The following is a 57,527-nucleotide window of genomic DNA, read 5'->3' on the forward strand; positions in this document are numbered from 1 at the left end:
GAAACCCAACCATGAGCAAATCATGGCTAATATCCGTGGAACCAGTCACAAAGACCAGCCCCGACGGGGGTTTGTACATATATCATGCACTGGCTTTTAGCACGCTGTTGAGTTCTCAAGAAACAGATGCTCACCTTTGGAGGAAGTTTTCTTCCCCGCCGGGGCAACCCTTAAACCTTACTCTAGGGTTTCTTTCGTGTCAACTTGGTTTCCGGAGGCTTTCCGGAAGGTTGCCGACACTTAGACACCCTAGTCACCATGGTTCAGCCCCCGTCAGCCTGGTGGCCACTGTGGCAAGCACAGCGGGCACACGCGAGACCTTCGGAAGCTGGTTCCTTGGTGGCTCCCCGGGTCCCGGCCCGCCTTCCGGCGTTCCGTCCCCCTCGGGGCAAGATGAACTTTACGGGTGACGCGGTGCCTCGTCAAATCGGGAGTTGTACCCGCGTGGCGCACCGGTTCTAACCTGGACAAACGGAATTGGTGCGGATGATTCGGACGCGGCTGGTGATGCGTGTGCGCCAATCAGGGAATGACCAGGGATTACCTGGCGCGGCCAAGTCCTAGCGGGCGCGCTTTTTGTGCAGGCGGTAGGCGGAGACCGTGGGGTCACCGGACAGCCAGTAGCGCCACGGGACTTCGGCGGCAGCCGTGACCCCTACGCGCGGGCCTGCTTCGACCGGCACGGTGACGGCGTCCTCGGGAACGCGCAGGCGCAGCGGTGACGACTCGTCGCAGAGGTCGGCACCGTTCTGGACACGGGTGATGCCCAGGGCCTGGCACAGCCGGGCCGGGCCGCGGGCCAGGTCGCGCGCGATCCGGAGTCGCGCATCCGGCGTGTCAGATATCACCGCGCCGTCCGCTCGCGACCCGGTGGCCGCGAGCGGAGCGCGCGCCGACCTGCGGACAACGGCGAGCTCGGCGCCGTCGACTACCCGGCCCGCGCGCAGCAGCACGGCCGAGGCGATCCCCGGCCGCTCGCAGACGATGTTGACGCAGAAATGCATGCCGTAGGTGAAGTACACGTAGGCGTGACCCGCCGCACCGAACATCACCGCGTTGCGGCCGGTCATTCCCCGGTAGGCGTGGGACGCGGGATCGGCGTTGCCCATGTACGCCTCGACCTCGGTCAGCTCGACCGCGACCAGGCCCTCCGCCGTCTCGTGCTCGAGAACGCAGCCAAGCAGCCCGGGCGCCACCTCGACGGAGGGTCTTGCCAGGAAGTCGCGCGCGAGCAGGGCCCGGTCAGGCACCGCCCGCCGCGGCCCAGGCGGCGCCGTCGTCGACCGTGACACGCAGCGCGGCGAGCTGTTCGGCCACCCGGTCGGGAGCTGTGCCGCCGAAGCCCTTACGCGCCGCCAGCGCGCCCTCCACGGTGAGCACCGTGCGGACGTCCGGTGTCAGGTGCCCGGATATCTTCGCCAGGTCCTCGTCGCTGACCTCGTCCAGGGCGACGTCGTTGACCTGGCACCAGACGACCAGGTGGCCGACGATCTCGTGCGCCTCGCGGAACGCCACGCCGTGCTGCACCAGGTACTCGGCGAGGTCGGTGGCGAGGGTGAATCCGGCCGGGGCGAGCTCACGCAGCCGCTTGGCGTTGATCCGCAGCGTGGCGATGAGGCCCGCCATCGCGGGGAGCACGAGCAGGAGCGTGTCGACGGCGTCGAACACCGGCTCCTTGTCCTCCTGCAGGTCCCTGTTGTAGGTGAGCGGCAGGCCCTTGAGCGTGGTGAGCAGGCCGGTGAGCCCGCCGATGAGGCGGCCCGCCTTGCCCCGCGCCAGCTCGGCGACGTCCGGGTTCTTCTTCTGCGGCATGATCGAGGAGCCGGTCGCGTACGCGTCGTCGATCTCGATCCAGCCGAACTCCTGCGTGGACCAGAGCACGATCTCCTCGCCCAGCCTGGACAGGTGCACGCCGATCAGTGCGGCCGCGAAGCAGAACTCGACGGCGAAGTCACGGTCGGACACCGCGTCCATCGAGTTGGGCGCGGCCGAGGCGAAGCCGAGCTCGGCCGCGAACTGCCGCGGGTCGATGGGCAGCGACGAGCCGGCCAGCGCGCCGGCGCCGAGCGGGCTGACCGCCGCCCTCGCGTCCCAGTCGCGCAGCCGGCTGACGTCCCTGGTGAAGGCCTGCACGTGAGCGAGCAACTGGTGGGCGAACAAGACCGGCTGCGCGTGCTGCAGGTGCGTCATGCCGGGCGCGGGCAGGTCGCCGCTCGCCTCCGCCTGCGCGATGAGCGCGGTCTGCAGCTCGGCGAGCCGGGAGACGATGAGCCTGGCGTGGTCGCGCAGGAAGAGCCGCAGGTCGGTCGCGACCTGGTCGTTGCGGCTGCGGCCCGCCCGCAGCTTGCCGCCGAGGGAGCCGAGCCGCTCGAGCAGCCCGCGCTCGAGCGCGGTGTGCACGTCCTCGTCGGCGACCGTGGGCCGGAACGTGCCGTCCTCGACCGCTTCGTCCAGGTCGTCGAGCGCGGCGAGCATCGAGTCGGCCTCGTCGTCGGTGAGCAGCCCGGCCCGGTGCAGCATCCTTGAGTGCGCGCGAGACGCGAGCAGGTCATAACGGGCCAGGCGCCAGTCGAAATGAACGCTGAGCGATAGCCGCGCGAGCGCGTCCGCGGGTCCGCCCTCGAACCGTCCGCCCCACAGCCGTGTCGCCGGACCGCCGGTTCCCTGGTCGCCCGTTCCCATCTGTCCCACCTATCTCAGTTCCGCTGGTATCGGCCCCGACCCCACCCTATTCGTTCCGCCGGGCCAGGGTCGCGGCATGGTGCGGGCCCGCGCCGGCTGCCCAGGGGACGATACCGAACGGGTGCGTGGCTCCGCCCATACCCTCGATGTGCCTGTCCGCGGTCGGCCGCGCACCCGCTTCTTGCTGTTATCCGTAGAGGTGCTGGAGTGTGGGCGCGGAGTCGACGCGCCTAGCGTCGTCGCTCGGCGAGGCTGAGGATCTCGGCCGCCAGAGCCTCGCCACCTGCCGGGTCCCTGGCGATGACCAGGACCGTGTCGTCGCCTGCCACGGTGCCGAGGATGGCGGGCCAGGCGGCGTGGTCGATGGCCGAGGCGAGGAACTGCGCGGCGCCGGCCGGGGTGCGCAGCACCACTAGGTTGGCGCTGGCCTCCGCCGAGGTGAGCAGCTCCTTGAGGTACCGGACAAGGCGGGAGTTGACGGCACCAGCGGGCAGGCCCGCCGGGTGGCCGCCGGCGGACTCGGAGGCGGCGCCGAACTGGTCGCTGTCGGGTCCGGCGGCGGTCGCCGTCGAGCGTGCCGCGCCGGTCCCCCGCGTCGCCCCAGCGCCGCGCGCGGCCGTGGCGCCACCTGCGGCCGTGGCGTCATGTGTCGCCGCGCTTCCGCGCGTCGCCGCGGTGCTGCGCCCAGCCGCGGTCCCGGGTGCCGATGTACCGTCGGCCCCTGTCCCGGCCGGTGACGGCTGCAGCGGGGCCGGCGCTGCCTCGGGTGGAATGGGCGGGGGCGGAGTCAGGACAACCCGTTCGGGATAATCCAGGGCGGCACCCGGGTGGTGGCTGGGGTCTCCGGGGAGCGCGTAGACCAGGGTGCCGTCGGTGGCGCGCAGGCGTACCACGCCGAGCTCGTCCAGGTCACGCGACAGGGTGGCCTGGGTGACGTGCATGCCCGCGTACTGAGTGAGTAGGCCAGCCAGCTGCTCCTGCGAGTGGACCTGCTCGCGGGAAAGTATGGCGACGATCCGCGCCTGGCGCGCCGCCTTGGTACCGGGGGTCGGCTGGCGGGGTGAGGCTTGGGAGGTCACGGCTGCTCCAGGAGCCAGGCGAGGAGTGCCTTCTGGGCGTGCAGGCGGTTTTCCGCCTGGTCCCAGACGACGCTCGCCGGGCCGTCGAGCACCGCGGCGGTGATCTCCTCGCCGCGGTGCGCGGGCAGGCAGTGCAGCACGATCGCCGCGGTGCCGGCCTGCGCGAGCAGCTCGTCGTTGATCTGGTAGGGCGCGAGCGCGGCCTTGCGTTCCGGCGCGTCCGCCTGGCCCATGGAGACCCAGACGTCGGTGGCGAGCGCGTCGGAACCCTTGGCGGCGAGCGCCGCGTCCTCAAGCACCGCCGCCGAGCCGCCGGTCGTCGCCGCGATCTGCTCCGCCCGGGCGACGATCGCCGGGTCTGGGTGGTAACCGGCCGGGGCCGCCACGCGGACGTGCATGCCCGCGGTCACCCCGCCGAGCAGGTAGGAGTGGGCCATGTTGTTGGCGCCGTCACCGACGTAGGTGAGCGTGCGGCCGGCCAGCGGGCCGAGGCGTTCGGCCACCGTCTGCAGGTCGGCGAGGATCTGGCAGGGGTGGAACTCGTCGGTCAGCGCGTTGATCACCGGGACCGTGGACGCCCCGGCGAGCTCCTCGATCCGCTCCTGGCCCGAGGTCCGCCAGGTGATCGCGGCGACCATCCTGGACAGCACCCTGCCGATGTCGGCGATCGTCTCGCCGCGGCCGATGTGCGTCTTGGTGGTGTCGATCTCCAGCGGCTGGCCGCCGAGTTCCGCGACGCCCGCGGTGAAGGAGACCCTGGTGCGCAGCGACGGCTTGTCGAAGAGCAGCGCCACGGTCTTTGGGCCGTCGAGCGGGCGCCTGGCCAGCCGGTCGGCCTTCATCGCGTGCGCCAGGGCGAGCACCTGGGCCTGCTCGGCGGGGGCAAGGTCGTCGTCCCGGAGGAAGTGCCTGGTCATGAACTGCTTATGCCTCCGGTTCCTGGGCCTTGCTGAGAATGGCGGGGAAAGCGCCGATGAATTCCGCCGCCTCCGCCTGGGTGAGGATGAGCGGCGGCGCGATCCGGACCACGTCCGGCTGCACCGCGTTGACGAGGAAACCCGCCTGCCGGGCAGCGGTGTTAACTGCGGGCGCCTTGGGCTCGGTGAGCACCGCGCCCAGCCACAGGCCCGAGCCGCGCACGCCGGAAAGCAGCGGGTGGTCGATCGCCGCGATGCCGTTGGCCAGGGTCTCGCCGACGGCCTTGACGTTGCCGAGAATGTTCTCCTTCTCGATCGTGTCGATGACGGCGAGCGCCGCGGCGCAGGCGACAGGGTTGCCGCCGAAGGTCGAGCCGTGGTCGCCGGCCACGAGCGCGGCGCCGCACTCGCCGAAGCCGATGGTCGCGCCGATCGGCAGGCCGCCGCCGAGTCCCTTGGCGAGCGTCATCACGTCGGGCGTGACGCCCTCGGCCTGGTGCGCGAACCACGCGCCGGTCCGCCCGATGCCGGACTGGATCTCGTCGAGCACCAGCAGTGCGCCCGCGTTGTCGCAGGCCTGGCGGGCTTCCTCCAGGTAGCCGGCCGGGGCGGGGATGACGCCGCCCTCGCCCTGGGTGGGCTCGAGGAAGACCGCGGCTACCTTGTCGTCGACGGCCTTGTGCAGCGCGTCGGCGTCGCCGTACTCGACCCAGCGGACGTCGAAGCCGAAGGGAGCGAACGGCGCGCGGATCGATTCCTTGCCGGTGATGGCGAGCGCGCCCATCGTCCGGCCGTGGAAGCTGTGGTCGGCGGCAACGATGACCGGCCGCTGCTGTCCCTGCTTGCGGCGGACCACCTTGAGCGCGGCCTCGTTGGCCTCGGTGCCTGAGTTGCAGAAGAAGACCCGTGCGTCTTGGTGGAGCAGGCTGCGCAGCTTCTCCGCGAGCAGCACGCCGGGCTCGTGGAGAAACAGGTTGCTGGTGTGCGCGATCTTGCCGACCTGGTCGGTGACCGCTTTGACAATGCTCGGGTGCGCGTGGCCGAGCGCGGACACCGCGATGCCGGCGATCAGGTCGAGGTAGCGGTTGCCGTCGAGGTCCCAGACCCGGCTGCCCTCGCCGCGGGCGAGCGCGAGCGGCGGCGTGCCGTAGTTGTGCATCATCCCGGCCTCGAACCGCTGCCTGAGCGCCTCGCCGTTCACGTTCGCGTTCACGTTCATGGGGTGTCTCCTATGACCATGGTGCCGATGCCGGAGTCGGTGAAGATCTCGAGCAGGATCGCGTGACTGAGCCGGCCGTCGAGTACGTGCGCCTGCGGCACGCCGCCGGTGACCGCGGTGAGGCAGGCCTCCATCTTGGGGATCATGCCCGCCGACAGGGACGGCAGCAGCTTCGCCAGGTCGCCGGAGTCGAGCTGGCTGATCACCTCGTCCGAGTTGGGCCAGTCGCGGTACAGGCCCTCAACGTCGGTGAGCACCACGAGCTTGTGAGCCTTGAGTGCCACCGCCAGCGCGGCGGCGGCGGTGTCGGCGTTGACGTTGTAGACGGTGTTCGCGCCGCCGGTGCCGTCAGTGCTGACCGGGCCGTCGGTGCCGCGGGCGAGGCTGGACACGACGGGGATCCTGCCGTCGTCGAGCAGCGCCTTGATCATCGAGGCGTCCACGCTGGTGATCTCGCCCACCAGGCCGATGTCGACGAACTGGCCGTCGACCGAGGCGAGCTTGCGCTCGGCGGTGAACAGGTTCGCGTCCTCACCGCTGAGGCCCACCGCATAGGGGCCGTAGCGGTTGATCAGGCCGACGATGTCCTTGTTGACCTTGCCGTTGAGCACCATCCGGACCACGTCGATGGTCTCTTCGGTGGTGACCCGCAGCCCCGCCGTGAACTCCGACTCGATGCCGAGCCGGTCCAGGTGCCCGGTGACCTGCGGGCCGCCGCCGTGCACGACGACCGGGCGCAGGCCCGCGTGCTTGAGGAACACCAGGTCCTGCGCGAAACCCGCGCGCAGCTCCTCGGCGGTCATCGCGTGGCCGCCGTACTTGATCACCACGGTCTCGCCGTGGAAGCGGTCGAGCCAGGGCAGCGCCTCGATCAGCGTGCCCGCCTTCGCGGTGGCGGCCGCTCGTCTTGCCGCGTCTTTGCGTTCCTGGATGACGATCGTCATGTGGAGTACGCCGAGTTCTCGTGCACGTAGGCCTCGGTGAGGTCGGTGGTGAGGATGATCGCGCTGTGCGGCCCCGCCGACAGGTCGACGGTGATCGTGACATCCTTGCCCTTCAGGTCGACCTTGGACCGGTCGTCGCCTGGCGCGCCCGCCCGGCAGACCCAGACGCCGTTCATCGCCACGTTCAGCCGGTCCGGGTCGAACACCGCGTCGGTGGTGCCGACCGCCGACAGGACCCGGCCCCAGTTCGGGTCGGAGCCGGCCAGCGCGCACTTGAGCAGGTTGTTGCGCGCCACGGACTTGCCGACCGTGACCGCGTCGGTTTCGCTTGCCGCGCCGACGACCTCGATCGTCACGTACTTCGACGCGCCCTCGGCGTCGCGCTGCAGCTGGCGGGCCAGGTCGGCGCAGACTTCGGTAAGCGCCCTGGTGAAGTCCTTGTAGTCGGGCTTGACGCCGGACGCGCCGCTTGCCATGAGCAGCACGGTGTCGTTGGTCGACATGCAGCCGTCGGCGTCGAGGCGGTCGAAGGTGACCGCCGTGGCGCTGCGCAGCGCCTTATCGAGCTCTGCCGCGTCGAGGTCGGCGTCGGTGGTGATCACCACGAGCATGGTGGCGAGGGCGGGTGCGAGCATGCCCGCGCCCTTGGCCATGCCGCCTAGCGTGTACGTGGTCTTCTGGGGGGGTTGTCCCCCCGGTTGAGCAGAGTCCTGCCGACGGAAGGCGATCTTCACGACCGTGTCCGTGGTGCGGATGGCGTCCGCGGCGTGCACGCCGCCCGCCCGGTCCGCCTCGGCGACGGCCGCGTCCACCGCGGGCAGCAGTTTGTCCATGGGCAGCCGCTCGCCGATCAGGCCGGTGGAACAGACCACGATCTCGCCCGCGGAGTCGTCGAGCGCCGCGGCGAGCTTTTCCGCGGTGGCGTGCGTGTCCTGGAAGCCGAGCGGCCCAGTGCACGCGTTGGCGCCGCCCGAGTTGAGCACCACCGCCCTGACCCGGCCGCCGCTGACCACCTGGCGGGACCACTTCACCGGCGCCGCCTGCACGCGATTGCTGGTGAAGACGGCCGCGGCGGCGCGCGACGGTCCGTCGTTGATGACGACCGCGACGTCCCGCTCGCCGGAGGATTTGAGGCCGGCGACTACGCCTGCGGCGCGGAAGCCCTGGGGTGCGGTAACACTCATGGCGCCACTCCGTGGGTGGTCAGGCCTGCCGTCTCTGGCAGGCCGAGCATCAGGTTCGCGAGCTGCACGGCCTGGCCGGCCGCGCCCTTGCCGAGGTTGTCGGTGGTCGAGATGACGACCGCGCGCCCGGCGTGCAGGTCGGCCGCCGCCTGCACGTGCGCGCCGTTCGACCCGTACACCGCAGCGGTGGCCGGCCACTGGCCGTCGGGCAGCAGGTGGACGAACGGGCTTGTGCTGTAGGCGGCGCCGAGGGCGTCGCGCAGCGCTTGTCCCGGGTCCGCGCTGGCGGTCGCCGCCTTGGTCAGCTTCGCCGTGCAGGTGGCGAGAATGCCGCGGGGCATCGGGGCAAGCGTCGGAGTGAAGGAGAGCGTCACCTCGAGACCGCTGGCCTCGGAGAGAGCCTGCTCGATCTCCGGGGTGTGCCGGTGGGTGCCGCCCACCTTGTAGGCGGACATGGAGCCCATCACCTCGCTCGCCAGCAGGTCGGTCCGGAGCGAGCGGCCAGCGCCCGAGGTGCCGGACGCGGCGACGATCACGATGTCGTCCGGCTCGGCCAGGCCCGCCGCGAGCAGCGGCGCGAGTGCGAGGATCGAGGTGGTGGCGTAGCAGCCGGGAGCGGCGACGGTCCGCGCCTGCCTGATGTTCTCCTTGGCGCCCGGAAGTTCCGGCAGGCCGTAGGCCCAGCGCCCGGCGTGGGCGACGTCGGCACCGTAGAACTTGTGCCATGTCTCCGCGTCGCCGAGGCGGAAGTCGGCGGACAGGTCGACGATCCGTGCCTGCGGCAGCGCGTCCGCCAGCTTCGCGGACTCGCCGTGCGGCAGCGCCATGAAGATGAGCTCCGCCTCGCCGAGCGTGGCCGCGTCGGTCGCGGCGAAGTTCACGCCGTCGAACGCAGGGTGGCCGACGAGATTGGGATGGATCGAGGTGATCGGCTTGCCCGCGCTGCTGCCCGCGGACACCGCCGTAATCTCAAGATCGGGATGTCCGGCGAGCAGGCGGAGAAGCTCCCCGCCCGCGTAGCCGCTGGCGCCCGCGACAGCGACCCGTGTGCCCATGTGATGCCTCCTTCTCCCTGAGAGAGTATGCATCACAGTGCATGAATATGCAACACGAATAGGCGGCGCCGGAAAGCGCCCGGCGATGAGCAACCTGGCGAAGGGTCGTGCGTCTCAGGATTGTGAACCCACTCACGAACGTGCCGGCGCCGCCAGATACGGCCGCCGACCCGGCGGACCAGGTGACCGTGCTGTACCAGGCGCACGCGCTCGGCCTGCTCCGCCTCGCGGTGATCATGCTAGGAGAGCGGCAGGCGGCCGAGGACGTGGTCCAGGACGCCTTCTTCGGCCTCTTCCGCCGCTGGGGGGCGCTGAACGACCCCGAGCGCGCACTGGCCTACGTCCGCTCCAGCGTGTTCAACGGCTGCCGCACGGTCCTGCGGAAGCGCGCGCGGAACCGGGGGTTCATGCTCGCCGACCCGGACGCCGAGTCGGCTGAGGCGCGGGCGGTCCTCGGCGAGGAGCACCGCGAGGTGCTCGCCGCCTTGCGCCGCCTGCCCGACAGGCAGCGTGAGGCGGTGGCACTGCGCTACTGCCTGGACATGCCCGTCGGCGACGTGGCGCGGGCCATGGGCGTCACAGAAGGCACCGTGAAGTCGGCCACCTCCAGGGGAATCGCCGCGATCACCCGCACCCTCAAGGGGGCCTCATGACCGTGGAAGAGCAGCTCCGCGCGGCGGGCCGCGCGGTCCGCGAGCAGGTCCGCGACCTGCCACCGCTCGACTTGCCTGCTCAGCCTGCCGCGCGCCGCGCCAGGGCGCGCACCTTCCTGCGCCGGCCAGGCACCGGCCGCTGGCTGATCCCGATGGCCGCCGCCGCGGCGGTGGTCGCCGTCGCCGTCACCCTGACCGTGGTCAAGAACCCGCCACGCGCCACGCACAACGCCAGTGCGGGCCGGGCCGCGTCACGTTCGACCGAGGCAGTCGCGTCGGCCTCGGCCGGGTCAGCCGCGACCACCCTCGTCGATCCCGAGGCGCTCCCCGGCTACTTCGTCGCCATCAGCGGCCTTGAGACCATGGGCCCGATATCCGCCGGGCAGAGCGGGCCGGCGAAGGCACCGAAGCCTGACTCCGTGATCGTGGGCGAGACGCTCACCGGCCAGCGCCTGGCCACCATCCCCCCGCCGGCGGGGGGAACTTTCGCCGGCGTGACCGGCGCGGCCGACGATCGCACGTTCGTGCTTGATACCGTCCAGCTCGCCGGGGGCACGACCTTCTTGTCGGCGACCCAGCCACGGACCTGGTACCTGCTCCGGATCAGGCCGGGCGCCACCCCCGTCCAGACCATGACCCCGCTGCACTTCCCGGTTCCAGATGGCGCCGACGTCATCGGCATCGCCCTGTCCCCCGATGGCAGCAAGCTCGCCGTGCTGTACCAGGTGGCCGGCGGGAACGGCGCGGGCTTCCCCTACTCAGGCCCGTTCGCCCTGGGGGTCTACTCCGTCGCCACCGGGGCCGTGCTGCGTACCTGGACGGGCACCGACCGGTACCACGGTTCGTACGGCTACGGCTCGGATGGCCTGCCCGACCCCAACGGCAACCTGACCTGGACGTCGGACGGGCAACGCCTCGCCTTCGCCTACCGCAGCTCCAAGAGCCCGAATTCCAGCCTGTACCTGAGGGAAGTGAACCTGGCCGGCCAGGGCGGCGACCTGTTCGCCGACAGCGCGGTGGTCGCTACGATCGCGGTCTCGACGACCAACGGCAGGTCCAAGATCTGGTGCGATACCCTCGGCATCACCGGCGACGGGCGCAGCGCCGTCTGCGGCGCTGAGTTGCCTAAGACCCCGCCGGTCGGCGCCACGCTCGACGCGCTGACCGAATCCGACCCTTGGGTAGGCTGCGCCGCGCCCACGGACACGGTGTATCCGGGACTGGTCAAGATCTCGCTGGCCGGCGACAGGCTCGCCCAGGTGCTGTACCAGGCCAAGCCCAAGTGCATGGGCGGCGGCAGCGCGGCCATCTTGTGGTCGAGCCCGTCCGGCGGCACGGTCCTCGGCACCGTGTGGTACACAGACGATCCGTCGATGACAGTGCACCGCGCGATCGTGCTGTACCGCCACGGCACCGTCACCACGATCAACTGGTCTGGCGCCGCCAGCCAGCTGCTCGCCAACGAGACCGCCTTCTAGCGTGGTTCGTCACGACGCCCGGGGGGCCGGTGCCCCCCGGGCGTCGGTCACTGCTGGGTTAGCGGGAATGGATCACTGCGCGGCCGCCAGCACCGGGCTGTTGTGATACGCGGCGATCAGCCACTGGCCGTCTCGCTTCTCGAAGACCCAGGTCACGTTCACCTTGCCCGCGTCGGGAACCTCGGTCTGGCCGGGGAACAGGATGCCGGATTCCACGACGACGATCGCGGCGTCGGTGCCGACGAAGCGGAGGCTGAGCTGCCTGTTCCAGGTCGAGGTGCCCTTGAGCGGCCCCGTGAAGGCCAGGGCCATGTTGTCCCTGATCTCGTCGCGGCTGTCGCGGCGGGCGCCCGGCATGATGACGGTCGCGTCCGCGGCGTAGTCCGCGACCATGCCGTCGGCGTCGCCGGCCTCCCACGCCTTATAGGAGTCGACAAGGACGGCCTGGATGGCGGCCGCGTCTGCCGCACGACTGTCTGACATGAGAAATCTCCCTCGTGAACGGTCCGCCCGGGGTGTTCCGGCGAACTCGTGAGTACATACCGGCGGCGGTGCCGGAACTCATCGCGCCCACGGCAAAGAGCTGTCGCGGCGTGCTCGGACTATCCGGCGGTGGCGAGCCCCCGCGCGTCGAGTGCGGCCGCCAGGCCGAAGGACGCGAAGATCTCGGGCTCCTGGAACACCGAATTCCTGCTGATGCCCGCGGCGGTGACGGTGAAGACCTGGAGCGTGTGCAGCTCGTATCCGTCTCCGGCCCGCCGGTAGGCGGCGAACCCGGGCTGGCCGTTGGCCGCGACCGGCTTCAGGCACCAGTCCGTTCCCGCCTTCTCGAAGACCCAGTCCATGAACAGCCCGTAGTTGCGCGGGCCTGCGAACCAGTTGAGCATCGGCGGCATCTCCATGATCACGTCTTCGGTGAGCAGCCGCTTGAGACCCTCGACGTCTGCCTGCTCGAACGCCTTCATGTAGCGATCTACCCAGGCGCGCTGCTCCGCCGCGGACGGCTCGCTGAGACGTTCCTGCCTGACGCCGGCTTCCTTCACCCGGGTGCGCGCCCGCTGCAGGGAACTGTTCACTGACACGACGGTGGTGCCGAGGATTTCCGCCGCCTCGGAGGCGGAGAAGCTGAGCACGTCGCGCAGGATCAGCGCACCGCGCTGACGCGCCGACAGGTGCTGCAGGGCGGCGCAGAACGCCAGGCGCAGGCTGCTGCGGTCTACCACGGTTCTCGCCGGATCGCCCGCGTCGAGCAGCGAATCAGGCAGGGGCTGGAGCCAGGCGACGTCCACTCCCGGGGCGAGCGGCGCGAGCGGCTCCCGCTCGGCCACCAGGCCCGACGGCAGCGGCCTGCGGCCGCGAACCTCCAGGGCGGTCAGGCAGGCGTTGGTCGCGATCCGGTAGAGCCAGGTACGCGGCGAGCTGCGCGTCTCGTCGTACTGCTCCCGCGCCCGCCACGCCCGCAGGTAGATGTCCTGGACCAGGTCCTCCGCGTCGTGGGCCGAGGCAAGCATCCGGTAGCAGTACGCGAGCAGCTCCGTGCGGAACGGTGCGACCTGGCCCTCGAAGTCCGCTACCGTCGTCGGCACGCCCACACCCCTTCGCTGCTCTTCTCAGGAGCACCATAGCCGAGGGGAACGACATTTCTTCGTTCCCCTCGGGTGGCGTGAGCCCCCGCGCGGGCGTCAGTAGGTGATCTTCACCGTCCGGACGAGGTGGATGTCCGTCACCGAGCCGGTCGCACGGCATACTGCCCGCTCGCGGCCAGCCGCGGCCGGCTCGCGGGCGCCTGGCTGTGCGGTTAGGGTTGGCCGTTAGGGTCGCGGCGCGGGCGCGGGCCGAGCCGGAGGGCGTGACTTTGAAGATCAGCGAGGTCAGGCCGGCGGTACCCGCCGCGGCGCTGCTCACGATTGCACTGCTCCCCCTGGGGGCGATCGCCGGGTGCTCATCGGGTGCGGCCGCCGGGAGCGCGGGTACCAGCTGCGGCGCCACGCGCACCGGAGTCAACGTGCCTGTCACCATCACGGTCGCCAAGGGAACAGTGGACTGCGCCACCGCGATGCGCGTGGAACGGGAGTACGCGGTGGCGATAAGAGACGGCGACCTGCGCGGCAACGGCGGCGGTGCGCCGGTCACGGTGGACGGGTGGACCTGCCAGGCCTACCCGACACCCGAGGTGCTGCGCACCGGAGCCGCGTCCGAGTGTCACACCACGAGCGCGGAGGTGCTCGCTGTGCTCGCCTTGCCGTCCACATCCGCGTCCACGACCGCTGGCAGCTGAATCTCGCGAATGTGCTCCGCTGCGATCAGCGCGGCGTCCGCGAGGATGCTCGCGTCGTCGAGATCGCCGTCGCCGCCGAGCACTCCGCCACCTGGGCGCAGCCCGCCCCGCCAGGGCCCGAGCCCCGGGTCGGGGTCGTCCGCCGGGCGCACCGCGCTCAGCCCGCGGCTCGTGCTGATCATCTGGACCTGATCGCGGCCCGACGCCTTCGCCCGGTAGAGGGCCGCGTCGGCGGCGGCCAGCAGCTCGGCGAGCTGCCTGCTCGATCCCGCGTCGAGCGCGGCGACACCGATCGAGACCGTGACAGGGATCCGCTCACCGCCCGGCGCGCCGATGGGCAGCATGGCGATGTGCTCACGGACCCGTTCGGCGATCTTGAACGCGTCGGGCGCCCTGGTCTGCGGCAGCAGCATGACGAACTCCTCGCCGCCGAACCGGCCCGCGAGGTCGTACTCGCGCAGCACGCCGGTCATCGTGCTGGCGATCTGCCGCAGCACCTCGTCGCCGAGCAGGTGCCCGTGGGTGTCGTTGATCTGCTTGAAGCGGTCGAGGTCGAGCAGGGCCACGGCGAGCGGCGAGGAGGTGCGGATCGCGCGGGCGACCTCGGCCGCGGCCTCGCGCTCCCAGGTCGCCGCGTTGAGCAGCCCGGTCTTCGCGTCGGCCCGCGCCTCGTTGAGCAGCTGCGCGTGCCGGAACGAGCGCTGCAGCAGCGTGGTGAGCGGCAAGGCCACGATCAGAGTGAGATCGCTGATCGTCATGCCGACCGCGACGAGCAGGGCGGCGCACAGCTCGGTCGCGTCGTTGTGCAGCGTCTCCCTGGCGAGAAGCTCGTTCCTGATGCTCGCCGCCGGGTTCTCCAGCTTGAAGGCGGTCAGGATCAGCCCCTGGTTGACCGCCCACTGGGCCAGCGCGCCGCAGCCCGCGGCCACCAGCCACATCGAGGTGTGGCTCCACAGGTAGGCCCGTGGCTGGCAGCCGACGGGCAGCACGGCCATGAAGACGAGCCTGGCAAGGCCGTAGGCGATGCCGATCGCGGCGGCGGTGTACACGCGCTTGTAGACGGGCGCCCGCCTGACCCGCCACTGCGTCAGCGTGAGCCTGATGGCCGGCACGATGAGCGCGTAGATGCCGGGGAGCAGGAAAACGATTGGCAGCTCCCAGACCGCGTAGACGTCCTTCACCACTCCGGTCGGCTCGCTAGCGCGGCGGGACATCTCCACGGAGAAGGCACCGCAGCCGACCAGCGCGGCGAACAGAGCCACGTCGGTAACCCGGAAGTGGAAGTCGGCGGCGCGGGCCACGATCCAGGTCAGGTAGCCGACTACGACGAGGGACCACAGCGCGAGCAGCGGACGAGGCAGCGACCAGACGGCCCACCCCAGTACGCGCTGCATTCCGTGCCTAAGCACGGCGCGTCGCGCGTGATCCATCCGACCTCCCTGACTTGCACTGCGCTTTTGCCTTGCACTAAGCGCTGACCACCCCGGATAGCGCACCGTGCGGCGCTAACCCCACATTGTCACAGATTTCACGTGCACACAGTCAAATCGCGGCTACCTACCGACAGCACACGCATGCCATCGAACCCCGCGATGGCGACGAAATCCCTTGTGCTGCAAGCGATTGCAGTCACCGCACCGCAAGCGGGCCGACGCACTCCGTTACGAGAATGTTATCTTCTTCGATTCACTGCGACGCCGCCCCGCGGTTGCTGTCATGCTTGTGCACTTGCCCGCAGATCACCAGAATTCATGCTAGATACGGTTAAATACGGGCACTTGGGGCAGATGCCAGCAAAATCCCGTCGAGAGGACAACGACGTGGGAACGACAGGCTGGGCCTGAGAAACGCGGCCGGGCCCGGCGCGTCCGCGGACGCGCCGGGCCCGGTCTGCCTGCCAGCCGCGCGCTGACCCGCATGGCAGCTATCCGCGCAGCCCTATCCCGCAACCTCTAGGCCGGCAACCCCTATCCCCGCAGCACCGCGCCGGTGCGGCGGGTGGCCTCGGTCACCGCGGCGTCCCTTGCCGCCGTCGCCTCGGCGGCGGTCAGCGTCCGGTCGGCGGCACGCAGCCGGAGGGTGTAGGCAAGCGACTTGCGGCCGTCGCCGAGCTGAGCGCCGGTGTAGACGTCGAACAGCCGCACCTCCTCGAGCAGTTCGCCCGCTCCCGCCTTGAGCGCGGCGGCCACCGCGGCGGCGGGCACCTCCTGCGGCACGACGAGCGCGACGTCCTGCGTGGCCAGCGGGTACGCCGGGAGCGCCGGGCCGCGCACCGGCTCGGACGCGGCCGCCGCGGCCGCGAGCACCGCGAAGTCGAGCTCGAACGCACTGGTCCGTGGCGGCAGCCCGTAGGCGGCGATCACCCGCGGGTGCAGCTCGCCCGCATGCCCGGCGAGCCACTCGTGCGGTTGCTCGCCGTGCTCGCCGGAACTGCCGGCCGTGGTCCGCACATACACGGCTGCGCAGCGGCCGGGGTGCCAGGGCGCCTCGGCGGCCGCCCGCACGTCGAACGACAGGTGGCTGAGCGCGCACACCGAACGGGCCGCCTCGATCGCGTCGGCCCAGGTCTCCGGCCGTCCCGGCCCCCACCAGCCGGCTAGCTCACGGTGGCCGGCGAGGACGCCGGCCACCCGCGGCGGCTGGTCGGGCAGCGCGGCGGCCAGCGTCGCGAGCTCCTCCTCCGTCGGACCGCGGTCCGTGGCCAGGATCGGCGCGATGCCCGACGCGCCGGGGCGCGTCAGGAACACCAGGCCGGTCTCGAACAGCGCGACGTCGCCGAAGCCGCGGCCGATGTTCCTGACCAGGGTGCGGAACAGGCCGGGCAGCAGCGTGGTGCGCAGCTGCGGCTGGTCCTCGCTGAGCGGGTTCGCCACCCGGACCGCGGGGCGGCGCGGGTCTTCCGGCGCCAGCATCAGGCTGTCGGCCTCGGTCGCGGGGCTGAACGGGTCGGAGTGCACCTCGACAAAGCCCGCCCCGGCCAGCATGCGGGAGATCGCGCGCAGCGTCTTCTGCCGCTCGGTCAGGCCGCGGCCCGCGGGAGCGCGAGGCTGGCGGACAGGAACGCCGGTGTATCCCTCGAGCCTGATGACCTCCTCGGCCAGGTCGGCCGGGTCGGTGAGGTCGGGGCGCCACGACGGCGGCGTGACGAGCAGCACCGTCTCCTGCCTGTCGTGCCTGCCCGGGTGGGCGGGCAGGCCGCCGTCGGCGACAGTGTCAGCGGATGGCGCGCGCCAGGGCGCGATCGTCGGCACGTGGCTGGCCGGGGTGCTGCGCACCTCGCAGCCCACCTCCTGCAGCCTGCGGACAACGGTGTCGAGGCCGTAGACGAGCCCGGCCACCCGGTCCGGGTAGTCGGCGGCCATCTCGATCGTCACCACCCTGGCGGGCGCCTGCGCGTGCGTGGCGCCCGGCACGATCGCCGCGCCGCCGAGGCTCGCGAGCAGCGCCGCGGCGCGCGCGCTCGCGCGCAGCGGAAGCTCGCGGTCGGTGCCGCGCTCGAACCGGTAGGACGCCTCCGAGTGCAGACGGTGCCGCCTGGCCATCTTCGCCACGCCGGTGTCGCTGAAGTGCGCGGCCTCGATGACGATGTCGGTCGAGTCGTCGTCGATCTCGGTGGTCAGACCGCCCATGGTGCCCGCAAGCCCAATGGGACCGGTGTCGTCGGTGATGAGGATGTCCAACTCGTTCAGTGCACGGCCGACATGGTCCAGCGTGGTCAGCGTCTCCCCCGGCCGCGCGCGGCGGACCACGATCGGGCCGCGGAGCTTGGACCGGTCGAAGGCATGCAGCGGCTGTCCGAGCTCGAGCATGAGGTAGTTGGTCACGTCGACGGCGAGCGAGACGCTGCGCATGCCCGAGCGGGCGAGCCTGACCTGCATCCACAGCGGCGTCCGCGCCTTCGGGTCGAAGCCGCGGACCTCGCGGAGCACGAATCGGTCGCACGCCGTCGGGTCGCCGATCTCGGCCGGCCACGGCTTCGCGCCCTCGACGCGCTCCTCGCCGTCCACTCCCGACGCGTCCTCACCCGGCACGAACGTCAGCGCCGGGTCGGTGAACGGGACCTGGTACGTGCTGGCGAGTTCACGCGCGACGCCCCTGATCGACACGGCGTAGCCGCGGTCCGGGGTGACGGTGATCTCAAGCACGTCGTCGCGCAGCCCGGCGTAGCTGACGAAGTCGACGCCGAGCGGGGTGTCCGGCGGCAGCACGAGGATGCCGGTGTGGTCCTCGCCGATGCCAAGCTCGTCGACCGCGCAGATCATGCCCTCGGAGACCCTGCCGTACCTCTTCGCGGCGGTGATCTCGAAGCCGCCGGGCAGTGTGGCGCCCACGACGGCGAACGCCACCCGGTCGCCGGGCGCGAAGTTGACCGCGCCGCAGATGACGCCGGTGAGCGTCTCCGGGTCGGCGGCCAGCTCAGCGTCGCTCGTCGCGACCCGGCAGTAGCGGATCGGCTTCTTGAACTCGGTCAGCTCCTCGACGGTCATCACCTGGGCGGTGATCACCCCGTGGACATCGTGGCCGACCGGCTCGACCGCCTCGACCTCGAGGCCGGCCAGCGTCAGGCGGCGGCCGACCTCGAGCGCGTCATACGGCTCTGGAATGGGCGCGTACTCGCGCAGCCAGGAAACGGGAACTCGCATCGGTCAGATCTCCATCCCGAACGCCCTGCTGAACCGCACGTCACCGTCGTAGGTGTCGCGGATTTCGTTGATGCCGTTGGCGAGCATCAGCGATCGCTCGATGCCGAGGCCGAAGGCGAACCCGCTGTAGCGGTCGGGGTCGATGCCGCAGGCGACGAGCACCCGCGGGTTGACCATGCCGCAGCCGGCGATCTCGATCCAGCCCTGGCTCCGGCAGACCCGGCACGGGTCGGCACCCGGCTTGGTGGACTCGGTGCGGCAGACGTGGCACTCCATGGACACGTCGGCGGACGGCTCGGTGAACGGGAAGTAGTCCGGCCGCAGCCGGGTCCGCAGCCCGGTACCGAACAGCGCGTCGACGAACGCCTGGATCGCGCCGCGCAGGTCGGCCATGGTCAGGCCCTCGTCCACCGCCAGGCACTCGATCTGGTAGAAGACCGGCAGGTGGGTGGCGTCAAGCGCCTCGTTCCTGTACACCTTGCCCGGGCTCACCACGTAGAGCGGCAGCGGCCGGGTGAGCAGGCTCCTGATCTGCACCGGCGAGGTGTGGGTGCGCATCACCAGGCCGGACCTGGTGCCGGGCGGCGCGTCCTCCGGCGCCGCGACGAACAGGGTGTCCTGCATCTCCCTGGCCGGGTGATCGGGCAGGAAGTTGAGCGCGTCGAAGTTGTACCACTCGGCCTCGACCTCTGGCCCCTCGGCGACCTCGTAACCCATGGCGACGAACACGTCGGAGAGCTTGTCGGCGAGCATGCTGACCGGGTGCCGCGCGCCGGCGGGCAGGCGGTCGTACGGCAGCGTGACGTCGACCCGCTCGGTGATCAGTACCTGCTCGTCGCGCTCCCGCTCTAGCTGCTCCTGCCGCGCCGTCAGGGCATCCCTGACCTGCGCGATGGCGGCGCCGACGCGACGGCCCGCGTCGGCGCGGGCCTGCGGCGGCAGCGCGCCGATCTCCGCGCGCGCCAGGGACAGCGGCGCCTTGTCGCCGGCGTGCGCGAGGCGGGCCTCCTTGAGCTCTTCAAGCGTCGCCGCGGCGGAAATCGCGGCGAGCGCCTCGCTTGTCGCGCGCTCCACCGCGTCCGCCGACAACGTAGTCACCTCGACCGGATCGTAGTTTCTATTAGGTGCGGACATCTTTCGCTTCCTTGGGTCGTCAGCAGCTGGAAGGTCCGCGTTGGTACAGGTTCCGGATTCATCCCGAACGGGTGGGACCGACTGTTACCCAGCACCCATGACCCTACCGGGAGCGCTTGCCGTGACGCGCTTGTACCCAGATCGCGGACCGGTTGCCCGTCCGCGCGGTCGCGTCGGGCTGTTCCGGGTGTTCGCCCGCGTGGCCCGCCGGGGCGTTACGGCGCCTGCCGTTACGCGATGGGGGTGCCCGCGGGCAGGGTAAATCGGAACTCGGCGCCGCCGCCCGGCGCACGGGCCACGGTAATCTCGCCGTTCATCGCCTCGATGAGGCCCTTGACGATGTAGAGGCCAAGGCCGGTGCCGCCGCGGCGCTTGCCGCGCCAAAACTGGCGGAAGACCCGGGGCGCCATCTCGGGCGCGATGCCCTCGCCCTGGTCACGCACGGACACGACGATGGCCTCGGCCTGTTCGCCGCTCACCCGCGCTCGCTGCACCACAATCGTTACGATACCAGCGCCGTGCCTGACCGCGTTCTCCACGAGGTTGCCGAGGATCTGGTCGATCTTGTCGGCGTCGAGCCAGGTCTCTGGCAGATCGGGCGCGGACTCAAGGCGGAAGCGGTCCTCGGGCTCGCCGGAGGCGACCCGGCCCGCGACGATCTTGCGCGCCCGCTCGGGCACGTCGACGAGCTGGCGGCGCACTTCCATCCGGCCGGACTCGATCCGTGACACGTCGAGCAGCTCGGTGATCAGCCTGGTCACTCGGTCGGCGTCGGCGTTGACAGTCTCGAGCATGACGCGCTTCTGGTCGTCGCTGAATCGCGACCACTTGGCCAGCAGCGTCGCGGTGAAACCCTTCACCGACGTCAGCGGCGCCCGCAGCTCGTGCGCGACGGTGGAGACGAGCTCGGCGCGGCTGCGCTCGAGCCTGGCCCGCTGCTGCGCGCCGCGCAGCGTGATCACCAGGCGGCGTACCGGGCCCGAGCGGCCGTCGCGGACATAGCCGACGGAGACGAGCAGCTCGGTGTCACCGCGGGGCGAGAACCCCGCGTAGTTCACGCTGGAGCCGTCGGCCAGGTACAGGCTGCGCTCCGGGTGCCTGGTGCGGGTGGGCAGGCCGTTGTACGGGTCGACGAACATCCACCAGTCGCGGCCGTCGTCGTCGCGGAACGGCAGCACGTCGAAGACGTACTTGCCGATGGCCTCCTCCGTGGGGAGGCCGGTCAGGCGCGCGGCCGCGCGGTTGAACACGACGACGCGGCCCGCGTCGTCGGCGACCACGAGGCCATCGGGCAGCTCGTCGGCAGTCAGTTTCTCTGCACCGGTCAGTGACTGGGCGTCCGCCAGTGGCGTCGACACCGGCAGTACGGTCCTGCCGGACGCGTACGCCACGGCCGGTGCGGACGGCACGGCTGACGGCACACCGCTGGCACGGTGCGGTCCGCCGGCTGCCTTCCGGCCCGGTCTTTTGTCATCCACGGCGCTTGCGCCTCCGTCCAGATGGGGGCGCACCGGGCGGCCGTTGTCGGCTCTATCCGCGATGCGGGTGACGGAATGTGATCAGACTCTAGCGCGTTTACCCGCCCTCGGGACAGTACCCCCGTAGCAGGATTTCGCTACGTCATAGCGCAAATACCCTACGCGAAGGGAATCATTGGGCCGCCTTCAGGCGCGCAACGCGATGTAATCATATGGGATCTAAGGGGTTGCGGTGTGCTGTGCTGCCCACGGTGCCGACTGAGCGCTGGGCCGACGCTGACGCGTACAGGCACACGGCGGCGGCCGTGGCGAGGTTGAGCGATTCCGCCCGGCCGTAGATGGGCACGGCCACCGACTCGTCGGCGAGCGCGAGCAGGTCCTCGGGAAGTCCCCAGGCTTCGTTGCCGAACAGCCAGGCGGCCGGCGAGCCGAGCACGGTCCTGGTGTCCGGGTCGTCAAGTGTGCTGCCGCCGCGGCCGTCGGCGGCGAGAATCCGCAGCCCGGCCTTCCTGAGCGCGGCGACCGTCTCCGGCAGCCGCACGCCGGCGACGACCGGCAGGTGGAAGATGCTGCCCGCGCTGGCGCGGACGCACTTGCCGTTGTAGATGTCGACGGAGGCGTCGGCGAAGATCACCGCGTCCGCGCCCGCCGCGTCGGCGGCGCGCAGCACGGTGCCCGCGTTGCCCGGGTCCCTGACGTTGGCGAGCAGCGCCACGAGGACCGGGCGCGCGGCGGTGACGCTGTCCAGCGGCACGTCGACGAAGTCGCACACCGCGAGCAGGCCCTGCGGTGTGACCGTCTGGGCGAGCTCGCTCATGATCTCGCCGCTGACCAGCTGGACGTCCACGCCGGCGTCCCTGGCGGCCGCGACAAGCTCCGCGTGCCGCGCCTCGGCGGGCCCGGTGACGAACAGCCCGCTGACCCGCGTGCCCGTCGCCAGCGCCTCGGAAACGGCCTGCGGGCCTTCCGCGAGGAAGGCCCGCTCACGCTGGCGCAGCGCCCGCTTGGTCAGCCGGCGAGCGGCCTTAAGCCGCGCCGTGCTCGCGTAGGAATTCAAGTTAGGCAGCGGCACCGACGGTCTCGGGGAGCGCCTGGCGCGCCACCTCGACCAGCGCGGCGAAGGCCGCGGCGTCGGTCACCGCGAGGTCGGCGAGCACGCGCCTGTCGACCTCGACGCCTGCCGCCTTGAGACCCTGCACGAAGCGGTTGTAGGTCAGGCCGTTCGCGCGCGCGGCGGCGTTGATGCGCTGAATCCAGAGCCTGCGGAAGTTGCCCTTGCGGTCCTTGCGGTCGCGGTAGGCGTAGGTCATCGAGTGGAGGACCTGCTCCTTGGCCTTGCGGTACAGGCGGGACCGCTGGCCCCGGTAGCCCTTCGCACGCTCGAGGACAACCCTGCGCTTCTTCTTAGCGTTAAGCGAACGCTTGACGCGTGCCATCGTTCAATCTCCCTCTGGACTGCGGTTACAGGACTCGGCTGTGCGGCCGTCGGCTCTACTTGCCGAGCAGGCGCTTGATCGCGCGGGTGTCGGCCTTGGCGACCTGAACCTCGCCGGCCAGGCGCCGCGTGACGCGAGAGGACTTGTGCTCGAACATGTGCTGCCGGTTGGCACGCAGCCGCATCACCTTGCCGGTGCCGGTGAGCTTGAACCGCTTGGCGGCGCCGCTGTGCGTCTTCATCTTCGGCATGGTCGCCGTCGTCTCCTCTGTGTGTCCTGGGTGTTTACCCCATGGCCCAGGCAGTTCCCCAGCAGCGGGACTTCGGGGATACATCCCTGGGCTTGCTCTGTGTCGCGCAGCGGCCCCGCACTGCCGTGCGGGGCCGCTGCGCGGTGTCCCCGTTGCCGGGGTAAAACCGCTACGCGTCGGTCGGCGCTGGCGCCGCAGCCGGGCTCTCGGCCTCAGCCGGCGCCTCGGCCGGGGCGGGTGCCTCGGCCTGGGCCGGCGCCTCGGCCGGGGCTGGCGCCTCGGCCGGGGCCGGCGCCTCGGCCGGGGCCTCGCCGCGCGGGCTTGGCACGCGCGACGGCGTGGGCGCCTGCGCGGGCTTGACCTCAGACTTGCGCCGGTGCGGGCCAATCACCATGATCATGTTCCGGCCGTCTTGCTTGGGCTGTGCCTCAACGAAACCGAGCTCGGTGACGTCGTCGGCCAGCTTCTGCAGGAGCCGGAAGCCGAGCTCGGGACGGGACTGCTCGCGACCGCGGAACATGATCGTCACCTTGACCTTGTCGCCCGCCTTGAGGAACCGCTCGACGTGGCCCTTCTTGGTGCCATAGTCGTGCGGGTCGATCTTCGGGCGGAGCTTGATCTCCTTGACGATCGTCTGCGTCTGGTTCTTGCGCGATTCGCGCGCCTTAAGCGCGGCCTCGTACTTGAACTTCCCGTAGTCCATGAGCTTACAGACCGGGGGACGTGCGGTCGGGGCAACCTCGACAAGATCGAGGTCGGCCTCCTGTGCGAGCCGGAGCGCCTCGTTGATGGAGACGATCCCGATCTGCTCACCCTTCGCTCCGACAAGCCGGACTTCGGGGGAACGAATGCGCTCGTTGATACGCGTTTCGGCGCTGATGTGACCTCCAGCGGTTCATCATGTTGTGCCGTCGCCGGCCCTTCCGGCGGCAGCTCTGCCCGGTGGCAGTTCATGCCTTGACCATAGGGTCCAAACGGAAAAGGCCCCGTCCGGCACCGTGTGCCGCGGGGCTACCACACCGACAACGCTCCCTATCAGCTTCGCTGACGATCGCGTCGCGCCTAACCCGCCGACTCCTGCCGGCCAGGTGGGAGGTGGTCCTCCGCTTGCACGCCCGGCACGTGATGCGTACCAGGCTGGTCACCGACAAGAATAACAGCACTCTGGGGTGAATGGGTATTCCCCTATCTCCTCGCGGAGGCGAGCGCGGCCCACTCGCGGTCGAGTAGGGCCATCACGGTGGCGTCGACCCACTCGCCGTTATAGCGCAGCGACTCGCGCAGCACGCCCTCGGCGCGGAAGCCGACCTTCTCGTAGGCACGGCGGGCGCGCGGGTTGAACGCGTAGACCTCGAGGCTGATCCGGTGCAGGCCGAGACGCTCGAAGCCGTAACCGACGATCAGCCTTGTCGCCTCGGTGCCCAGGCCGCGGTCCCGGCCGCCGTTGCCGATAAAGATGCGGAAGTTGCAGTTCTCGTTGCCCGGGTCCCACTGGTTGAGCACCGCCTCGCCGACGCAGACGCGCGAGGCCTTGTCGATGATGGCCAGGTCGAGACGGTCCGGCTGCTCGTTGCGGGTGGCGAACCAGTCGAGGGCGCTGCGCTCCTCTTCCGGGCTCAGGCCGGCGTTCGCCTGCGCCTCGTCGTGCACGCTGCCGGTGAGGATGCGGGCCTCCGGGTCGAGCAGCGCGTCGCGCAACGCGGGAATGTCCGCCTCGGCGAAGCGACGCAGGATCACCTTCTCGCCGGTGAGCGTCGGCTTGACGGAGAAGTCGGTTTGCTTGGTCACTGGCGGAGTATCGGCCAGTGAGCGGCCCGAGGGCAAATGCTTTGGGGCCCGGCGGCAAGCGAGCCGTCCCTGGCGGGGAACGTCGTCTCCCCGCCAGGGACGGCATCGTCGTCTCAGCCAGCGACGGCCGGCTGACGATGACTAGCTGACGACGCGGTTGCGGAAGGTGCGCGTGGCCAGGGCACCGAAGACGAAGGTGCCGCCGACCAGGGCGAGCATGATCGCCCAGAGGGCCATGTGGCCGAGTTGCGGCGTGAGCGCCGCCCGCAGGCCCTCCGTCATGTAGACCATCGGGTTGATCAGCACGAGAATCTGCAGCCAGCGGATCACGTGCAGCGCGGACCACGGGTAGTAGACGCAGCCGAGCATGGTGGCCGGGAGCAGCACGACCGCGAAGATCATCTGGATCTTGCGCGGGTCGACCACCGTACCGAGCCACAGGCCCATGGCCGCGGTGAGGGTGGAGGCGAAGACCATGACCACGAGAAGCAGGAACCAGTTGGTCACGTCGATGTGCGGGCCCTGCCCCGGCGCGTGCACCCAGTAGACGACGGGGAAGACGATCGCCGCGCCGATGAACGCCTGGATCGCGCCCGCGGTGATCTTCTGGATGGCGAGCACCCGGATCGGCACCGGCGCGAGCGCGCGATCCTCGATGGTGCGCTGCCAGGAGAACTCCATGACGAGCGGCATCGTGGTGCCGAACATGCCCTGCATGAGGAACATCGACCCCATCAGGCCAGGCACCAGGATGGTGGCGAAGTTGACGCCGGCCGCGTTGGCCCCCGCGCCCGCGCTGCCCGCCGAGAAACCGCTGCCGATCTTGGGCAGAACGTAGGCGAAGACGAAGGCGAACAGCAGCGGCTGCATGACCGCGCGGATGAACGTGGACGGCGCGTTCCTGCCGAGCACGCGGAACTCGCGCGCCATCATCGCGCCGAACGTCTTGAGCAGCGTCGGGTGTGGCACCGGCGCGTCGGTGATCAGTGCCGCGACCGCCGCTGGCACGGGCGCCTCCGACCCGGCGGCGGAGTCGATGGCTGGCTGGACTTTGGTGGCCATGGTCTACTCCCGGTACTCGCGGCCGGTCAGGGCGAGGAAGGCGGTCTCAAGGCTTGGCTTGGCCTGAGCGGCGTCCCGGACGTGCAGCCCGTGCTTGGCGCCAAGGGCGATCAGGTCGCCGAGCAGGCCCTCGGGGTCGCTGGCGAACACGCGCAGCTGGTCGCCGTCCGCCTCGACCTTGCTGACACCTGGGTGGCTGGCCAGGCTCGGCTCCTCGCCGAGGCCGTCGGGCACCTGCTCCTCGAACCGGACGGTCACCACGGTCTGCGCGCCGGAGTCGGCGAGCAGCGCATCGACCGTGCCCTCGGCGAGGATCCTGCCGTGGTCGACGACCGCGATCCGGTCGCACAGCGCCTCGGCCTCCTCCATGTAGTGCGTGGTGAGCAGGATCGTCTGGCCCTGCTCGTGCAGCACGCGCAGGATCTCCCACAGGTTCACCCGGGTCTGCGGGTCGAGGCCGGCCGTCGGCTCGTCGAGGAACAGCACGTCGGGCTGGTGCACCAGGGCGCGGGCGATCATCAGGCGGCGGGCCTGGCCCCCGGACAGCTGGTCGGCCATGGCGTTCTTCCTGTCGCCGAGGCCGAACGCCTCGATGAGCTGCGCGGCGCGCCTGGCCGCGACCGCCTTCGGCAGCCCGAAGAATCGGCTGCGGTACTCCAGGTTCTCCGCGACCGTCAGCTGCATGTCCAGGGTGTTGTTCTGAGTGACCACGCCGATCCTGCGCTTGACGGCCACCGTGTCCCTGGTGACGTCGTGGCCTGCCACCCAGGCCTGGCCGCCGGTCGGCGCGACGAGCGTGGTGAGCATGCCGATGGTGGTGGACTTGCCCGCGCCGTTCGGCCCGAGCAGGCCGAAGAACTCGCCCTGCGGGATGTCGAGGTCGATGCCGCGCACCGCCTCGACGTCGCCCCGGCTCGACTTGTAGGTCTTGCGCAGGTCCGCGGTCCTGATCGCGGCGTGCTCCGCCGGCGATCCGAGGCCCGCTGACCGCGCGGTGGTGGTGGTCACGCGCCGCGCTCCTCGTCTATGAGCTGGCTGAGATGGTTGATCATCTGGACGAAGAACCTCCGGACGACAGCTTCGTCATCGCTGTCGACAAAGTCGAATGCTTTACGCCACCAAGCCGACGCCTGTGACACGTAGTAGGTGATGACGGCCCGGCCTGCGTCCGTGATGTAGAGCCGGACCACGCGGCGGTCGGCATCGTCCGGCTTCCGCTCCACGAAGCCGTCTCTGACCAGGGTATTCACCACCGAGGTGGCCGTGCCAGGGCTGGACCACGCGCGGTCGGCGACCTCGCTTGCCTTCAGCCCGTCTTCGCTCATCAGGATCCTGAGCACGCCGAGCCCGGACAGGCTCAGCTTCAGGCCGGCGGCGCGGACGCTGTCCTGGCCGTAGGCGCCCATGAGCTTGGTCGCCGACAGGATGAGCGCCTGGAGCGGTGCGTCGTCGGGAAAGGTGATCGCGTTCTGCGGCCAGGCCCAGGTGGACGGCTCGGCGGACGGCCCGGCGGGCGTGCCGGAGTCCTGAGGGCCTGCCTCACGAGGGGATGATTCCGCGGTGGACACCCTCCCAGTATTGCGGCAATGAGATTTGAGGTCAAATATTTTGAGGTCGAATTTACTTTACGGCACCGGTGCGGGCGCGAACTCGGCGATGGCGCCGGCCACGGCGGCCGGGTTGTCGACGGGAACCCAGGTCTTGGCTCCCGGGATGATGACGAGCGTGGCGTGCGGGAAGTCCGACGCGAGCCGTCGCGCCTGCGGCACCGGGAAGAACTGGCACTGCTCGCCCCAGATCAGCAGCACCGGCCGGTCGAACTCCGGAATCACGGCCGCGGCGTCGATGAGAAGCCGCGGACGGAAGCCCGCCATCGCCGCGACCAGGTCCCCGGCCACCCGGCGATCACGCCGTGCTGGCCGGGAGAAGGATTCAGCTCGGTCGCGGTCGAGCCCGGCCGCGGTGACGGTGGCCAGCGTCCGCCGCATGGCGGCCGGCCAGCTCAGCTGCAGCCGGATCATGGCCGTGGCGAGACCCGGGAGCGCGCGGCAGGCCGCTGACGCCCTCTTGAGCGCGTCGGGCGGGAACTGGTCGTAGCTCTCGCAGTTGGTGAGCACCAGACGGCCGACTCGCCCGAGCGCCTGGTGCCCGGCGGCCAGGGACAGCAGCAGCAGCCCGCCCGCGGTGTCGTTGACGACCACGGTGGCGTCATGCACGTCGAGCAGGTCGAGGCAGTCAAGCAGCAGCCGGGCAAGCGAGGTGGCCGACCGGTCCGCGCCCGGCGCGAGCGGTGCGGGGTGCGAGCCGAGCGGAAGGTCGACGGTGACGCAGCGGTAGCGGTCGTCGAGTTTCGCGATGACGTCGCGCCACAGGTCATGGTTCGCGAGCGCGCCGGCGAAGAAGACAAGCGCGGGACCGCGACCGGACGATTGCCAGGCCACGGGGCCGAGGCGGGTTTCCAGCGTTCCGGATTCCATGAGTATTAAACATACCCCTGGTATGCCAGAAGGGCAACCGTCGGTGTGCGTGGTTTTACTTCGTGTTGCCCCGGGCAAGGCCGCGGAGCATCGCGTCGAGTGCCCTGCCGAGCGCGGCCCTGGTCTCGTCGGGGTCGGCGGCGCGCGCGATAAGCAGGCCTGCCACCCATGCCATGCCGCCCAGCAGGCCAGTGAGCGCGCCCGGGTCCAGGTCCATGATCTCGCCGCTGGCTATCGCGGCGGCGAGGAACGCCCGCGTCGCCAGGTAGCCCGGCTGCTGCTCGGCGCCGTCGTCGATCTCCTGGCCGACGATGGCCGGCCCGTCGACGAGCGTGATCCGCCTGATCTCCACGTCGAGCGCGGCATCCAGGTAGGCGTTCATCATCGCGACCATCTGGTCGACCGGCGCCATCCCCGCGTTCCCCGCACTCAGCACGCGAGTCTGCGCGGCGGTCTCCACCTCCGCGTACACGGCGCGGAACAGCGCCTCCTTGCCCGCGAAGTGGTGGTACACCGCGCCCTTCGTAACCCGTGCCGCGTCCGCGATCTCGTCGACCGAGGTCTGCGCGTAGCCCTGCCTGCCGAAGAGGGACTTGGCGGCGTCGAGCACGGCCCGGCGGGTGGCCTCGGCGTGCTGTGCGCGCAGCATGGCAGGCGGCTCGGCGCCGCCATCGCTTCTCGCCGCTCGCCGGGTCATGCGGCAAGTATGCCAGCAGCGGCAGCGCCGGCGATCTTCTCAGGCGAGGCGGGTGACCTCGACCGTCACCGTCATGCCGCCGCCCGCGGTGCCGTGATAGATGCCCTTGAGCGGCGGGACGTCGGCGTAGTCGCGGCCGCGGGCGACCACCACGTGGCGTTCCCCGACCGGGGCGAGGCTGGTCGGGTCCAGCGGCGTCCACGAGCCCGCCCAGTACTCCACCCAGGCGTGCGACTGGCCGATCGCGGTGCTGCCAGGGGAGGCCTTCGGGTCCGGGTGCAGGTAGCCGGATACGTAGCGGGCGGGCAGGCCGGCGGCGCGCATCAGCGACACCGCGATCTGCGCCATGTCCTGGCAGACGCCCTGGCCCTTGTCCCAGGCCTCCTGTGCGTTGGTGCGCACCCCGGTCGCGCCGGGCAGGTAGGTGACGCGCTCGTGCACGCGGGCGGAGATCGCCTGCGCGGCCGCGTCGGGTGACAGGCCCGCGACCTTGGCGATCGAGGTTCGCGAGGTGTCGCCGGCCACCGTGGTCAGCGGCGTGGGGAGCAGGAACTCAAGCAGGCGGCCGCCGGCGGCGCGCTCGCGGAGCTGCTGCCATGACGGCCGGTCCGCGTCGTCGGGCGGTCCGCCGAACGGCTCGGTCTCCACCGTGGCGGCGGAGCGGATGACCAGGTCGTCGTGCGGCTCGGGCAGGTCGAAGACGGAGACGAAGGTGCCCCAGTAGTCGCTGTAGGTCCACACCGGCACGCCGGGTCCCGCCGTCACCCTGGACTCCAGGGTGATCTGGGACGGCAGCGTCAGCGGTGTCATCCGCGCCTCGTTGAACGAGGTAAGCACCGGGCCCGCGTACCTGACCTCGGTGGTGTGCTCGATGCGCAGTCGCCAGCCCACGGTAAGCCGTCCCGTTCCCAGGCGACCGGCGTCTGGTACTGGAAGTACCTCCTGGCGATCGCCTCGCTCGCCTGCACGCAGGTCTCCTGCAAGGTGGAAAGCAGCTCGGGCAGCTGGCCCGTGAGCTGCTTGGGGTCGGCGTACTCCAGGCGGTTGCGCAGCCGGCCCACCGGCCGTCGCGCCGGGTCATCGACTCCGGCCCGCGTGGCGCCCGGGTTGAGCGCGGCCAGTGATTCCTCCGCGGTGGCCAGCGCGTGCACCACGCTGCGCGGGAAGAGCCGGTCGAGCAGCAGGAACTCGGCCACCTTGTCCGGCTCCGCCGCCCAGCCGTGCGTCCTGATGAAGGACTCGTGCGCGCCGCACGCCCGCAGCAGGACCGGCCAGCCGAGGTCGTCCGGCGCTGACATCCGCGCGAGCAGCAGCCGCGCGGTCATGTCGGCGCGTTCCAGGCTGCGGCCGAGCACCAGGAAGCGCCACGCGTCGTCGTGGCTCATGGTGGAGTCGGCGAGGCCGAAGAACAGCGAGGACCGTTCCCTGATGTAGCGCAGGTAGACGTGCGGGCCGAGCCGTTCCGCGGCGCGCTTCTGGCCCGGCAGGCCGTGCGCGGTCACGTTGAGGCACTCCCACATCTCGCTCGAGATGACCTCGCGGATGCCGCGGGCGCCCGCCCGCGCGCCGAGCATCGAGCCGGCGATCGCGCTTGGCGAGGCCGCCTCGAAGACCAGGCGGAAGAGCACCACGTCGATGTCAAGCTCGTTGCCGTCCTCCACCGGGACGCCCAGGATGCCGAACAGGGCGCGGCAGGCTGCGTCGGAGCCCGCGCTGGTCTCGCCGAGCATCCGGTGCACGTACACGTCGATGAGCCGCGCGGTGTCGTCGGCCCGCTCGACGTAGCGTCCCGTCCAGTAGATCGTCTCCGCGATGCGGCTGAGCAGTTCGGCGTTCACTGGTCGGGTCCGCTCTGCCTGGTGGTGACCGCGACCATCTCCGGCGCGCTGGGCGCGGCGGGCATCGCCATGGCGAGCCGCTCGCCGGCCTGGCCGGCCGTCTCCTCGGCACGCCCGCGGGCGAGGACCCAGGTGTCCTTCGAGCCGCCGCCCTGGCTCGAGTTGACCTTGAGCTCGCCCTCGGGCAGCGCAACCCGGGTGAGCCCGCCGGGCAGCACCCAGACGTCGCTGCCGTCGTTGACCGCGAACGGGCGCAGGTCGATGTGCCGGGGGCTCAGCTTCTCCCCCACAAGCACCGGCGAGGTGGACAGTGCGACGGGGCGCTGCGCCATCCAGCCGCGCGGGTTAGCCTCGACGGTGACCCGCAGCTCGGCCAGTTCCCGCTCGGTGGCGTGCGGGCCGATCACGATGCCCGCGCCGCCCGCGCCGTCGACCGGCTTGAGCACCAGGCTGTGCAGTTCGCCGAGCACCCAGTGCAGGGTCTGCTCGTCGTCGAGCCGGTAGGACTCGACGTTGTCAAGCAGCGGTTCCTCGCTCAGGTAGTAGCGGATGAGGTCCGGCATGTAGGTGTAGATGAGCTTGTCGTCCGCGACGCCGTTGCCGATGCCGTTGGCGATCGTCACGGTGCCGTGCCGCGCCGCGTTGACCAGGCCGGGGCAGCCGAGCAGGCTGTCCGGGCGGAAGTGCAGCGGGTCGAGCCAGTCGTCGTCGACCCGCCGGTAGATGACGTCGACGGGACGCCTGCCGTGCGTGGTGTGCACGTAGACCCGGTTCCGCCAGCAGAACAGGTCGCGGCCCTCGACGAGCTCCACGCCCATCAGCCGGGCGAGGAGGGTGTGCTCGAAGTAGGCGGCGTTGTGCATGCCCGGGGTGAGCACGACGATGAACGGGTCGAGCACGCCGTGCGGCGCGGCCGCGCGCAGGGCACCGAGCAGCCGGGACGGGTACTCGTCGACCTGGTGCACCTTCTGCTCGGCGAACAGGGCGGGGAACGTCCTGGTCATCGCCAGCCGGTTCTCGATCACGTAGCTGACGCCGCTCGGCACCCGCACGTTGTCCTCGAGCACGCGGAACCTGCCGAGCTCGTCGCGGATCAGGTCGATGCCCGCCACGTGCACCCGGACGCCGTTGGGCGGCGTGATGCCGGCCACCTCGCGGCGGAACTTCTCGCTGGTGAAGACCAGCCGCCAGGGCACCACGCCGTCGTCGAAGCAGCGGCCCGCGCCGTAGACGTCGGCGAGGAAGGCCTCCAGCGCGAGCACGCGCTGCTTCACGCCCCTGGCCACCTGGTCCCACTCCATGGCGCCGATGACCCGCGGTATCAGGTCGAGCGGGAACGGCCGTTCCTCGCCCGCGTAGTCGTAGGTGACGCCGCGGTCGGTGAACACCCGGGCAAGCTGGTCCGCGCGGTACCTCAGCTCCGCCGGGTCCATCGGCTGCAGCACGCTGACCAGCGCTTCGTAGCCCGCGCGCGGCTTGCCGGGGGCCGCGAACATCTCGTCCCAGGCTTCCGCCAGCCGGTACCCATCGAAAATGTCCGCCACGATCACCAGCCTAGACAGATGCTGTTCCACCTCGATTTCAACACGTGACGGCTGTGTTTCCGACTATTTCACTGTGTGTCCATCTTTGGCGACCATGCGGATACAGCGCGTTAACCAGTGCCGGGCCCGCCGGCGGGGTGACTACGCTGGCGCGCATGTACGTTCCTGGGCATTTCGCGCCCGACGAGGCGACCGTTGACGAGCTGCTGCGCAACCACGGGGCGGCCGACCTGGTGACGCTGACCGACGAGGGCATGATGGCGACGCTGCTGCCGTTCATCTACGAGCCGCCAGGTCAGTCGAACAGCGCGGGAACCCGTGGTGCGCTGCACGGTCATCTGGCGCGGAACAACGCGCAGTGGAAGCACGAATCACTGGGCGAGGCCCTGGTCATCGTGCGCGGGCCCGATGCGTACATCACGCCGGGCTGGTACGCGTCCAAGACCGAGCACGGCCGCGTCGTGCCGACCTGGAACTACGTGACCGCGCACGTCTACGGGCGGTTCGTGGTGCACGACGACCCGGTGTGGACGGAGAACCTGGTCCGCCGGCTGACCGCCAAGCACGAGGCGTACCGGAAGGACGACGCGTGGTCGGTGGACGACGCGCCGCGGGCGTTCATCGAGGGGCAGCTGCGGGCGATCGTCGGTGTCGAGCTCGAGATCAGCCGCATCGAGGCGAAGACCAAGCTGAGCCAGAACCGGCCCGAGGCCGACATCGCGGGCGTGATCGCCGGGCTGCGCGAGCGGGGAGATGCCGCCAGCGCGGACGCGGTGGAGCGGGCCACGGCGAAGCCCTGAGCGCGAAACCGCGTCGATTGGGGCGTGTCCTGCGGTCAGTTTTCTGTCGCGGCAGTGTCCTATTAGACATGAGCACAGACATGACGCGATTGACCGCAGCCGCGCAGCGCCTGCGGGAACTGCACCAGCCGGGAAACCCGCTCATCCTTGTCAACGCGTGGGACGTGGCGAGCGCCAGGCAGGTTGAAGCCGCGGGCGGCCTAGCCGTCGCGACCTCCAGCGCGGCCGTGGCCGCCGCCTGGGGTGAGCAAGACAACAACACCGGCCGCGAGGCCGCCTTCACGGCGCTTCGCCGTATCACCCGCGCCGTCGGCATCCCGGTGACCGCGGACATCGAAGCGGGCTACGGGCTGACGGGCGGCGAACTGGTCGCGGCGCTGCTTGACGCGGGCGCCGTCGGGTGCAATATCGAGGACACCGACCACATCAGCGGAGCGGGCCTCCGTGACGCCGGAGCCCAGGCCGCCTACCTGGCTAAGGTCCGGGCGGCCGCGACAGCGGCCGGCGTGCCTGTCGTGATCAACGCCAGGATTGACACGATCGTCCGCCACCCCCGGCGCGACGCCCAGGCGACCATGCAGGAAACCCTGCGGCGGGCCCGGCTGTATTTCGAGGCCGGGGCCGACTGCGTATACCCGATCGGGCTGAACGACCCCGTCCTCGTGGCGGAGCTGACCAGCGCGCTTGGCCGCCCCGTCAACGTCAACCCTTCAGATCCGCTGAGCGCCCTGGCCGAGGCGGGCGCCGCCCGGGTGTCTGTCGGGGCTGGCGCCTTCCGGTTCATGATGGCCGAATACGAACGCCGGGCGAAGAAGCTGCTCGCCGGCGATGCGAAGGCGTTTTCCTAGGCAGTTGCGGCGGCTAGCTGACGTCTGCCGCCGCTAGGCGGCGCCTAAGCTCGGCCTCGCCTGCCTCGCGCATCGCGTCGAGGGGGGCGGGCTTGCCCGTCATGAGTTCCACCTGGGCGGCGGCCTGGTGCAGCAGCATGGCGTAGCCGCTTGCCACGGCGGAGCCCGCCGCGGCGGCAGCCCGGGCGAGCGGAGTCGGCCACGGGTGGTACACCACGTCGAGGAGAGCGGCTGGGGCGTGGTGAGTACGCCGCAACCGTTCGGCGTAATCATCGGCGGCACCGGCGGGGACGGTCGAGATCAGGAGGTCGGGGACCACCGCATCGGCTGTCGCGAGATCTTCCCAGGGGCGCAGGCGCACGCTCAGGCCGAGGCGTTCCGCGGTTGCTCGCAGCCCGTCGGCGCGGGACTCATCGCGCAGCACGACGTCGGCGCCAGCCGCGCCCATCTCGGCGGCGGCGGCCAGGGCGGAGCAGGCGGTGGCGCCCGCGCCGATGATCGTGACGCTGCCCGGGGTGGTGACGCCTGCCTCGGCGCACGCGTCGACGATGCCCTGCACGTCGGTGTTGTAGCCGTAGCGGCCCTCGGGGCGGAACACCACGGTGTTCGCGCCGCCGGTGGCCGTCGCCAGGTGGTCGGCGTGGTCGAGCAGCGGCAGCACCGTGCGCTTGAGCGGCATGGTCAGGCTGAGGCCCGCCCACTCCGGTCCGCATTGGCTGATGTACCCGGCCAGGCTCGCCTCGTCGCACTCGACCAGGTCGTAGGTCCAGTCGGCGAGGCCAAGCGCGTCGTAGGCCGCCCGGTGCAGCACCGGTGACACGGAATGCGCGATGGGCTTGCCGAGTACAGCTGCCTTCATTGTTGTGAGGTTACCCGCAGGTGCCCTGGAAGCAGGTGGCGGAGAACTTCGTCGGCTTGCCGACCGCCGTGGTGACGAAGTACAGCCAGGGTCCCGGCTCCGGGTGCAGGACGGCCTTGATCGCCAGTTCCCCTGGGTTGTCGATCGGGGTTGGCGGCAGGCCCACCTTCTGGGTGTTGTCGTACGGGCCCGACGCCTGCGCCTCCGCGGAGTTCGTCAGGTTGATGCCGTACTTGCCTAGCCCGTAGAAATCGACGCTGCTGAAGCCGTCAGGCATGCCCCTGGCCTTGCGGTTGATGATCACGCGGGCCATCTTCGGCATGTCCGCGTTCACGCCCGCCTCGGCCTGGACCATCGACGCCTCGATGATCAGCTGGCTCGGAGTGAGGCCGACGGACTTCGCCGCCGTCACGATGTTGAGCTGCTGCGCCTCGGCGTTGTAGCGCGCGACCATCGCCTGCAGGATCTGCAGCGCGGTCTCGTGCGGGACGACCGCGTAGGTCGCGGGGAACAGGTAGCCCTCGAGCTGGCCGTACTTGACGGCGGACGGGAGCTTCGCTGTCGTGCCCGCATACGAGGGCAGGCCTAGCTTGGACGTCTGCTTCGCCGCCGCCTCGAACTCCGGCAGCGGGATCTTGGTGTGCGCGGCCAGGATCGTCAGGATCTGGCTGACCCGCTTGCCCTCGGGGATCGTCACCGTGGTCTGCACCCGGTTCTTCTGGTTGAGCAGCGCGGCGTACGCCAGAGTCGCCTTCATGTGGTGATTGAGCATGTAGAAGCCCGGCTCGAGGCTAGCCGTACTCGTGCTCGCCTCCGCGGCGACGACGAAGGCCCGCTCACTGGCCACCACTCCGAGCTGAACCAGGGTCGGCGCGAGTTGCGACGCGGTCTCGCCGCTCTGTATCTGGACCATCGCCGTCGGGGTGGTGCCCGCGCCGGCGTAATCCGCCGGATGGTACCTGGCCTCGTACTTGTGGTAGATGTACAGGCCGCCGGTGAGGCCGCCGCCCACGATGGCGCCGACGATCAGCAGGATCAGTATCCGCGGGATCCAGCGGGTCGCCCGGCGGCGCGGGCGGTTCCCGCCGCCGCCGCCGTTCCTGCCGTTACCGCCGCCCCGGCCGTTTCTGTCGTCGTCCCAGGGGTCGCGCGGACGGCGGTCATCTTCGCGGAGGCGCTGAGCGGGGCCGCTTGGCCCGCCGCGTCCGGCTGGGCCAGCTTGGCCGCGTCCGCCCTGGCCGCCTTGACCGGCTTGGCCTCGGCCGGCTGGGCCGCGGGCGCCTGCTCCGGTTCCCTGGCCGCCTGCTCCCGGGCGGCCTGCTCCCGGGCCGCCTGCTCCCGGGCCGCGGCGGTCGTCGTAGCCGCCCTGGCCGTACCCTTGGTCGCCTTGGCCGAAGCCGGGCAGGAAGGAGCTGTCGCCCTGCTCCTGGCCCCATTCGTCGTAGCCGCCCTGGCCGTAGCCTGGGTCGCGCGGTTCGTAGCCGGCGTTCATGCGGCGCGACCGGTCGGCGCGCGGGTCGTAGCCGGGCGGAAGCTGCGACATGCCGCCGGATCCGCGCATGGCGCGCTGGGAGCCGGTGCCGCCGCGCTGGCCGGGCTGGGCCGGGTAGCCGGGCTCGCCTTGATGACCCGGCTGGCCGTAGCCCTGGCCGTCGTAGCCGGGCTCGCCGTATGCCTGGTTGCCGTAAGCCTCGTTACCGTAGGCCTCGTTGCCGTAGCCGCCGTTTGCCGGGGCGTCGAAGTCCTGGCCGCCGTAGCCGGGGGTGTCGTAGCTCGCGTAGCCCTGGTCGCCCTGCCAGACGGAGCCGTCGCGCGGCTGCCTACGGTCCCACCCCTGTCCTTCTTCGCCGTACCCCTGGCCGTCGTAGCCCTGGCCGGGATAGTCGTCTGAGCCGTAGCCGCCGTTCACCGGGCGGTCCCGAGCTCGACGAGCTGGCCCGGGGCGTCGCCGGTGCGCCGCTCGGCTTCGAGCGCCGCCTCGAGCAGCACCGCGGCGGCGGCGGCGTCGACCGTCTGGCGCCGCGCCCGCGAGTCATGCCCGCTCGCGCGCAGCGCCTCGTGCGCGGTCGACGTGGTGAAACGCTCGTCGAACAGCCGCACAGGCAGCGGAGCGACCCGCGCCGCCAGGTCCGCCGCGAACTGCCTGGCGGAAACGGCGGCCTGGCCATCGCGGCCGGACAGTGACCGGGGAAGACCCACCAAGATCTCCATTGCTTCTTCGGCGGTGGCCAGCGAGGCGAGAGCGTCAAGATCGCCCTTGCCCCGCCGCACCACAGTCAGCGGGGTGGCGAGTACTCCGCGCGGATCGCTTCGTGCAACGCCAATGCGGACAGTACCCGGATCAACGGCCAGACGCACGCCAGTCCTCAAGGGTTTACCTGTCCGAATGAACATGGCATCACGTTACCCGCCAGTTTCCACCTTGTCGCGCAGTGCACTACGAATGCTGTCAAATGCGGCATTTACCTCAGCAGGTCCGGCACCGGGCGCCCCGCCGCCTTGTGCGATGTCGGGCTTCCCGCCACCGCCGCCGCCGAGCGCCCGCGCCGCGCCGCCGACGAGCGTGCCCGCGGACAGCCCGGATCCGCGCGCTGCCTCGTTCACCGCGATCACCACGACCGGCCGGTCCGCCGGGGTTCCGGTCAGCGCCACGACCGCCGGCTGCAGCGCCGGAACCTTGGCCCGGATGTCGAGAGCCAGCCTGCGGATGGAATCCGCGTCGGTGCCGTCGGGCACCCGGTGCGCGACGAACGCGATGCCGCCGATGTTCTCCGCCGCCGCCGCGATCTGCCCCGACGCCTCAAGCAGCTGCGCGGACTTGAGCTTGGCCAGCTCGCGCTCCGCGTCGCGGAGCCTGCCGACCACGATGGAGATCCGCTCCGGCAGCTCTTCCGGGCGTGCCTTGAGCTGGTCGCTGAGCTGGTTGACGAGCACGCTCTCCCTGGCGAGGAAGCGGAACGCGTCGATGCCCACCAGGGCCTCGATGCGGCGCACGCCGGAGCCGATCGACGCCTCGCCGAGCAGCTTGACCAGGCCGAGCTGGCCGGATCGCGCCACGTGGGTGCCGCCGCACAGCTCGCGTGAGTACTCGCCCACCTCGACGACGCGGACCTCGCTGCCGTAGCGCTCGCTGAACAGGGCGAGCGCGCCCATCGCGCGCGCCTCGTCGATCGAGGTGTGGAAGGCCCGCACCGACAGGTCGTCGATGAGGATCCGGTTCACCTCGTCCTCGACCTCGCGGAGCACGGTCAGCGGCACCGCGCCGGTCGCGGTGAAGTCGAAGCGGAGCCGCCCGGGCGCGTTCTCCGAGCCCGCCTGCGCCGCGGACTCGCCGAGCGCGCCGCGCAGCGCGCGGTGCACCAGGTGGGTCGCGGTGTGGCTGCGGGACGTCGCGCGGCGCCGCTCGACGTCGATCTCCGCCCACACGGGCGAACCGGTGGTGATCTCGCCGTGACGCACCACGCCCCGGTGCACGATCAGGCCGAGCAGCGGCGTCTGCACGTCGGTCACCTCGACCTCGGCGTTGCCGCCCGCCCCGTTCGTCTTGATCACGCCGTGGTCGGACAACTGGCCGCCGCCCTCGGCGTAGAACGGGGTGCGGTCCAGGACCACCGCGACCTCGCTGCCCGGGGCAGCCGACTGCACAGGGACGCCGTCCACGAGCAGGCCGACGATGGTCGCCTCGCCGTCCGCCGCGTCGTAACCGGTGAACGTGACCCTGCCCGCCTGCTCGAGCAGCGACGCGTAGGCGGAGATGTCGGCGTTGCCGGTCTTCTTCTCCCTGGCGTCCTTCTTCGCACGGTCCCGCTGCTCCGCCATCAGCCGCCGGAAGCCCTCCTCGTCCACGGTGAGGCCCTGCTCGGACGCCATCTCGAGGGTGAGGTCGATCGGGAAGCCGTAGGTGTCGTGGAGCTGGAACGCCTGCGCGCCGGACAGCACCGAGGCGTGCTTGCGCCTGGTCTCCTCCACCGCGACGTCGAAGATCGCGGTTCCGGTGCGCAGCGTCCCGGCGAACGCCGCCTCTTCCGCGTCGATGATCGTGTGGATGCGAGTCGCGTCCCTGCGCAGCTCGGGAAACTGGTCCGCCATCACGGCGATGGTCACCGCGGTGAGCTCGTGCATGAAGCCGGTGGACGCGGACGCGCCGCCGCCACGCTGCGCGCCGGACAGCAGGCGCAGGTTGCGGATGGAGCGGCGCAGCAGCCGGCGCAGCACGTAGCCGCCGCCCTCGTTCGATGGCTGCACTCCGTCCTGGATCAGCATGACCGCGGAGCGGACGTGGTCGGCGACGACGCGCAGCGCGATGTCGTTGCGCTGGTCCCTCCCGTACTCCTGCTCGGTGAGCTCGGCCGCCTTCTCCAGGATCTTGTAGGTGGTGTCGATCTCGTAGATGTTGTCGACGCCCTGCAAGATGGACGCCATCCGCTCCAGGCCCATGCCGGTGTCGACGTTCTTGAACGGGAGCGGTCCCTCCACGTCGAAGTCGTCCTTGGCGCGGACCTCAGACAGCATGTCCTGCATGAAGACCAGGTTCCATACCTCCAGGTACCGGTCCTCGTCCGCCTCAGGCCCGCCCTCGACGCCGTACTCGGGTCCGCGGTCGTAGTAGATCTCCGAGCACGGGCCGCCCGGTCCAGGGACGCCCATGTGCCAGTAGTTGTCCTTGAGGCCGCGGCGCTGGATCCGGGACTCGGGCACGCCGATCTGGTCCCGCCAGATCGCGTAGGACTCGTCGTCGCCGTGCAGCACGGTGGCCCACAGCTTCTCCTTGGGGAAGCCGAAGCCGCCGTCCTGCTCCGGCTTGGTGAGCAGCTCCCAGGCCCAGCGGATCGCGTCTTCCTTGAAGTAGTCGCCGAACGACCAGTTGCCGAGCATCTGGAAGAACGTCGCGTGCCTGGTGGTCTTGCCGACCTCTTCGATGTCCAGCGTGCGGACGACCTTCTGCACGTCAGCGACCCGCTTCCACGGCGGGGTCTGCTGGCCGAGCAGGTAGGGCTTGAACGGCTGCATCCCGGCGACCACGAACAGCAGCGTGGGATCGTCGGCGACGAGGCTGGCCGACGGCACGATGGCGTGTCCGCGCGCCTCGAAGTGCGCCAGGAAACGGCGGGCGATCTCTGCCGACTGCATCAGTGGTCTTCCCTCTTGTCGTGGTCGTGGTCGGAACGGTAGCTGTTGCTCGTACCGGTTGTGCGTTGGCTTCTACCGCTTGTGCGTTGGCTTCCGCTTGGGCCAAGGGTAGGCGCAGGCCTGCCCTGTTGCCGAGCGATATACATGTCCATGCCCTCGCGCACGTCGCGGGTGAAACGGAGCGTCTCGCGAGCCCAGTGGCGCTTGCGCCGGGGGCTCGCCGGCCTTCCCTGGCGGCCGGGCCGCACGCCAAGCGTCTCGGATACCTGACGGCTCAGCGCGGAGACACGCCGGTACCCCATGATGCCGCCGGCGGCACCGACGGTGAGCCAGAATCCCCTGCGGATCATGCGCGTGCCCGCGTACCCGCGTGGCCCGCGCTCGGCAGTTCGGCGCTGTTCACGACCCGGCCGGGCAGCGCGCCCTGGCGCGTCACGGTGCCACGGCGCAGTCCCACGGCGTGCCGCACCCCGTAGGCCACGGCGGCGGCCCGGCCGATGGGACCGCCGACCACCGCGCCGGCCACCGACCGCCCGATGCCGGCCAGCGCGTTCGCCTGGCCCGCGAGTTCGGTCATCGAGTCGCCAAGATCGGCAACGGCCGTGGTGGCCGCCTCGGTCCTGTCCAACTGCGCGCTTGCCCTGTCGACCGCCGCGTTCGCGCGGGCGAACAGCGCCTCCTGGCCGGTCCTCGTCTCGCGCACCAGGGTGGCGGCGTCACCGAGCACCCGGGTGAAGCGCACCGCGAGGTACACCCCGGTGCAGGCGAGGACGGCGAAGCTGACGGCGGCGATCAGTGCCGCGACGCCTGCGATGCTCATGCGATGACCACCCTCTTACTCACTTGCCCGTGACGCTTCCCCGCCCGGTCACTGCGACTGCCCCGCGACGCCGGGTTGACTCGCTTCTGCCTTCGCCTCCTGGCCGGCCTCCGGGGTCGCGGCTGCCCCCTCGTCCGGTGCGTCGCGCGGCGTTTCCCGCTGGGTCTCCTGCGATGTTTCCCGCGGTGTTTCCCGCGCCTCCTGGTCAGGATGGAGGATCTGCCGGATCAGCCGCGTGCGTTCGGAGAAACGGCTCTCCATGCCATGGGTCGACGGCTCATAGTACGCCCGGCCGTTGACGACGTCCGGTGCGTACTGCTGCGCCACGATGCCCTCGGGCAGATCATGCGGATAGACGTAGCCCTTGCCGTGGCCAAGACTCTTGGCACCAGGGTAGTGCGCGTCGCGCAGGTGCGCTGGGACCGCACCGATCAGGCCGGAGCGCACGTCGCTCTCCGCCGCGCCGATCGCGCGGATGACGGCGTTGGACTTCGGCGCCAGGGTGATGTGGATGACCGCCTGCGCCAGGTTGATCCGCGCCTCGGGCAGGCCGACGAACTCCACCGCCTGCGCGGCGGCCACGGCGGTCTGCAGCGCGGTCGGGTCCGCCATGCCGACGTCCTCGCTCGCGTGCACGATCAGCCGCCTGGCGATGAACCTCGCATCCTCACCCGCCGCGATCATCCGCGCCAGGTAGTGCAGCGCCGCGTCCACGTCGCTGCCGCGCATCGACTTGATGAACGCGCTGATCACGTCGTAGTGCTGGTCGCCGTCGCGGTCGTAGCGGACGGCCGCCCTGTCGACCGCGCGCTCCAGGGTCGCCGTGTCGATGTGGCTGGTGCCGAGCGCGGCGGCCTCCAGGTAGGTGAGCGAGCGACGCCCGTCACCGCCGGCCAGCCTGATGAGGTGCTCCAGGGCGTCGTCGTCGATCTCGACGGTGTTCTTGAGCCCGCGCTCGTCAGTCAGCGCACGCGTGACGAGCGTTCTGATGTCGTCGTCATCCAGCGGCTGCAGCGTCAGCAGCAGCGACCGCGAAAGCAGCGGCGAGACCACGGAGAACGACGGGTTCTCCGTCGTCGCGCCGATGAAGGACACCCAGCGGTTCTCCACGGCAGGCAGCAGCGCGTCCTGCTGCGTCTTGGAGAAGCGGTGCACCTCGTCGATGAACAGCACGGTCTGACGGCCGCTCATGCCGAGTTGCTGGCGCGCCGCGTCCACGGCGGCGCGCACGTCCTTGACGCCGGCGGTGACGGCGGAAAGCTCGGTGAACCGCCGCTTCGTCACCTGGCTGACGACGTAGGCGAGGGTGGTCTTGCCCGTCCCAGGCGGTCCCCACAGCACCAGGGACATCGGCGCGTCATTCTCGATGAGCTTGCGGAACGGCGTGCCCGGTGCGGTGAGGTGCCGCTGACCGATCACCTCGTCGAGCGTCCGCGGACGCATCCGCACGGCGAGCGGCGCGGCGCTCGCGGCGGCCCGCTCACCCGCCTCATCGAACAAACTGTCCACGGTTGGAGCCTACTAGCGCCGGCAACCGCGACAGGACCGCCGTTTGCGGTCATCTGGGTGGTGGCGGGGCCCCGGTAGCATCCGGATGCGACATTTGGGCGGCGTTGTCCACAGGGAACCGTGTCCTGCAAGCGTTATCCACAGGGACCGGATGGTCCTTCTTTCAGGGCGAGCGTGGCCTGGACGCTGGTGTCATGGCTCCTGAACTGGCGGGTGAGATCCGGTGGCTGCTGGAACGCCAGGATGGCGTCATCGCGGTTAGCCAGGCGGCGTCCGCCGGTATGTCCGCCAAGACGGTTCACGGTCAGGTGCGCGCCGGGCGCTGGCAGGTTATGCGTCGCGGTGTCTACGCGGCGTTCACCGGACCGCCGACCCGCCGAGCCGAGCTGTGGGGGGCGCTGCTGCGGGCCGGACCGGGTGCCGTCCTTAGCCATCAGAGTGCCGCCGAAGTATGGGGCCTCGTCAACGGGGCGGGGCCGGTTATCCATGTCACGGTGCCGCACGAGAGCAACCCGGAACGGTGTGGGAGGATCCCGGGGGTCGTCGTCCACCGGTCGCGGTCACTGGACCGTGCCCGGCATCCGTCACTCTCGCCGCCGCGCACGCGGGTCGAGGAGACGGTGCTTGACCTGATCGAGTGCGCACGGAGCTTTGACGAGGCGTACGACTGGATCTGCCGCGCCATCGGGCGCAGGCGGACCACGGCGGCGCGTCTGCGCACGGCGGTTGCCGCGCGATCGCGGACTCGCTGGCGACGGGAGGTCGAACTGGCGCTTGGTTACGCCGAGAGCGGGGCGCTCTCCGTTCTCGAGTACCGATACGTGCGTGGTGTCGAGCGTGCCCACGGGCTGCCCATGGCTTCGCGGCAGGCCCGGGTCAGGCAGGCGACGGGGAACCGTTACCTCGACAACTTGTACGTGGCTTACCGCGCCTGCGTGGAGATCGACGGAGCGGCGGCTCATCCGTCGGATGAGCAATGGCGGGATAAGGGGCGTGACCGCTGGAATGCCGTGCACGAAGGGATTGAGACCATCCGGGTTGGGGTGCTTGACCTGATCAGCAAGGAGCGTCAGTGCCGTACTGCGGCGGATGTGGCCAAGTGGCTCAGTGGTCGCGGGCCGGCGGTCGGACGTCCGTGCGGTCCGGGGTGCCCGGTCTCGTTAGTGGGTGTAGTCCGGGCCGAATATGGGCGAAAAGTACACCCGATCAATTTCGGGTGTGGCTGGTGTGGCTCGAGGGTTGCGTGGGGTGGTGCAGGTCGTCAACCGACGGACGCTGCCCAGGCGGAAAGGGAAATGTACGCCCCGAGAAATGGCCGGGGCCGGGCCAGCCTTAGCGAATTGAGGCTCCGTGAAGCGTTGGAAGATGGCTGAGTGCGTTTTCCCTGGTGTGGAGGCGCGGAGACACTCCCGCCCCCACGACCACGCGGGGATGAGAGGACGCGGTTAGCCCTGGGGAGTGGCGGGCTTGGGCGGGGCGTCTATGCCCGCTTCTTTACGCTGGGCTGGGGTGATGGGGGTGGGGGCGCCGGTTAGCGGGTCGGCGCCGCTCGCGGCCTTGGGGAAGGCGATTACGTCGCGGATGGTGTCCGCGCCCGCTAGGAGCATGACCACGCGGTCCCAGCCGAAGGCCATGCCGCCGTGCGGGGGCGGGCCGTACTTGAAGGCGTCGAGGAGGAAGCCGAACTGGGACCTCGCCTCTTCCGGTGACAGGCCGATGACGTCGAAGACCTGCTGCTGCATCAGCTGCTTGTGTATGCGGATGGAGCCGCCGCCGATCTCGTAGCCGTTGCAGACCATGTCGTAGGCGTCGGCTAGTGCGCCGCCCGGCTCGGTGGTGAACTTGTCGGCCCATTCCGGGAGCGGTGAGGTGAAGGGGTGGTGCACGGCGGTCCAGCCGCCCGCGTCGGTCTCCTCGAACATGGGGGCGTCGACCACCCAGAGGAACGACCAGGCGGTGGTGTCGATGAGGTCGCAGCGGTTGCCGATCTCGAGGCGGGCCGCGCCGAGAAGTTCCTGCGAGGCACGCGCGGCGCCGGCGGCGAAGAACACCGCGTCACCGGGCGACGCGTTGACGGCCGCAGCCAGCCCATCCCGTTCCGACTCGGAGATGTTCTTGCCGACGGGACCGGCGATGGAGCCGTCCTGCGCGATGAGGGCGTAGGCCAGGCCGCGGGCGCCGCGGGACTTGGCCCAGTCCTGCCAGGCGTCGAGCTCCCTGCGGGTCTGCGAAGCGCCGCCAGGCATGACGACGGCGCCGACGTAAGGCGCCTGGAAGACGCGGAACTCGGTGCCGGCGAAGTAGCTGGTCAGGTCGGTGAGCTCGAGGTCGAAGCGGAGGTCGGGCTTGTCCGAGCCATACTTGGCCATCGCTTCGGCGTAGGTCATCCGCGGCAGCGGAAGCGGGATCTCGTAGCCGGTGATCTCGCGCCACAGGGTGGAGACCACCGCCTCGCCGACGTCGATGACGTCCTGGCGGGTGACGAAGGACATCTCCAGGTCGATCTGGGTGAACTCCGGCTGCCTGTCCTTGCGGAAGTCCTCGTCGCGGAAGCAGCGGGCGAGCTGGTAGTAGCGCTCGAGGCCGCCGACCATGAGGAGCTGCTTGAACAGCTGCGGCGACTGCGGCAGGGCATACCAGTTGCCCGGGCGCAGCCGGACCGGCACCAGGAAGTCGCGGGCGCCTTCCGGGGTGGACCTGGTCAGGTAGGGCGTCTCCACGTTGACGAAACCGTGGTCGCGCATCACGTCGGACAGCAGGTAGGCGGCCGTGGAGCGGACGCGAAGCGCGCGTGCGGTGTCCTCGCGGCGGATGTCCAGGTAGCGGTACTTGATCCGGACGTCTTCCGAGATCTCGGTCGAGCCCTCGACGGGGAACGGCAGCGGGTCGGCCTCGGAGAGGACCTCGACCTCTTCCGCCACGACCTCGATCGCGCCGGTGGGCAGCTCGGGGTTCTCGTTGCCCGCGGGCCTGGCGCGGACGTCGCCGGTCACCTTGACGCAGAACTCGGCCCGCAGATCGTGGGACGCCGCGTCCTCACTGCGCCAGACAACCTGGACGACGCCGCTCGCGTCGCGCAGGTCGATGAAGACCACGCCGCCGTGGTCGCGCCGCCGCGCGACCCAGCCCGCTAGCACTACTCGCTCCCCCGCGTGCTCCGCACGCAGCGTGCCGGCCTCGTGGGTCCGGATCATTCCGCTTCGTCTCCCGCCAGTGTGTTGACCAGCCAGTGCACGGCTTCTGCCGCCGCCACGTCCTGCTGGTCGCCGTCTTTGAGGTCCTTAATCCGAACGGTGGCGTTGCGCCGCTCTTCGGCACCGATGAGCACCGCGAAGCGGGCGCCCGACCGGTCGGCCGCCTTCATCGCGCCCTTGAGGCCGCGGCTGGTTTGACCGCGGCTGGCGAAGGCCATGTCGGCGTGCACCCCGGCCCGCCGCAGGGCGGTGATCAGGGCGAGCACGTCGGTGTGCGCCTCGTCGCCGAGTGCCACGCCGAAGACCTGGCAGTCGGTGGCCGCCGCGGCGGTCGCCGCACCGCGCTCGGACTCGATGGCTAGAACTATACGGTCAAGGCCCACCGCGAAGCCGATGCCGGGCAGCGGCGGGCCGCCGATGTCCTCGCTGAGCCCGTCGTAGCGGCCGCCGCCGCCGATGCCGGACTGCGCGCCGAGCAGCGCGTGATCGAACTCGTAGGTGGTCCGCATGTAGTAGTCAAGGCCGCGGACCAGGCGCGGTGCGTCCGTGAAGGGGACGCCCAGGCTGGTCAGCAGCGCGCGCACCGCGTCGTGGTGCGCCTTGCAGTCGCCGCACAGGTAGTCGACGATGTACGGCGCGTTCGCCGTCTGCTCGCGCACCTCGGGTCGCTTGTCATCGAGGACGCGCAGCGGGTTGATCTCGATCCGCTGCCTGGTGTCCTCGTCCAGGTCGAGCTTGCGGAGGAACTCCTGGAGCGCGGCCCGGTAGACGGGACGGCAGTTGTTGTCGCCCAGGGTGTTCAGCAGCAGGGTGAACTGGGTGAGGCCGAGCGAGGCGTAGGCGTCGTAGGCGATGGCGATCGTCTCGGCGTCCACCGCCGGGTCCTCGGTGCCGATCGCCTCCAGGTTGAACTGGTAGAACTGCCGGTACCTGCCCGCCTGCGGGCGCTCGTAGCGGAACGCGGGGCCGGAGGTGAAGACCTTCACCGGAAGGGCGCCCTTGTGCAGGTTGTACTGCAGAACGGCGCGCAGCACCCCGGCGGTGAACTCGGGGCGCAGCGTGATCTTGTCGCCGCCGCGGGACTCGAAGGAGTACATCTCCTTGCGGACCACGTCGGATGACTCGCCGACGCCGCGGACGAACAGGCTGGTGTCCTCGAAGACCGCCGTCTCAATGCCGGCGTAGCACGCGCGGCGGGCGGATTCGTTGAACGCATCGCGTGCCTCCTGGAAGAGCGCGCTGCGCGGCGGTACGTATTCTGAGACCCCCTTCGGGGCCTGGAAGCTCATGGTGGTTACAGCCCTTTCTGGGCCGGCTGAAGTCCGGTAAGGAACGGATTGGAGCCGCGCTCGTCGCCGATCGTGGTCTGCGGGCCGTGACCGGGAAGCACGATCGTCTCGTCGGGCAGGGTCAGCGTGCGGGCAAGCGACTTCAGGATCGTCGCGTGGTCGCCGCCTGGCAGGTCGGTGCGGCCGATCGAGCCGGCGAACAGCAGGTCGCCAGTGAACAGGGCATCGAGGTCATCTTCGCCGCTACGGAAGGTGACCGAGCCCGGCGTATGGCCCGGGGTATGGCCGATGGTGATGTCCAGGCCCGCCACGGTGATCACATCGCCGTCGTGAAGCTGACGGACGTCGTCCGGCTCCGCGAACGTCATCCCGCCCATGAACTGCTGCTTGGCCAGCAGGGACAGGCCCTTGCCCGGGTCGGCGAGCAGTTCGCGGTCATCGGGGTGGATATAGGCGGGAACGCCCTTGGCACCGCAGACCGGTGCGACGGACCACATGTGATCGACGTGACCGTGTGTGAGCAGCACCGCGCTAGGCTTGAGTCGGTAGCGGTCGAGCAGTTCCTCGATCCCCCGCTCGGCATTCTGCCCCGGGTCGATGATCACACACTCCTCACCGGGCGCCGGCGCCACCAGGTAACAGTTGGCGGCGAAGGCACCCGCGGGAAAGCCAGTGACTAGCACTGTCACAGGCTACCGACTCATCAGATGGTGCAGCGAACCGATAACAGGGCTCCACCCCCCGGGCAACTGCACGAACCGATAACGACAGTTCCATTACCGGACGGCCGGCGGGTACGATGCGCGAACGATCGCGCGCGAACCCTGGTAACGCGGGCGTTGCGGGCTTAACGCGTATATAGGAGGTCGGCACCCTTGGCGGGGAGCAGAGAACGAGAGCGCAGGCGCGCACGGGAACGGTTCGAGAAGCAGCGGGAAGTGCGGCTCGCAAGACAGCGCGCCTTCCGTAAGCGGTTCGGCATCGGCCTTGCCGTTGTCTGCGTCCTTGGCCTCATCGGCGGCATTACCGCCGCGATGCTCGGCGGGAGCACGCCGGCCGCGGCGAAGAAGCCCAAGGCCACGGCGTCGGCGTCGGCGTCGGCGTCAGCATCCGCCTCGGCGACGGCCTCGGCGTCCGCCGCCGCGGTCGCTGAGCCCGCGACCCACTGCACATACACCACGAAGGGTGTCGCAGGCGCCGTCAAGAAGGTCTCGGTGCCGCCGGCATCGCCGAATTACAAGGCGGCGTATACGGCGTCGATCAATACCAACCTCGGTGCGATCAAAATAAACTTGCTTAACTCCAAGGCGACCTGCACCGTTAACTCCTTCGTGCACCTTGCGACCGCCGGCTACTTCAATGCCAGCCAGTGTCACAGGGTCACCGCGACCAGCGGGCTTTACGTGCTGCAGTGCGGCGACCCGAACGCGAAGGCCAGCGAGAAGCTGACCTGCGCGTCCGCCGCCGGAGCGCCGGGAACCGGCGGCCCCGGCTATGAATTCGCCGATGAGAACCTGCCCAAGGCGGCGACGTCGTCCGGAACCGTCACCTATGCGGCAGGAACGGTCGCGATGGCCAACAGCGGCGCCGGGACCAACGGAAGCCAGTTCTTCCTGGTGTACAAGAACACCACCCTCGGACCGGATTACACACCATTCGGGACAATCACGTCTGGGCTCGATATCCTCCAGAAAGTGGCCAATGCAGGAACAACATGCACGTATTCAGGTGCGGGCGATGGTGCGCCGAAGCAGAAAGTCATCATCAACAGCGTGACCATCAAGCAAACCTGAGCAACACGACGCCCCGGGCAGCCGTCCGGGGCGGCAGATGAACCAGGAGGTTCGCCGTGACCACCGCCAACGATCCCTGGGGTCGGGTAGACGCCGACGGGACGGTCTACGTGCGTACCGCCGATGGCGAGCGGGTGATCGGCTCGTGGGCGGCGGGGAGCCCGGAAGAGGCGCTCGCGTTTTTCCGGCGCAAGTTCGAGTCGCTCGAGACCGAAGTCGCGCTGATCGAGCAGCGCATGTCCTCGACCGAGATCGCCCCCGCCCAGGCACAGGCCACCGTGCAGCGGCTGCTGAAGTCGGTGACCGACGCCAACGCGCTCGGTGACCTCGAGGGGCTCCGCAGCCGGCTTGAGGCGCTGACCGGCAAGGTCGACGCCAGGCGCGAGGAAGTCAAGGCCCAGCGCGAGCACGCCCGCAGCGAGGCCCGTGAGGTCAAGGAGCGGATCGTCGTCGAGGCCGAGCGGATCGCCGCCGAGGCCACCCACTGGAAGGCGAGCGGCGAGCGGATGGCGGAGCTTCTCGAGGAGTGGAAGTCCGCACCGCACGCCGACCGGTCCATCGAGGCAGTGCTGTGGAAGCGGCTGTCCGCGGCCCGCAACGGGTTCACCAAGCGGCGCAAGGCCTACTTCGCCTCCCTTGAGGCCGAGCGTGAGTCCGTGCGCGCCAGCAAGGAGAAGCTGGTGCAGGAGGCCGAGGCGCTCGCCGACTCGACCGACTGGAGCGCCACGTCGGCCTCCTACCGCGAGCTCATGCGCGAGTGGAAGGAAGCCGGCCGGGCCGGCCGGGACGACGAGGCCGAGCTGTGGAAGCGGTTCAGGGACGCGCAGGACAAGTTCTTCGCCGCCCGTTCCGAGGTCTTCGCGGCCAAGGAAACCGAACTGCGGGCGCACGCGTCGGTGAAGGAGCAGCTGCTCGCCGAGGCGCAGGAACTGCTGCCGATCACCGACTGGCGGGCGGCCAGGTCGGCGCTGCGCGGCATCCAGGAGCGCTGGGAGCAGGCGGGCCCCGTGCCGCGCGAGTCCCGCGACGGCCTGGAGCAGGGGCTGCGCCGGGTCGAGGAGGCGGTCAGGCGGGCCGAGGAGGCGCAGTGGAAGCGGTCCAACCCCGAGGCGCTCGCCCGCGCCGAGGGCACGGTCAGCCAGCTCCGCTCCGCCATCGAGTCGCTCGAGACGCAGCTCGCCAAGGCCCAGGCGCGCGGGGACGCGGGCGGAATCCGCAAGGCCGAGGAGGCGCTGGCGGCGCGGCGGTCATGGCTCGCTGAGGCGGAGCGCACGCTAGCGGAGTTCTCCAGCTGAATATCGTCCCCTTATGGGATTTGAGCCGGAAGCGGCGGGCGCATTCGCGCCCGCCGCTTCCGCGTGCCAGGGGCGCGTCGGCCGTGGCCCGCGGCACGCGGCAGACCGGTCACTTTTCGAGAAGCGGCCACCGTGACGTCCTACCTAGAGTGACTGCCATGAGCGCATCAGAAGAGATCACAGCAACCCCCACCGAGGGGATCAAGACCGTGCTGCATCCGGTCACTGACGTGGCGGCGGCCAAGAAGGTGTACGCGGCGCTGCTCGGCGCGGCGCCGACGGCCGACGCGCCCTACTACGTCGGCTTCGACACCGCGGGCCAGCACATCGGGCTTGTGCCCAACGGCGCGCAGCAGGGCATGTCCGGCCCGGTGGCCTACTGGCACGTGGCGGACATCGAGGCGAAGCTCGCGGAGGTGACGGCCGCGGGCGCTACCGTGAAGGACAAGCCGCGCGATGTCGGGGGCGGCCGCCTGGTGGCCACCTTCACCGACCCCGACGGCAACGTGCTCGGGGTGCTCCAGGACCGCTGAACCGGCCGCCGGGGGTCCAGGCTCTGGGCCCCCGGGTCCGGACCTCAGCCCCGGACGCCCGATGCCTGACCCGCCGATCGAGACAGATGGAGACACGATGAGCAAGGCCGACAGGCCACAGCAGCCGCCGGCCGCACCCAGCGTGGCCGACACGCATGACCTGATCCGGGTACACGGCGCCCGTGAGAACAATCTCAAGGACATCAGCCTTGAGATACCGAAGCGCCGGCTGACGGTGTTCACCGGCGTTTCCGGGTCTGGGAAGAGCTCGCTTGTGTTCGACACGATCGCCGCCGAGTCACAGCGGCTGATCAACGAGACCTACAGCGCGTTCGTGCAGGGCTTCATGCCGACCCTTGCGCGGCCCGACGTGGACGTGCTCGACGGGCTGACCACCGCGATCATCGTCGACCAGAAGCGGATGGGCGCCGACCCGCGGTCCACCGTCGGCACCGCCACCGACGCCAACGCCATGCTGCGCATCCTGTTCAGCAGGCTCGGGCAGCCGCACATCGGCTCGCCGCAGGCGTTCTCCTTCAACGTCGCCTCGATCAGCGGTGCGGGCGCGGTCACCTTCGAGCGCGGCGGGCAGACCACCAAGGAGCGGCGCAGCTTTTCCATCACCGGCGGCATGTGCCCGCGCTGCGAGGGCCGGGGCAACGTCTCCGACATCGACCTTGCCGAACTGTTCGACGACAGCAAGTCGCTCAACGAGGGCGCGCTCACCATTCCCGGCTACACACCGGGCGGATGGGGGTACCGGCTGTACAGCGAGTCGGGGTTCTACGACCCAGACAAGCCGATCGGCAAGTTCACCAAGAAGGAACGGAACGACTTCCTGTACCACGAGCCGGTCAGGATGAAGATCGGCGGCATCAACCAGACCTACGAGGGCCTGGTGCTGCGGCTGCAGCGGTCCATCCTGTCTAAGGACCCCGACGCGCTGCAGCCGCACATCCGGGCGTTCGTGGACCGCGCGGTCACGTTCACCAGCTGCCCCGACTGCGGCGGCACCCGGCTTTCCGCGGGAGCAAGGTCCTCGAAGATCAACGGGATCAGCATCGCCGACGCGTGCGCGATGCAGATCAGCGACTTGGCCGAGTGGGTCGCCCGCCTCGACGAGCCGTCGGTGGCGCCGCTGCTCGGCTCGCTGCGGCAGGTGCTCGACTCGTTCACCGAGATCGGCCTCGGCTACCTCTCGCTCGAGCGGCCGGCCGGGACGCTGTCCGGCGGCGAGGCGCAGCGGGTCAAGATGATCCGCCAGCTCGGCTCCTCGCTCACCGACGTGACCTACGTGTTCGACGAGCCGACGGTCGGGCTGCACCCGCATGACATCCAGCGGATGAACGAGCTGCTGCTGCGGCTGCGGGACAAGGGCAACACGGTGCTCGTCGTCGAGCACAAGCCGGAGATGATCGCGATTGGCGATCACGTCGTTGACCTCGGCCCCGGCGCCGGCACGGCGGGCGGCAGCGTGTGCTTCGAGGGCACCGTCGCGGGGCTGCGGTCAAGCGGCACCGTGACCGGCAGGCACCTCGACGACCGGGCGTCACTCAAGAAGACGGTGCGTGCGCCGTCAGGCAAGCTGGAGATCCGGCACGCGACCACGCACAACCTGCAGGACGTGAGCGTCGACGTGCCGCTCGGCGTGCTGTGCGTCGTCACCGGGGTGGCCGGTTCCGGCAAGAGCTCGCTGATCCACGGGTCAGTGCCCAGGGGCGCCGGCGTCGTCTCCGTCGACCAGGGCGCCATCCGCGGCTCGCGGCGCAGCAACCCGGCGACCTACACCGGGCTGCTCGACCCCATCCGCAGCGCGTTCGCCAAGGCCAACGGGGTCAAGCCCGCGCTGTTCAGCGCCAACTCCGAGGGCGCCTGCCCGAACTGCAACGGCGCCGGTGTCATCTACACCGACCTGGCGATGATGGCGGGCGTGGCCACGGTGTGCGAGGTGTGCGAGGGCAAGCGGTTCGACGCCGCGGTGCTCGAGTACAAGCTCGGCGGCCGGGACATCAGCGAGGTGCTCGCCATGCCGGTGGCTGAGGCGCGGGACTTCTTCGGAACGGGTGCGGCGAAGAACCCGGCGGCGCACGCCATCCTTGGCCGCCTGGCGGACGTCGGGCTCGGCTACGTCAGCATCGGCCAGCCGCTCACCACGCTGTCCGGCGGCGAGCAGCAGCGGCTGAAGCTGGCCACGCACATGGGTGAGAAGGGCGCCGTCTACGTCCTCGACGAGCCGACCGCCGGGCTGCACCTCGCCGACGTCGAGCAGTTGCTCGGCCTGCTCGACCGGCTCGTCGACTCCGGCAAGTCGGTCATCGTCATCGAGCATCACCAGGCGGTCATGGCACACGCCGACTGGATCATCGACCTCGGTCCCGGCGCCGGGCACGACGGCGGGAAGGTCGTCTTCGAGGGCACCCCCGCCGACCTGATCGCCGCCAAGCCCACGCTGACCGGCGAGCACCTGGCCGCCTACGTCGGGCACTGAGGGCCGCCCCGGTGTCAGTCCTTCTCGGGGAGGCGGGCTAGGTCGGAGACTGGGCCTAGGTGGCCTAGCTTGTCGGGGTTGACGACGGAGCGGACCGTCTGGACGATGCCGTCGGCGATGTCGAGGGCGAACACGTTGATGACGCGGCCATCGGGGTCGTAGGTCACGGCGCCCGGCTGGCCGTTGACCCAGGCGAGCCGTAGCGAGATGCCGATCCCGGCGCCGCGGCGGAAGATACCGCTGATCAGCCGGGCCACGGGGAGGCCGCCGGCGAGCGGCTTGCCGATCGCCTGTGCCTTACCGCCGCCGTCGCCGTGGAACACGGCGTCCGGTGCGAGCATGACGAGCAGCGCGTCCATGTCGCCGCCCGTCGCCGCCTCGAAGAACTGGCGGGCGAGCGCCTCGCTCTCCGCCCGCCTTGCCGGGGCGGGCGCGGTTTCCCGCGCCTGCCCGCCAACGGCGATCCGCGCCCTGGCGCGGGAGAAGATCTGGCGGCAGTTCGCCTCGGACTTGCCGGTGATGCGCGCCACGGCCGGGTAGTCGTAGCCGAACACCTCGCGGAGCATGAACACCGCGCGCTCCACCGGGGACAGCGCCTCGAGCAGCACCAGGAACGCCATGGACAGCGAGTCGGCGAGTTCGGCCTGCTCGGCCGGGCCGTCGAAGGCCACCACGACCGGCTCGGGCAGCCAGTCGCCCACGTAGGTCTCCCTGCGGACCCGGGCCGAGTTGAGGTAGTTGATGCCGAGCCGGGTGACCGCGGCCGCCAGGTAGGCCTTCTGGTCGGCGATCACGGTCCCCGCCTGCCTGGCCTTCGTCATCCCAAGGTAGGCGTCCTGTACCAGGTCCTCGGCGTCACCCACCGAGCCCGTCATCCCGTAGGCGATGGAGAACAGCAATGGACGGTACTCCGACGCCACACCCGTCTCAGCCGCGGACCCAGTCACGGAACCCCTCTCGCCAGCTACCGAACTGCGGCTCCCAGCCGAGTTCCTTCTTCGCCTTCGCGTTCGACGAGCCGCGCTGCTCGGTCATGGCGGTGACCACGAAGCCACCGGCGAGCAGCCGGCCGAGCCAGGCGGGCACGTGCAGCGGCGGCTTGGCCCCCGCGACGCTCGCCAGGTACGGCAGCCACTCGGAGACCGGCGCCGGCTCGTTGTCCGCCACGTTGTAGATGCCGGGCGCGCCGCGCTCGACGGCGGCGACCGCGGCGGACGCGGCGTCCCTGGTCTCGCAGAACGACCATATCCCTGCCCCGCCGGCGATGACGGGCAGCTGGCGCTTGCGCACCAGGTCCACCATCAGCATCGAGGCGCCTGGGCCGTAGAAGCTGCCGTAACGCAGCACGATGCCCTCTGGCGCCGCTTGCGGCACTGCCGCCTCCACGTGCTTGATACCCGCCAGCGTCCGCGTGCCCGTCGGGGGCGGCGGGCCGAGCGGGTCGTCCTCGGTCTTGACCGGGCCGCCGAGGCGCTCATTCGGCCAGCCGGTGTAGCTCTGCACGATGACCCGCCTGGTGCCCGCCGCCTTGGCGGCCGCGAGCAGGTTGTCGGTGCCCTTGGTGCGCAGCTCGTTGGTGACGGTGAATTCCTTGTCGAGGTTGCGCAGGCTGCCCATGTCGGCCAGCGCGGTCATCTGGTGGATGATCACCTCGGGCGCCGTCGCCAGGACCGCCTCAATCACCGCGTCGCGGTCAAGGCCGTCGAGCACCACGGGCACGGCGCCAGCCGCACGCAGTGTCGTGGCCTTGCCAGGGGTCCTCGTGGTGGCGGTGACCTCGTGTCCCGCCGCGATAAGGCCGGGAACCAGGTGCCGCCCAACGACGCCGGTCGCTCCCGTGACGAAGACTCGCATGTCTTTTCCTTCCGCGTGATGTCCTGTCTACCTCTCAAGACAGGACAGCAGCCGCGGCTGTGACAGCGTGCTCTTGGTCAGCTGGTGACGCGGTAGACGTCGTAGACGCCGTCGATGCTGCGCACCGCGCGCAGGACGTCGCCGAGGTGCTTCGGGTCGCCCATCTCGAAGGTGAACCTGCTGAGCGCCACGCGGTCCCTGGTGGTCTGCACGGAGGCGGACAGGATGTTCACGTGCTGATCGGACAGGACCCTGGTCACGTCGGACAGCAGGCGGGTCCTGTCGAGTGCCTCTACCTGGATGGCGACGAGGAACACGCTCGCGTCGCTCACCGCCCAGTGCACCGGGACCATCCGCTCGCGCTGGGTGTCTGACAGGTGCTCCAGGTTGACGCAGTTAGCGCGGTGCACGGAGACGCCGTGGCCGTGGGTGACGAAGCCCCTGATGTCGTCGCCCGGCACCGGGGTGCAGCACTTGGACAGGCGCACCCAGACGTCGGCGACGCCCTCTACCTCGACGCCCGAGTCGGTCGCGGAACGGGTCCTGGAGACCTTGGGCGCCTTCTGGGGGATCGGGGTGACCTCGGCCAGGTCCTCCTGCACGCCCGCGGAGTCGCTGACCGCGCGGACCAGCTTCTCGACAACCGATTGCGCGCTGATCCTGCCCTCGCCGACCGCGGCGTACAGGCTCGACAGGTCGGTGTAGCGCAGGTCGCTCGCGATCTGCCGAATCGTGTCCGCGGACATCAGGCGCTGCAGCGGCAGGCCCTGCTTGCGCATGACCTTGGCGATCTGGTCCTTGCCCGCCTCGACCGCCGCCTCGCGGCGCTCCTTGGAGAACCACTGCCTGATCTTGTTGCGCGCCCGCGCGCTCTTGACGAAGTTGAGCCAGTCGCGGTTCGGGCCCGCCTCCTGCGACTTGGAGGTGAAGATCTCCACCGTGTCGCCGTTGTCCAGCGCGGACTCCAGGGCGACGAGGCGGCCGTTGACGCGGGCGCCGATCGTGCGATGGCCGACGTCGGTATGGATCGCATACGCGAAGTCAACGGGTGTCGCGCCCTGCGGCAGCGCGATCACCTCGCCGCGCGGCGTGAAGACGTAGACCTCCGCGCCCGCCAGGTCGAAGCGGAGCGAGTCGAGGAACTCGGCCGGGTCCTCGGTCTCCCGCTGCCAGTCGACGAGCTGGCGGAGCCACGCCATCTCCGCGGCGTCCTGGCTTGCCTTGACCGCTTCCTTGGACTGGGTCGCCTTGCTGCCCGCCTTACCGCTGGCCAGCGCCGGGCCGTGGGCGTGCATCTCTTCCTTGTACTTCCAGTGCGCGGCGACGCCGTACTCCGCGCGCTTGTGCATGCCGAAGGTGCGGATCTGCAGCTCGACGGGCTTGCCGCCAGGGCCGATCACCGTGGTGTGCAGCGACTGGTACATGTTGAACTTCGGCATCGCGATGTAGTCCTTGAACCGTCCGGGTACCGGATTCCATCGCGCGTGAATGGTGCCGAGCGCGGCGTAGCAGTCCCGCACCGTGTCCACGAGGACGCGGATGCCAACCAGGTCGTAGATGTCGTCGAACTCGACGTTGCGGGCGATCATCTTCTGGTAGATCGAGTAGTAGTGCTTCGGCCTGCCGGTGACCGTGCCCTTGATGCGCGCCTCGTGCAGGTCGGCGGAGAGGTTCTCGATGACCTCCTGCAGCAGCTGGTCACGTCGCGGCGAGCGCTGGCCGACCAAGCGGGCGATCTCGTCGTAGCGCTTGGGGTACAGCGTGGCGAACGCGAGGTCCTCGAGCTCCCACTTGACCGTGTTCATGCCGAGGCGGTGCGCGAGCGGCGCGTAGATCTCCAGCGTCTCGTGCGACTTGCGCTCCTGCTTGTCGCGCGGCATGTAGCGCAGGGTGCGCATGTTGTGCAGCCGGTCGGCGAGCTTGATGACAAGGACGCGGATGTCCCTGGCCATCGCGACGACCATCTTGCGAACGGTTTCTGCCTCGGCCGAGTCGCCGTACTTGACCTTGTCCAGCTTGGTGACGCCGTCGACGAGCGCGGCGACGTCCTCGCCGAACTCGCTGCGCAGCTCGGTGAGCGTGTAGTCGGTGTCCTCGACCGTGTCGTGCAGCAGGGCGGCGCAGATCGTCTCGGTGTTCATGCCGAGCTCGGCGAGAATGGTCGCGACCGCGAGGGGATGGGTGATGTACGGGTCGCCGGACTTGCGCTTCTGGTCCTTGTGCCAGTGCGCCGCGACGTCGTAGGCGCGCTCCACCGTGCGCACGTCCGCCTTGGGATGATGCGCGCGGATTGTCTTGATCAGCGGTTCGAGTACAGGGTTCACGCCGGACCCCCGCTGTGCTCCGAGTCTTGCCAGGCGGCGGCGTACGCTGGCACCTGGTGAGACGGGCTGCGCCACGGGCGCGAGCCCTTGGCGAGTCTGGCGGGACGGACGTTCCCGCGGCTGGGCCTCCCGCTCCTGCGGGCGTGCGGGCAGCTGGAGGTTCCCGGGCGTGACGGCCTGCGGCTCGGTCGCCGTCGCCCGGTCCGGATTGCTGTCGCGGCTCTCCCCATTGTGCTGAGTCCCGTTTTGCTGTGCGGGATCTGCCGCTTCCCCGATCCGGGCAGCTCCTTCGGCGCCGGCCGTGGCGGTCGTCATAACATCACCGGCCACAAGCGCTCCTCGCATCTGCCAGATCATCAGTCTACTTGGGGTTATTAACTCCCGGGTAGACACTAAAGATTCCCTGGCCAGGGTTGTGGCCGGGTTTGCGAGGGCGCCGGTTACGCCGGCTACACGGTGAGCAGGCTGCGGACCTCCAGGTCGCCGACCGCCTCGCGGCCCTTGAGGAAGGACAGCTCCATCAGCACCGCGATGCCGACCACCTGGGCGCCCGCCCGCTGGATGAGCGAGGCCGTGGCGCGGGCGGTGCCGCCGGTGGCGAGCACGTCGTCCACGATCAGCACCCGGTCACCGGCGGCGAAGGCGTCCTGGTGAACCTCGAGTACGGCGCTGCCGTACTCGAGGTCGTACTCCTGGGCGAAGGTCGCGGACGGCAGCTTGCCCTTCTTGCGCACGGGCACGAACCCGGCCCTGATCTCGTAGGCGACCGGGGCGGCGAGGATGAAGCCGCGCGCCTCGATGCCGACCACCTTGTCGACGGGCCCGAAGATGGCGGCCATGGCCTCGATCACGTCGCCGAACGCGTCGGCGTCGCCGAGCAGCGGCGTGATGTCCTTGAACAGCACGCCCGCCTGCGGATAGTCGGGGACGTCGCGGACGTGCGCCGCGATCAGTG

49 protein-coding genes and 2 pseudogenes (1 of these 51 running past the window's edge) are annotated in these 57,527 nt (G+C 70.3%); 10 read left to right on the top strand and 41 right to left on the bottom strand.

The window, feature by feature from the left end; genetic code table 11:
• Window positions 1-560: 560 nt before the first annotated feature.
• From EAS64_RS31935 to argC, 9 genes and pseudogenes are all read right to left on the bottom strand, one after another.
• Window positions 561-1,250, bottom strand: coding sequence for a DNA-3-methyladenine glycosylase (locus EAS64_RS31935; protein WP_222849773.1), 690 nt, complete (start codon window positions 1,248-1,250; stop codon window positions 561-563).
• Window positions 1,243-2,682 (bottom strand): argininosuccinate lyase, encoded by a 1,440-nt coding sequence (argH, locus tag EAS64_RS31940; protein ID WP_145859152.1) that lies wholly within the window; start codon window positions 2,680-2,682, stop codon window positions 1,243-1,245. The genes EAS64_RS31935 and argH overlap by 8 nt, the downstream gene beginning before the upstream one ends.
• Before the next feature lie 230 nt (window positions 2,683-2,912).
• Window positions 2,913-3,128, bottom strand: a pseudogene (locus tag EAS64_RS31945) (arginine repressor); the annotation flags it as partial.
• A 393-nt stretch (window positions 3,129-3,521) separates the two neighbouring features.
• Window positions 3,522-3,761, bottom strand: a pseudogene (locus tag EAS64_RS31950) (arginine repressor); the annotation flags it as partial.
• Window positions 3,758-4,678 (bottom strand): ornithine carbamoyltransferase, encoded by a 921-nt coding sequence (gene argF, locus EAS64_RS31955; protein ID WP_145859153.1) that lies wholly within the window; start codon window positions 4,676-4,678, stop codon window positions 3,758-3,760. The pseudogene EAS64_RS31950 and the gene argF, both read right to left, overlap by 4 nt.
• Before the next feature lie 7 nt (window positions 4,679-4,685).
• Window positions 4,686-5,897: an acetylornithine transaminase gene (locus EAS64_RS31960; protein ID WP_145859155.1), complete on the bottom strand. Its 1,212-nt coding sequence runs from the start codon at window positions 5,895-5,897 to the stop codon at window positions 4,686-4,688.
• Window positions 5,894-6,841 (bottom strand): acetylglutamate kinase, encoded by a 948-nt coding sequence (gene argB, locus EAS64_RS31965; RefSeq protein WP_145859156.1) that lies wholly within the window; start codon window positions 6,839-6,841, stop codon window positions 5,894-5,896. The genes EAS64_RS31960 and argB overlap by 4 nt, the downstream gene beginning before the upstream one ends.
• Window positions 6,838-8,025 carry a bifunctional glutamate N-acetyltransferase/amino-acid acetyltransferase ArgJ gene (argJ, locus tag EAS64_RS31970; RefSeq protein ID WP_145859158.1) on the bottom strand — a complete coding sequence of 396 codons (1,188 nt, stop codon included), beginning with the start codon at window positions 8,023-8,025 and terminating at the stop codon, window positions 6,838-6,840. Before argJ ends, argB begins: the two co-directional genes overlap by 4 nt.
• Window positions 8,022-9,080, bottom strand: coding sequence for an N-acetyl-gamma-glutamyl-phosphate reductase (gene argC, locus EAS64_RS31975; RefSeq protein WP_145859160.1), 1,059 nt, complete (start codon window positions 9,078-9,080; stop codon window positions 8,022-8,024). Before argC ends, argJ begins: the two co-directional genes overlap by 4 nt.
• A 122-nt stretch (window positions 9,081-9,202) precedes the next feature.
• Between argC and EAS64_RS31980 the strand changes: the two genes are divergently transcribed.
• Window positions 9,203-9,733, top strand: coding sequence for an RNA polymerase sigma factor (locus tag EAS64_RS31980; protein WP_246115955.1), 531 nt, complete (start codon window positions 9,203-9,205; stop codon window positions 9,731-9,733).
• Window positions 9,730-11,211, top strand: coding sequence for a PD40 domain-containing protein (locus EAS64_RS31985; RefSeq protein ID WP_145859162.1), 1,482 nt, complete (start codon window positions 9,730-9,732; stop codon window positions 11,209-11,211). The genes EAS64_RS31980 and EAS64_RS31985 overlap by 4 nt, the downstream gene beginning before the upstream one ends.
• A gap of 72 nt (window positions 11,212-11,283) precedes the next feature.
• Here the strand turns inward: EAS64_RS31985 and EAS64_RS31990 are convergent, their stop codons facing one another.
• A complete protein-coding gene (locus tag EAS64_RS31990; protein ID WP_145859164.1) occupies window positions 11,284-11,694 on the bottom strand; it encodes an SgcJ/EcaC family oxidoreductase in 411 nt (136 codons plus the stop codon).
• A gap of 119 nt (window positions 11,695-11,813) precedes the next feature.
• A complete protein-coding gene (locus tag EAS64_RS31995) occupies window positions 11,814-12,797 on the bottom strand; it encodes a sigma-70 family RNA polymerase sigma factor (RefSeq protein ID WP_145859166.1) in 984 nt (327 codons plus the stop codon).
• A gap of 263 nt (window positions 12,798-13,060) precedes the next feature.
• On the opposite strand from EAS64_RS31995, the gene EAS64_RS32000 reads away from it, so the two are divergent.
• Entirely contained in the window at window positions 13,061-13,489 is a 429-nt protein-coding gene (locus EAS64_RS32000) for a hypothetical protein (RefSeq protein WP_145859168.1), read from the top strand.
• On the opposite strand, the gene EAS64_RS32005 is transcribed toward EAS64_RS32000, so the two are convergent.
• The 17 genes from EAS64_RS32005 to EAS64_RS32085 form a co-directional block, all read right to left on the bottom strand.
• Complete coding sequence (locus tag EAS64_RS32005; RefSeq protein ID WP_145859169.1) at window positions 13,414-14,919, bottom strand: GGDEF domain-containing protein; 1,506 nt, start codon at window positions 14,917-14,919, stop codon at window positions 13,414-13,416. The genes EAS64_RS32000 and EAS64_RS32005 overlap by 76 nt on opposite strands.
• 537 nt (window positions 14,920-15,456) lie before the next feature.
• Window positions 15,457-18,132 carry a phenylalanine--tRNA ligase subunit beta gene (locus tag EAS64_RS32010; RefSeq protein ID WP_145859170.1) on the bottom strand — a complete coding sequence of 892 codons (2,676 nt, stop codon included), beginning with the start codon at window positions 18,130-18,132 and terminating at the stop codon, window positions 15,457-15,459.
• Window positions 18,133-18,135: 3 nt separating this feature from the next.
• Entirely contained in the window at window positions 18,136-19,266 is a 1,131-nt protein-coding gene (gene pheS / locus EAS64_RS32015; protein WP_145859172.1) for a phenylalanine--tRNA ligase subunit alpha, read from the bottom strand.
• A 230-nt stretch (window positions 19,267-19,496) separates the two neighbouring features.
• Window positions 19,497-20,624 (bottom strand): ATP-binding protein, encoded by a 1,128-nt coding sequence (locus tag EAS64_RS32020; RefSeq protein WP_145859173.1) that lies wholly within the window; start codon window positions 20,622-20,624, stop codon window positions 19,497-19,499.
• A gap of 328 nt (window positions 20,625-20,952) precedes the next feature.
• A complete protein-coding gene (locus EAS64_RS32025) occupies window positions 20,953-21,801 on the bottom strand; it encodes a TrmH family RNA methyltransferase (RefSeq protein ID WP_246115956.1) in 849 nt (282 codons plus the stop codon).
• A gap of 1 nt (window position 21,802) precedes the next feature.
• A complete protein-coding gene (rplT, locus tag EAS64_RS32030) occupies window positions 21,803-22,180 on the bottom strand; it encodes a 50S ribosomal protein L20 (RefSeq protein ID WP_145859174.1) in 378 nt (125 codons plus the stop codon).
• Window positions 22,181-22,235: 55 nt separating this feature from the next.
• Window positions 22,236-22,430: a 50S ribosomal protein L35 gene (gene rpmI, locus EAS64_RS32035; RefSeq protein WP_145859176.1), complete on the bottom strand. Its 195-nt coding sequence runs from the start codon at window positions 22,428-22,430 to the stop codon at window positions 22,236-22,238.
• Between the two features lie 169 nt (window positions 22,431-22,599).
• Complete coding sequence (infC, locus tag EAS64_RS32040; RefSeq protein WP_145859177.1) at window positions 22,600-23,310, bottom strand: translation initiation factor IF-3; 711 nt, start codon at window positions 23,308-23,310, stop codon at window positions 22,600-22,602.
• A gap of 305 nt (window positions 23,311-23,615) precedes the next feature.
• A complete protein-coding gene (locus tag EAS64_RS32045; protein ID WP_145859179.1) occupies window positions 23,616-24,218 on the bottom strand; it encodes a GNAT family N-acetyltransferase in 603 nt (200 codons plus the stop codon).
• A gap of 141 nt (window positions 24,219-24,359) precedes the next feature.
• Window positions 24,360-25,280 carry an ABC transporter permease gene (locus EAS64_RS32050; RefSeq protein ID WP_145859180.1) on the bottom strand — a complete coding sequence of 307 codons (921 nt, stop codon included), beginning with the start codon at window positions 25,278-25,280 and terminating at the stop codon, window positions 24,360-24,362.
• 3 nt (window positions 25,281-25,283) lie between these two features.
• The gene (locus tag EAS64_RS32055) at window positions 25,284-26,288 is read right to left on the bottom strand and encodes an ABC transporter ATP-binding protein (protein WP_145859182.1); all 1,005 of its coding nucleotides are present in this window, start codon (window positions 26,286-26,288) and stop codon (window positions 25,284-25,286) included.
• Complete coding sequence (locus tag EAS64_RS32060) at window positions 26,285-26,848, bottom strand: MarR family winged helix-turn-helix transcriptional regulator (RefSeq protein ID WP_145859184.1); 564 nt, start codon at window positions 26,846-26,848, stop codon at window positions 26,285-26,287. The genes EAS64_RS32055 and EAS64_RS32060 overlap by 4 nt, the downstream gene beginning before the upstream one ends.
• Before the next feature lie 57 nt (window positions 26,849-26,905).
• Window positions 26,906-27,757, bottom strand: a complete 852-nt coding sequence (locus EAS64_RS32065) for an alpha/beta fold hydrolase (RefSeq protein WP_145859186.1) — start codon at window positions 27,755-27,757, stop codon at window positions 26,906-26,908.
• Window positions 27,758-27,812: 55 nt separating this feature from the next.
• A complete protein-coding gene (locus EAS64_RS32070; protein ID WP_145859188.1) occupies window positions 27,813-28,454 on the bottom strand; it encodes a TetR/AcrR family transcriptional regulator in 642 nt (213 codons plus the stop codon).
• A 39-nt stretch (window positions 28,455-28,493) separates the two neighbouring features.
• Window positions 28,494-29,345: a transglutaminase family protein gene (locus tag EAS64_RS32075; RefSeq protein WP_145859189.1), complete on the bottom strand. Its 852-nt coding sequence runs from the start codon at window positions 29,343-29,345 to the stop codon at window positions 28,494-28,496.
• Window positions 29,261-30,292: an alpha-E domain-containing protein gene (locus EAS64_RS32080; protein WP_145859191.1), complete on the bottom strand. Its 1,032-nt coding sequence runs from the start codon at window positions 30,290-30,292 to the stop codon at window positions 29,261-29,263. The genes EAS64_RS32075 and EAS64_RS32080 overlap by 85 nt, the downstream gene beginning before the upstream one ends.
• Window positions 30,289-31,836 (bottom strand): circularly permuted type 2 ATP-grasp protein, encoded by a 1,548-nt coding sequence (locus EAS64_RS32085; RefSeq protein WP_145859192.1) that lies wholly within the window; start codon window positions 31,834-31,836, stop codon window positions 30,289-30,291. Before EAS64_RS32085 ends, EAS64_RS32080 begins: the two co-directional genes overlap by 4 nt.
• Before the next feature lie 155 nt (window positions 31,837-31,991).
• Between EAS64_RS32085 and EAS64_RS32090 the strand changes: the two genes are divergently transcribed.
• Both EAS64_RS32090 and EAS64_RS32095 read left to right on the top strand, forming a co-directional pair.
• A complete protein-coding gene (locus EAS64_RS32090; protein WP_145859194.1) occupies window positions 31,992-32,636 on the top strand; it encodes an FMN-binding negative transcriptional regulator in 645 nt (214 codons plus the stop codon).
• A 68-nt stretch (window positions 32,637-32,704) separates the two neighbouring features.
• Window positions 32,705-33,484 carry an isocitrate lyase/PEP mutase family protein gene (locus EAS64_RS32095; protein ID WP_246115957.1) on the top strand — a complete coding sequence of 260 codons (780 nt, stop codon included), beginning with the start codon at window positions 32,705-32,707 and terminating at the stop codon, window positions 33,482-33,484.
• Window positions 33,485-33,497: 13 nt separating this feature from the next.
• Here EAS64_RS32095 and EAS64_RS32100 read toward each other — a convergent pair whose 3' ends face one another.
• The 6 genes from EAS64_RS32100 to EAS64_RS32125 all read right to left on the bottom strand — a co-directional run bounded on the left by EAS64_RS32100 (window position 33,498) and on the right by EAS64_RS32125 (window position 41,802).
• Window positions 33,498-34,343 (bottom strand): shikimate dehydrogenase, encoded by an 846-nt coding sequence (locus tag EAS64_RS32100; protein WP_145859196.1) that lies wholly within the window; start codon window positions 34,341-34,343, stop codon window positions 33,498-33,500.
• Between the two features lie 10 nt (window positions 34,344-34,353).
• Window positions 34,354-36,252, bottom strand: coding sequence for an endolytic transglycosylase MltG (gene mltG / locus EAS64_RS46935; protein WP_145859198.1), 1,899 nt, complete (start codon window positions 36,250-36,252; stop codon window positions 34,354-34,356).
• The gene (ruvX, locus tag EAS64_RS32110) at window positions 36,249-36,713 is read right to left on the bottom strand and encodes a Holliday junction resolvase RuvX (RefSeq protein ID WP_145859200.1); all 465 of its coding nucleotides are present in this window, start codon (window positions 36,711-36,713) and stop codon (window positions 36,249-36,251) included. Before ruvX ends, mltG begins: the two co-directional genes overlap by 4 nt.
• Window positions 36,714-36,746: 33 nt before the next feature.
• Window positions 36,747-39,473, bottom strand: coding sequence for an alanine--tRNA ligase (alaS, locus tag EAS64_RS32115; RefSeq protein WP_145859202.1), 2,727 nt, complete (start codon window positions 39,471-39,473; stop codon window positions 36,747-36,749).
• Window positions 39,474-39,819: 346 nt separating this feature from the next.
• Window positions 39,820-40,293, bottom strand: coding sequence for a DUF948 domain-containing protein (locus tag EAS64_RS32120; RefSeq protein ID WP_145859203.1), 474 nt, complete (start codon window positions 40,291-40,293; stop codon window positions 39,820-39,822).
• A gap of 48 nt (window positions 40,294-40,341) precedes the next feature.
• Complete coding sequence (locus EAS64_RS32125; protein WP_246115958.1) at window positions 40,342-41,802, bottom strand: replication-associated recombination protein A; 1,461 nt, start codon at window positions 41,800-41,802, stop codon at window positions 40,342-40,344.
• 194 nt (window positions 41,803-41,996) lie between these two features.
• On the opposite strand from EAS64_RS32125, the gene EAS64_RS32130 reads away from it, so the two are divergent.
• On the top strand, window positions 41,997-43,175 hold the full coding sequence (locus tag EAS64_RS32130) for a type IV toxin-antitoxin system AbiEi family antitoxin domain-containing protein (RefSeq protein ID WP_145859205.1): 1,179 nt from the start codon (window positions 41,997-41,999) through the stop codon (window positions 43,173-43,175).
• 72 nt (window positions 43,176-43,247) lie between these two features.
• Here EAS64_RS32130 and aspS read toward each other — a convergent pair whose 3' ends face one another.
• The 3 genes from aspS to EAS64_RS32145 are packed head-to-tail and all read right to left on the bottom strand — an operon-like array spanning window position 43,248 to window position 46,968.
• Window positions 43,248-44,996: an aspartate--tRNA ligase gene (aspS, locus tag EAS64_RS32135; RefSeq protein ID WP_145859206.1), complete on the bottom strand. Its 1,749-nt coding sequence runs from the start codon at window positions 44,994-44,996 to the stop codon at window positions 43,248-43,250.
• Window positions 44,993-46,285: a histidine--tRNA ligase gene (gene hisS, locus EAS64_RS32140; protein WP_145859208.1), complete on the bottom strand. Its 1,293-nt coding sequence runs from the start codon at window positions 46,283-46,285 to the stop codon at window positions 44,993-44,995. The genes aspS and hisS overlap by 4 nt, the downstream gene beginning before the upstream one ends.
• Window positions 46,286-46,290: 5 nt before the next feature.
• Entirely contained in the window at window positions 46,291-46,968 is a 678-nt protein-coding gene (locus EAS64_RS32145) for an MBL fold metallo-hydrolase (RefSeq protein WP_145859209.1), read from the bottom strand.
• Window positions 46,969-47,319: 351 nt separating this feature from the next.
• On the opposite strand from EAS64_RS32145, the gene EAS64_RS32150 reads away from it, so the two are divergent.
• From EAS64_RS32150 to EAS64_RS32165, 4 genes are all read left to right on the top strand, one after another.
• The gene (locus EAS64_RS32150) at window positions 47,320-48,078 is read left to right on the top strand and encodes a peptidylprolyl isomerase (protein WP_222849775.1); all 759 of its coding nucleotides are present in this window, start codon (window positions 47,320-47,322) and stop codon (window positions 48,076-48,078) included.
• A gap of 56 nt (window positions 48,079-48,134) precedes the next feature.
• Window positions 48,135-49,373 carry a DUF349 domain-containing protein gene (locus EAS64_RS32155; protein WP_145859212.1) on the top strand — a complete coding sequence of 413 codons (1,239 nt, stop codon included), beginning with the start codon at window positions 48,135-48,137 and terminating at the stop codon, window positions 49,371-49,373.
• Between the two features lie 158 nt (window positions 49,374-49,531).
• On the top strand, window positions 49,532-49,906 hold the full coding sequence (locus tag EAS64_RS32160; protein ID WP_145859214.1) for a VOC family protein: 375 nt from the start codon (window positions 49,532-49,534) through the stop codon (window positions 49,904-49,906).
• Between the two features lie 97 nt (window positions 49,907-50,003).
• Window positions 50,004-52,394, top strand: coding sequence for an ATP-binding cassette domain-containing protein (locus EAS64_RS32165; protein ID WP_145859215.1), 2,391 nt, complete (start codon window positions 50,004-50,006; stop codon window positions 52,392-52,394).
• Between the two features lie 14 nt (window positions 52,395-52,408).
• Here EAS64_RS32165 and sigJ read toward each other — a convergent pair whose 3' ends face one another.
• The 4 genes from sigJ to EAS64_RS32185 form a co-directional block, all read right to left on the bottom strand.
• Window positions 52,409-53,341 (bottom strand): RNA polymerase sigma factor SigJ, encoded by a 933-nt coding sequence (gene sigJ, locus EAS64_RS32170; protein WP_246115959.1) that lies wholly within the window; start codon window positions 53,339-53,341, stop codon window positions 52,409-52,411.
• Window positions 53,322-54,248: an NAD-dependent epimerase/dehydratase family protein gene (locus EAS64_RS32175; protein WP_145859217.1), complete on the bottom strand. Its 927-nt coding sequence runs from the start codon at window positions 54,246-54,248 to the stop codon at window positions 53,322-53,324. Before EAS64_RS32175 ends, sigJ begins: the two co-directional genes overlap by 20 nt.
• A gap of 77 nt (window positions 54,249-54,325) precedes the next feature.
• Complete coding sequence (locus EAS64_RS32180) at window positions 54,326-56,572, bottom strand: RelA/SpoT family protein (protein ID WP_342782094.1); 2,247 nt, start codon at window positions 56,570-56,572, stop codon at window positions 54,326-54,328.
• A 449-nt stretch (window positions 56,573-57,021) separates the two neighbouring features.
• Window positions 57,022-57,527 carry the 3' portion of an adenine phosphoribosyltransferase gene (locus EAS64_RS32185; RefSeq protein ID WP_145859219.1) on the bottom strand. It continues 16 nt past the right edge of the window, so 506 of the gene's 522 nt are visible here — the last part of the coding sequence; the start codon falls outside the window, past its right edge; its stop codon occupies window positions 57,022-57,024.

Origin of the sequence: Trebonia kvetii (genome assembly GCF_007827045.1) — a bacterium.
Classification (GTDB): domain Bacteria; phylum Actinomycetota; class Actinomycetes; order Streptosporangiales; family Streptosporangiaceae; genus Trebonia; species Trebonia kvetii.

What these genes read in the sequence shown, in the direction of transcription:
- argH (WP_145859152.1), bottom strand. Translation starts at nt 2,682, where the DNA reads ATGGGAACGGGCGACCAGGGAACCGGCGGTCCGGCGACACGGCTGTGG.
- argF (WP_145859153.1), bottom strand. Translation starts at nt 4,678, where the DNA reads ATGACCAGGCACTTCCTCCGGGACGACGACCTTGCCCCCGCCGAGCAG.
- EAS64_RS31960 (WP_145859155.1), bottom strand. Translation starts at nt 5,897, where the DNA reads ATGAACGTGAACGCGAACGTGAACGGCGAGGCGCTCAGGCAGCGGTTC.
- argB (WP_145859156.1), bottom strand. Translation starts at nt 6,841, where the DNA reads ATGACGATCGTCATCCAGGAACGCAAAGACGCGGCAAGACGAGCGGCC.
- argJ (WP_145859158.1), bottom strand. Translation starts at nt 8,025, where the DNA reads ATGAGTGTTACCGCACCCCAGGGCTTCCGCGCCGCAGGCGTAGTCGCC.
- argC (WP_145859160.1), bottom strand. Translation starts at nt 9,080, where the DNA reads ATGGGCACACGGGTCGCTGTCGCGGGCGCCAGCGGCTACGCGGGCGGG.
- EAS64_RS31985 (WP_145859162.1), top strand. Translation starts at nt 9,730, where the DNA reads ATGACCGTGGAAGAGCAGCTCCGCGCGGCGGGCCGCGCGGTCCGCGAG.
- EAS64_RS31990 (WP_145859164.1), bottom strand. Translation starts at nt 11,694, where the DNA reads ATGTCAGACAGTCGTGCGGCAGACGCGGCCGCCATCCAGGCCGTCCTT.
- EAS64_RS32005 (WP_145859169.1), bottom strand. Translation starts at nt 14,919, where the DNA reads ATGGATCACGCGCGACGCGCCGTGCTTAGGCACGGAATGCAGCGCGTA.
- EAS64_RS32010 (WP_145859170.1), bottom strand. Translation starts at nt 18,132, where the DNA reads ATGCGAGTTCCCGTTTCCTGGCTGCGCGAGTACGCGCCCATTCCAGAG.
- pheS (WP_145859172.1), bottom strand. Translation starts at nt 19,266, where the DNA reads ATGTCCGCACCTAATAGAAACTACGATCCGGTCGAGGTGACTACGTTG.
- rplT (WP_145859174.1), bottom strand. Translation starts at nt 22,180, where the DNA reads ATGGCACGCGTCAAGCGTTCGCTTAACGCTAAGAAGAAGCGCAGGGTT.
- rpmI (WP_145859176.1), bottom strand. Translation starts at nt 22,430, where the DNA reads ATGCCGAAGATGAAGACGCACAGCGGCGCCGCCAAGCGGTTCAAGCTC.
- EAS64_RS32050 (WP_145859180.1), bottom strand. Translation starts at nt 25,280, where the DNA reads ATGGCCACCAAAGTCCAGCCAGCCATCGACTCCGCCGCCGGGTCGGAG.
- EAS64_RS32065 (WP_145859186.1), bottom strand. Translation starts at nt 27,757, where the DNA reads ATGGAATCCGGAACGCTGGAAACCCGCCTCGGCCCCGTGGCCTGGCAA.
- EAS64_RS32070 (WP_145859188.1), bottom strand. Translation starts at nt 28,454, where the DNA reads ATGACCCGGCGAGCGGCGAGAAGCGATGGCGGCGCCGAGCCGCCTGCC.
- EAS64_RS32090 (WP_145859194.1), top strand. Translation starts at nt 31,992, where the DNA reads ATGTACGTTCCTGGGCATTTCGCGCCCGACGAGGCGACCGTTGACGAG.
- EAS64_RS32095 (WP_246115957.1), top strand. Translation starts at nt 32,705, where the DNA reads ATGAGCACAGACATGACGCGATTGACCGCAGCCGCGCAGCGCCTGCGG.
- EAS64_RS32100 (WP_145859196.1), bottom strand. Translation starts at nt 34,343, where the DNA reads ATGAAGGCAGCTGTACTCGGCAAGCCCATCGCGCATTCCGTGTCACCG.
- alaS (WP_145859202.1), bottom strand. Translation starts at nt 39,473, where the DNA reads ATGCAGTCGGCAGAGATCGCCCGCCGTTTCCTGGCGCACTTCGAGGCG.
- EAS64_RS32120 (WP_145859203.1), bottom strand. Translation starts at nt 40,293, where the DNA reads ATGAGCATCGCAGGCGTCGCGGCACTGATCGCCGCCGTCAGCTTCGCC.
- EAS64_RS32130 (WP_145859205.1), top strand. Translation starts at nt 41,997, where the DNA reads ATGGCTCCTGAACTGGCGGGTGAGATCCGGTGGCTGCTGGAACGCCAG.
- aspS (WP_145859206.1), bottom strand. Translation starts at nt 44,996, where the DNA reads ATGATCCGGACCCACGAGGCCGGCACGCTGCGTGCGGAGCACGCGGGG.
- hisS (WP_145859208.1), bottom strand. Translation starts at nt 46,285, where the DNA reads ATGAGCTTCCAGGCCCCGAAGGGGGTCTCAGAATACGTACCGCCGCGC.
- EAS64_RS32150 (WP_222849775.1), top strand. Translation starts at nt 47,320, where the DNA reads ATGCTCGGCGGGAGCACGCCGGCCGCGGCGAAGAAGCCCAAGGCCACG.
- EAS64_RS32160 (WP_145859214.1), top strand. Translation starts at nt 49,532, where the DNA reads ATGAGCGCATCAGAAGAGATCACAGCAACCCCCACCGAGGGGATCAAG.
- EAS64_RS32165 (WP_145859215.1), top strand. Translation starts at nt 50,004, where the DNA reads ATGAGCAAGGCCGACAGGCCACAGCAGCCGCCGGCCGCACCCAGCGTG.
- EAS64_RS32175 (WP_145859217.1), bottom strand. Translation starts at nt 54,248, where the DNA reads ATGCGAGTCTTCGTCACGGGAGCGACCGGCGTCGTTGGGCGGCACCTG.